This is a genomic window from Streptomyces sp. NPDC090106 (genome assembly GCF_044747265.1).
Lineage (GTDB): Bacteria > Actinomycetota > Actinomycetes > Streptomycetales > Streptomycetaceae > Streptomyces.
In genome coordinates, this window is record NZ_JBIVDS010000028.1 from 1 (window position 1) to 55,091 (window position 55,091).

The 55,091-nt window shown below is 69.6% G+C and carries 62 protein-coding genes; 44 read left to right on the forward strand and 18 right to left on the reverse strand.

Going from position 1 to position 55,091, the window contains the following annotated elements:
• On the reverse strand, nucleotides 1-1,966 hold a 1,966-nt coding region (locus ACIPSE_RS45245), incomplete at its 3' end, for a tetratricopeptide repeat protein (protein WP_401675654.1).
• Between the two features lie 614 nt (nucleotides 1,967-2,580).
• Here ACIPSE_RS45245 and ACIPSE_RS45250 point away from each other — a divergent pair.
• Together ACIPSE_RS45250 and ACIPSE_RS45255 are read left to right on the forward strand one after the other, a co-directional pair.
• Nucleotides 2,581-3,012: a hypothetical protein gene (locus ACIPSE_RS45250; RefSeq protein WP_401675656.1), complete on the forward strand. Its 432-nt coding sequence runs from the start codon at nucleotides 2,581-2,583 to the stop codon at nucleotides 3,010-3,012.
• Nucleotides 3,009-6,101 carry a tetratricopeptide repeat protein gene (locus ACIPSE_RS45255; protein WP_401675658.1) on the forward strand — a complete coding sequence of 1,031 codons (3,093 nt, stop codon included), beginning with the start codon at nucleotides 3,009-3,011 and terminating at the stop codon, nucleotides 6,099-6,101. The genes ACIPSE_RS45250 and ACIPSE_RS45255 overlap by 4 nt, the downstream gene beginning before the upstream one ends.
• A gap of 23 nt (nucleotides 6,102-6,124) precedes the next feature.
• Here ACIPSE_RS45255 and tpg read toward each other — a convergent pair whose 3' ends face one another.
• The 5 genes from tpg to ACIPSE_RS45280 form a co-directional block, all read right to left on the reverse strand.
• Nucleotides 6,125-6,682, reverse strand: coding sequence for a telomere-protecting terminal protein Tpg (gene tpg / locus ACIPSE_RS45260; RefSeq protein ID WP_401675660.1), 558 nt, complete (start codon nucleotides 6,680-6,682; stop codon nucleotides 6,125-6,127).
• A gap of 6 nt (nucleotides 6,683-6,688) precedes the next feature.
• Nucleotides 6,689-9,037 carry a hypothetical protein gene (locus ACIPSE_RS45265; protein ID WP_401675662.1) on the reverse strand — a complete coding sequence of 783 codons (2,349 nt, stop codon included), beginning with the start codon at nucleotides 9,035-9,037 and terminating at the stop codon, nucleotides 6,689-6,691.
• 1,142 nt (nucleotides 9,038-10,179) lie between these two features.
• Nucleotides 10,180-10,662: a PPC domain-containing DNA-binding protein gene (locus ACIPSE_RS45270; RefSeq protein WP_401675664.1), complete on the reverse strand. Its 483-nt coding sequence runs from the start codon at nucleotides 10,660-10,662 to the stop codon at nucleotides 10,180-10,182.
• A gap of 15 nt (nucleotides 10,663-10,677) precedes the next feature.
• A complete protein-coding gene (locus ACIPSE_RS45275; protein ID WP_401675666.1) occupies nucleotides 10,678-11,661 on the reverse strand; it encodes an asparaginase in 984 nt (327 codons plus the stop codon).
• Nucleotides 11,662-11,701: 40 nt separating this feature from the next.
• Nucleotides 11,702-13,345 carry a helix-turn-helix domain-containing protein gene (locus ACIPSE_RS45280; RefSeq protein WP_401675668.1) on the reverse strand — a complete coding sequence of 548 codons (1,644 nt, stop codon included), beginning with the start codon at nucleotides 13,343-13,345 and terminating at the stop codon, nucleotides 11,702-11,704.
• Between the two features lie 361 nt (nucleotides 13,346-13,706).
• Here ACIPSE_RS45280 and ACIPSE_RS45285 point away from each other — a divergent pair, with 361 nt between their 5' ends.
• Nucleotides 13,707-13,859 (forward strand): hypothetical protein, encoded by a 153-nt coding sequence (locus ACIPSE_RS45285; RefSeq protein ID WP_401675670.1) that lies wholly within the window; start codon nucleotides 13,707-13,709, stop codon nucleotides 13,857-13,859.
• Nucleotides 13,860-13,927: 68 nt separating this feature from the next.
• On the opposite strand, the gene ACIPSE_RS45290 is transcribed toward ACIPSE_RS45285, so the two are convergent.
• Together ACIPSE_RS45290 and ACIPSE_RS45295 are read right to left on the reverse strand one after the other, a co-directional pair.
• Nucleotides 13,928-14,710 carry a GntR family transcriptional regulator gene (locus ACIPSE_RS45290; protein WP_401675672.1) on the reverse strand — a complete coding sequence of 261 codons (783 nt, stop codon included), beginning with the start codon at nucleotides 14,708-14,710 and terminating at the stop codon, nucleotides 13,928-13,930.
• Between the two features lie 3 nt (nucleotides 14,711-14,713).
• On the reverse strand, nucleotides 14,714-15,253 hold the full coding sequence (locus ACIPSE_RS45295) for a GntR family transcriptional regulator (RefSeq protein WP_401675674.1): 540 nt from the start codon (nucleotides 15,251-15,253) through the stop codon (nucleotides 14,714-14,716).
• Between the two features lie 230 nt (nucleotides 15,254-15,483).
• On the opposite strand from ACIPSE_RS45295, the gene ACIPSE_RS45300 reads away from it, so the two are divergent.
• From ACIPSE_RS45300 to ACIPSE_RS45340, 9 genes are all read left to right on the forward strand, one after another.
• Nucleotides 15,484-15,870, forward strand: a complete 387-nt coding sequence (locus tag ACIPSE_RS45300) for a hypothetical protein (protein ID WP_401675676.1) — start codon at nucleotides 15,484-15,486, stop codon at nucleotides 15,868-15,870.
• 306 nt (nucleotides 15,871-16,176) lie between these two features.
• Complete coding sequence (locus ACIPSE_RS45305; protein ID WP_401675678.1) at nucleotides 16,177-16,986, forward strand: hypothetical protein; 810 nt, start codon at nucleotides 16,177-16,179, stop codon at nucleotides 16,984-16,986.
• A gap of 175 nt (nucleotides 16,987-17,161) precedes the next feature.
• Nucleotides 17,162-17,326 carry a hypothetical protein gene (locus tag ACIPSE_RS45310; RefSeq protein WP_401675680.1) on the forward strand — a complete coding sequence of 55 codons (165 nt, stop codon included), beginning with the start codon at nucleotides 17,162-17,164 and terminating at the stop codon, nucleotides 17,324-17,326.
• Between the two features lie 82 nt (nucleotides 17,327-17,408).
• Nucleotides 17,409-17,594, forward strand: coding sequence for a hypothetical protein (locus ACIPSE_RS45315; protein ID WP_401675681.1), 186 nt, complete (start codon nucleotides 17,409-17,411; stop codon nucleotides 17,592-17,594).
• 159 nt (nucleotides 17,595-17,753) lie between these two features.
• Nucleotides 17,754-18,065, forward strand: a complete 312-nt coding sequence (locus tag ACIPSE_RS45320) for a WhiB family transcriptional regulator (RefSeq protein WP_401675683.1) — start codon at nucleotides 17,754-17,756, stop codon at nucleotides 18,063-18,065.
• A gap of 109 nt (nucleotides 18,066-18,174) precedes the next feature.
• A complete protein-coding gene (locus ACIPSE_RS45325; RefSeq protein ID WP_401675685.1) occupies nucleotides 18,175-18,534 on the forward strand; it encodes a hypothetical protein in 360 nt (119 codons plus the stop codon).
• 261 nt (nucleotides 18,535-18,795) lie between these two features.
• A complete protein-coding gene (locus tag ACIPSE_RS45330) occupies nucleotides 18,796-20,511 on the forward strand; it encodes a DUF2637 domain-containing protein (RefSeq protein ID WP_401675687.1) in 1,716 nt (571 codons plus the stop codon).
• Between the two features lie 114 nt (nucleotides 20,512-20,625).
• Nucleotides 20,626-21,105 (forward strand): hypothetical protein, encoded by a 480-nt coding sequence (locus ACIPSE_RS45335; RefSeq protein WP_401675689.1) that lies wholly within the window; start codon nucleotides 20,626-20,628, stop codon nucleotides 21,103-21,105.
• Nucleotides 21,102-21,410, forward strand: coding sequence for a hypothetical protein (locus ACIPSE_RS45340; protein WP_401675691.1), 309 nt, complete (start codon nucleotides 21,102-21,104; stop codon nucleotides 21,408-21,410). Before ACIPSE_RS45335 ends, ACIPSE_RS45340 begins: the two co-directional genes overlap by 4 nt.
• Nucleotides 21,411-21,672: 262 nt before the next feature.
• On the opposite strand, the gene ACIPSE_RS45345 is transcribed toward ACIPSE_RS45340, so the two are convergent.
• Nucleotides 21,673-21,987 (reverse strand): hypothetical protein, encoded by a 315-nt coding sequence (locus ACIPSE_RS45345; RefSeq protein WP_401675693.1) that lies wholly within the window; start codon nucleotides 21,985-21,987, stop codon nucleotides 21,673-21,675.
• A gap of 579 nt (nucleotides 21,988-22,566) precedes the next feature.
• Between ACIPSE_RS45345 and ACIPSE_RS45350 the strand changes: the two genes are divergently transcribed.
• The 4 genes from ACIPSE_RS45350 to ACIPSE_RS45365 all read left to right on the forward strand — a co-directional run bounded on the left by ACIPSE_RS45350 (nucleotide 22,567) and on the right by ACIPSE_RS45365 (nucleotide 26,562).
• Nucleotides 22,567-23,649, forward strand: coding sequence for an ATP/GTP-binding protein (locus tag ACIPSE_RS45350; RefSeq protein ID WP_401675694.1), 1,083 nt, complete (start codon nucleotides 22,567-22,569; stop codon nucleotides 23,647-23,649).
• A 22-nt stretch (nucleotides 23,650-23,671) separates the two neighbouring features.
• Nucleotides 23,672-24,088, forward strand: a complete 417-nt coding sequence (locus ACIPSE_RS45355) for a conjugal transfer protein TraB (protein ID WP_401675696.1) — start codon at nucleotides 23,672-23,674, stop codon at nucleotides 24,086-24,088.
• Nucleotides 24,089-24,171: 83 nt separating this feature from the next.
• Nucleotides 24,172-26,295 (forward strand): chromosome segregation protein ParM, encoded by a 2,124-nt coding sequence (locus ACIPSE_RS45360; RefSeq protein ID WP_401675698.1) that lies wholly within the window; start codon nucleotides 24,172-24,174, stop codon nucleotides 26,293-26,295.
• A 78-nt stretch (nucleotides 26,296-26,373) separates the two neighbouring features.
• Nucleotides 26,374-26,562, forward strand: a complete 189-nt coding sequence (locus ACIPSE_RS45365) for a hypothetical protein (protein WP_401675700.1) — start codon at nucleotides 26,374-26,376, stop codon at nucleotides 26,560-26,562.
• A 1-nt stretch (nucleotide 26,563) separates the two neighbouring features.
• Here the strand turns inward: ACIPSE_RS45365 and ACIPSE_RS45370 are convergent, their stop codons facing one another.
• Nucleotides 26,564-26,725, reverse strand: coding sequence for a hypothetical protein (locus ACIPSE_RS45370; RefSeq protein ID WP_401675702.1), 162 nt, complete (start codon nucleotides 26,723-26,725; stop codon nucleotides 26,564-26,566).
• A 171-nt stretch (nucleotides 26,726-26,896) separates the two neighbouring features.
• On the opposite strand from ACIPSE_RS45370, the gene ACIPSE_RS45375 reads away from it, so the two are divergent.
• The 4 genes from ACIPSE_RS45375 to ACIPSE_RS45390 all read left to right on the forward strand — a co-directional run bounded on the left by ACIPSE_RS45375 (nucleotide 26,897) and on the right by ACIPSE_RS45390 (nucleotide 29,140).
• Nucleotides 26,897-27,460, forward strand: a complete 564-nt coding sequence (locus tag ACIPSE_RS45375; protein ID WP_401675704.1) for a hypothetical protein — start codon at nucleotides 26,897-26,899, stop codon at nucleotides 27,458-27,460.
• 164 nt (nucleotides 27,461-27,624) lie between these two features.
• A complete protein-coding gene (locus tag ACIPSE_RS45380) occupies nucleotides 27,625-27,840 on the forward strand; it encodes a hypothetical protein (protein ID WP_401675706.1) in 216 nt (71 codons plus the stop codon).
• A gap of 26 nt (nucleotides 27,841-27,866) precedes the next feature.
• Nucleotides 27,867-28,508 (forward strand): DUF6919 domain-containing protein, encoded by a 642-nt coding sequence (locus tag ACIPSE_RS45385; protein ID WP_401675708.1) that lies wholly within the window; start codon nucleotides 27,867-27,869, stop codon nucleotides 28,506-28,508.
• A gap of 194 nt (nucleotides 28,509-28,702) precedes the next feature.
• Complete coding sequence (locus ACIPSE_RS45390; RefSeq protein ID WP_401675710.1) at nucleotides 28,703-29,140, forward strand: RRQRL motif-containing zinc-binding protein; 438 nt, start codon at nucleotides 28,703-28,705, stop codon at nucleotides 29,138-29,140.
• Between the two features lie 113 nt (nucleotides 29,141-29,253).
• Here the strand turns inward: ACIPSE_RS45390 and ACIPSE_RS45395 are convergent, their stop codons facing one another.
• Nucleotides 29,254-29,685 carry a DUF5958 family protein gene (locus ACIPSE_RS45395; protein ID WP_401675712.1) on the reverse strand — a complete coding sequence of 144 codons (432 nt, stop codon included), beginning with the start codon at nucleotides 29,683-29,685 and terminating at the stop codon, nucleotides 29,254-29,256.
• Nucleotides 29,686-29,892: 207 nt separating this feature from the next.
• Here ACIPSE_RS45395 and ACIPSE_RS45400 point away from each other — a divergent pair, with 207 nt between their 5' ends.
• A complete protein-coding gene (locus ACIPSE_RS45400) occupies nucleotides 29,893-30,126 on the forward strand; it encodes a hypothetical protein (RefSeq protein WP_401675714.1) in 234 nt (77 codons plus the stop codon).
• Here the strand turns inward: ACIPSE_RS45400 and ACIPSE_RS45405 are convergent.
• Entirely contained in the window at nucleotides 30,116-30,973 is an 858-nt protein-coding gene (locus tag ACIPSE_RS45405) for a hypothetical protein (protein WP_401675715.1), read from the reverse strand. The two genes, ACIPSE_RS45400 and ACIPSE_RS45405, sit on opposite strands and share 11 nt — an antisense overlap.
• Nucleotides 30,974-31,382: 409 nt before the next feature.
• The gene (locus ACIPSE_RS45410) at nucleotides 31,383-31,571 is read right to left on the reverse strand and encodes a hypothetical protein (protein WP_401675717.1); all 189 of its coding nucleotides are present in this window, start codon (nucleotides 31,569-31,571) and stop codon (nucleotides 31,383-31,385) included.
• Here ACIPSE_RS45410 and ACIPSE_RS45415 point away from each other — a divergent pair.
• The 13 genes from ACIPSE_RS45415 (at nucleotide 31,570) to ACIPSE_RS45475 (ending at nucleotide 37,729) form a co-directional block, all read left to right on the forward strand.
• Complete coding sequence (locus ACIPSE_RS45415; RefSeq protein WP_401675719.1) at nucleotides 31,570-32,058, forward strand: hypothetical protein; 489 nt, start codon at nucleotides 31,570-31,572, stop codon at nucleotides 32,056-32,058. The two genes, ACIPSE_RS45410 and ACIPSE_RS45415, sit on opposite strands and share 2 nt — an antisense overlap.
• 32 nt (nucleotides 32,059-32,090) lie before the next feature.
• Nucleotides 32,091-32,501 (forward strand): hypothetical protein, encoded by a 411-nt coding sequence (locus ACIPSE_RS45420; protein WP_401675721.1) that lies wholly within the window; start codon nucleotides 32,091-32,093, stop codon nucleotides 32,499-32,501.
• Nucleotides 32,502-32,658: 157 nt separating this feature from the next.
• Complete coding sequence (locus ACIPSE_RS45425) at nucleotides 32,659-33,132, forward strand: Pycsar system effector family protein (RefSeq protein ID WP_401675723.1); 474 nt, start codon at nucleotides 32,659-32,661, stop codon at nucleotides 33,130-33,132.
• Nucleotides 33,129-33,482 carry a hypothetical protein gene (locus ACIPSE_RS45430; protein ID WP_401675725.1) on the forward strand — a complete coding sequence of 118 codons (354 nt, stop codon included), beginning with the start codon at nucleotides 33,129-33,131 and terminating at the stop codon, nucleotides 33,480-33,482. Before ACIPSE_RS45425 ends, ACIPSE_RS45430 begins: the two co-directional genes overlap by 4 nt.
• The gene (locus ACIPSE_RS45435) at nucleotides 33,479-34,357 is read left to right on the forward strand and encodes an AAA family ATPase (RefSeq protein WP_401675727.1); all 879 of its coding nucleotides are present in this window, start codon (nucleotides 33,479-33,481) and stop codon (nucleotides 34,355-34,357) included. Before ACIPSE_RS45430 ends, ACIPSE_RS45435 begins: the two co-directional genes overlap by 4 nt.
• A gap of 140 nt (nucleotides 34,358-34,497) precedes the next feature.
• Complete coding sequence (locus ACIPSE_RS45440) at nucleotides 34,498-34,794, forward strand: hypothetical protein (RefSeq protein ID WP_401675729.1); 297 nt, start codon at nucleotides 34,498-34,500, stop codon at nucleotides 34,792-34,794.
• Nucleotides 34,795-34,886: 92 nt separating this feature from the next.
• Nucleotides 34,887-35,417 (forward strand): hypothetical protein, encoded by a 531-nt coding sequence (locus ACIPSE_RS45445; protein WP_401675731.1) that lies wholly within the window; start codon nucleotides 34,887-34,889, stop codon nucleotides 35,415-35,417.
• Nucleotides 35,414-35,698, forward strand: a complete 285-nt coding sequence (locus tag ACIPSE_RS45450; protein ID WP_401675733.1) for a hypothetical protein — start codon at nucleotides 35,414-35,416, stop codon at nucleotides 35,696-35,698. Before ACIPSE_RS45445 ends, ACIPSE_RS45450 begins: the two co-directional genes overlap by 4 nt.
• A 20-nt stretch (nucleotides 35,699-35,718) precedes the next feature.
• Nucleotides 35,719-35,889 (forward strand): hypothetical protein, encoded by a 171-nt coding sequence (locus ACIPSE_RS45455; protein WP_401675735.1) that lies wholly within the window; start codon nucleotides 35,719-35,721, stop codon nucleotides 35,887-35,889.
• On the forward strand, nucleotides 35,886-36,767 hold the full coding sequence (locus tag ACIPSE_RS45460; protein WP_401675737.1) for a histone-like nucleoid-structuring protein Lsr2: 882 nt from the start codon (nucleotides 35,886-35,888) through the stop codon (nucleotides 36,765-36,767). The genes ACIPSE_RS45455 and ACIPSE_RS45460 overlap by 4 nt, the downstream gene beginning before the upstream one ends.
• Entirely contained in the window at nucleotides 36,767-37,237 is a 471-nt protein-coding gene (locus tag ACIPSE_RS45465) for a hypothetical protein (protein ID WP_401675739.1), read from the forward strand. Before ACIPSE_RS45460 ends, ACIPSE_RS45465 begins: the two co-directional genes overlap by 1 nt.
• Complete coding sequence (locus tag ACIPSE_RS45470) at nucleotides 37,234-37,410, forward strand: hypothetical protein (RefSeq protein ID WP_401675741.1); 177 nt, start codon at nucleotides 37,234-37,236, stop codon at nucleotides 37,408-37,410. The genes ACIPSE_RS45465 and ACIPSE_RS45470 overlap by 4 nt, the downstream gene beginning before the upstream one ends.
• 82 nt (nucleotides 37,411-37,492) lie before the next feature.
• Nucleotides 37,493-37,729 carry a hypothetical protein gene (locus tag ACIPSE_RS45475; protein WP_401675743.1) on the forward strand — a complete coding sequence of 79 codons (237 nt, stop codon included), beginning with the start codon at nucleotides 37,493-37,495 and terminating at the stop codon, nucleotides 37,727-37,729.
• Between the two features lie 60 nt (nucleotides 37,730-37,789).
• On the opposite strand, the gene ACIPSE_RS45480 is transcribed toward ACIPSE_RS45475, so the two are convergent.
• Nucleotides 37,790-38,598 (reverse strand): IS5 family transposase gene (locus tag ACIPSE_RS45480; RefSeq protein WP_401675769.1). Its coding sequence is split into 2 segments (ribosomal slippage): nucleotides 37,790-38,317 and nucleotides 38,320-38,598, totalling 807 coding nucleotides; the frame shifts between segments, so codons are not numbered across the junction.
• An 833-nt stretch (nucleotides 38,599-39,431) separates the two neighbouring features.
• Nucleotides 39,432-40,247, reverse strand: a complete 816-nt coding sequence (locus ACIPSE_RS45485) for a tetratricopeptide repeat protein (RefSeq protein ID WP_401675745.1) — start codon at nucleotides 40,245-40,247, stop codon at nucleotides 39,432-39,434.
• Here ACIPSE_RS45485 and ACIPSE_RS45490 point away from each other — a divergent pair.
• The 10 genes from ACIPSE_RS45490 to mobF all read left to right on the forward strand — a co-directional run bounded on the left by ACIPSE_RS45490 (nucleotide 40,216) and on the right by mobF (nucleotide 50,647).
• Nucleotides 40,216-40,542 carry a hypothetical protein gene (locus tag ACIPSE_RS45490; RefSeq protein WP_401675771.1) on the forward strand — a complete coding sequence of 109 codons (327 nt, stop codon included), beginning with the start codon at nucleotides 40,216-40,218 and terminating at the stop codon, nucleotides 40,540-40,542. The two genes, ACIPSE_RS45485 and ACIPSE_RS45490, sit on opposite strands and share 32 nt — an antisense overlap.
• 189 nt (nucleotides 40,543-40,731) lie before the next feature.
• Nucleotides 40,732-41,961 (forward strand): N-6 DNA methylase, encoded by a 1,230-nt coding sequence (locus tag ACIPSE_RS45495; protein WP_401675746.1) that lies wholly within the window; start codon nucleotides 40,732-40,734, stop codon nucleotides 41,959-41,961.
• A 124-nt stretch (nucleotides 41,962-42,085) separates the two neighbouring features.
• Nucleotides 42,086-42,820, forward strand: coding sequence for a hypothetical protein (locus ACIPSE_RS45500; RefSeq protein ID WP_401675748.1), 735 nt, complete (start codon nucleotides 42,086-42,088; stop codon nucleotides 42,818-42,820).
• 70 nt (nucleotides 42,821-42,890) lie between these two features.
• Complete coding sequence (locus tag ACIPSE_RS45505; protein ID WP_401675750.1) at nucleotides 42,891-43,265, forward strand: hypothetical protein; 375 nt, start codon at nucleotides 42,891-42,893, stop codon at nucleotides 43,263-43,265.
• Complete coding sequence (locus tag ACIPSE_RS45510) at nucleotides 43,258-44,142, forward strand: DUF5131 family protein (protein WP_401675751.1); 885 nt, start codon at nucleotides 43,258-43,260, stop codon at nucleotides 44,140-44,142. The genes ACIPSE_RS45505 and ACIPSE_RS45510 overlap by 8 nt, the downstream gene beginning before the upstream one ends.
• A 157-nt stretch (nucleotides 44,143-44,299) precedes the next feature.
• Nucleotides 44,300-44,689: a hypothetical protein gene (locus ACIPSE_RS45515; RefSeq protein ID WP_401675753.1), complete on the forward strand. Its 390-nt coding sequence runs from the start codon at nucleotides 44,300-44,302 to the stop codon at nucleotides 44,687-44,689.
• 671 nt (nucleotides 44,690-45,360) lie between these two features.
• Nucleotides 45,361-46,644, forward strand: a complete 1,284-nt coding sequence (locus tag ACIPSE_RS45520) for a ParA family protein (RefSeq protein ID WP_401675755.1) — start codon at nucleotides 45,361-45,363, stop codon at nucleotides 46,642-46,644.
• Nucleotides 46,641-47,738, forward strand: a complete 1,098-nt coding sequence (locus ACIPSE_RS45525) for a ParB/RepB/Spo0J family partition protein (RefSeq protein ID WP_401675757.1) — start codon at nucleotides 46,641-46,643, stop codon at nucleotides 47,736-47,738. The genes ACIPSE_RS45520 and ACIPSE_RS45525 overlap by 4 nt, the downstream gene beginning before the upstream one ends.
• A gap of 158 nt (nucleotides 47,739-47,896) precedes the next feature.
• Nucleotides 47,897-48,382 carry a hypothetical protein gene (locus ACIPSE_RS45530; protein ID WP_401675759.1) on the forward strand — a complete coding sequence of 162 codons (486 nt, stop codon included), beginning with the start codon at nucleotides 47,897-47,899 and terminating at the stop codon, nucleotides 48,380-48,382.
• A 303-nt stretch (nucleotides 48,383-48,685) separates the two neighbouring features.
• Nucleotides 48,686-50,647: a MobF family relaxase gene (gene mobF, locus ACIPSE_RS45535; protein WP_401675761.1), complete on the forward strand. Its 1,962-nt coding sequence runs from the start codon at nucleotides 48,686-48,688 to the stop codon at nucleotides 50,645-50,647.
• Between the two features lie 251 nt (nucleotides 50,648-50,898).
• On the opposite strand, the gene ACIPSE_RS45540 is transcribed toward mobF, so the two are convergent.
• From ACIPSE_RS45540 to ACIPSE_RS45550, 3 genes are all read right to left on the reverse strand, one after another.
• Entirely contained in the window at nucleotides 50,899-51,576 is a 678-nt protein-coding gene (locus ACIPSE_RS45540; protein WP_401675763.1) for an HNH endonuclease family protein, read from the reverse strand.
• Between the two features lie 784 nt (nucleotides 51,577-52,360).
• Complete coding sequence (locus ACIPSE_RS45545) at nucleotides 52,361-52,735, reverse strand: hypothetical protein (protein WP_401675765.1); 375 nt, start codon at nucleotides 52,733-52,735, stop codon at nucleotides 52,361-52,363.
• On the reverse strand, nucleotides 52,735-55,091 hold a 2,357-nt coding region (locus tag ACIPSE_RS45550; RefSeq protein WP_401675767.1), incomplete at its 5' end, for a tetratricopeptide repeat protein. The genes ACIPSE_RS45545 and ACIPSE_RS45550, both read right to left, overlap by 1 nt.

Here is a 55,091-nt window from a genome sequence, read left to right on the forward strand (position 1 = left end):
GGTCAGCGACTACCTGCTCCAGCAACTCGATCGCCTCCCTCGTACGCCCCGCCTGCCGGTACGAGGCAGCCAGGTTGCCGCGGGCGAGCAACGTGGAAGGGTGCTCCTCACCCAGCAGCCGCTCCCGGTCGGCCAGCACCTGCTCATCGATCGCGATCGCCTCCCCCGTACGCCCCGCCTGCCAATACGAGGAGGCCAGGTTGGCGCGGGCGGTCAGCGTGTCCGGATGCTCCTCACCCAGCAGCCGCTCCCGGTCGGCCAGCACCTGTTCCTCGATCGCGATCGCCTCCCCCGTACGCCCCGCCTGCCAATACGAGGCGGCCAAGCTGGCGCGGGCGGTCAGCGTGTCCGGATGCTCCTCACCCAGCAGCCGCTCCCGGTCGGCCAGCACCTGTTCCTCGATCACGATCGCCTCCCCCGTACGCCCCGCCTGCCAATACGAGGCGGCCAAGCTGGCGCGGGCGGTCAGCGTGTCCGGATGCTCCCCACCCAGCAGCCGCTCGCTGATGGTGCTCAAGCTCTGCCAGTACACAGCCGCAGAGGCAGCCAAGCCAGCATTGAGGAGACTTCTCCCGGCCCGGAACAGCACCGGGTGCCCGTCGGGCTGCCACAACAGATCCAGCGCGTTCGCGGCGAGAGCATCCGTATTGGTACGCAGGGAGGCCGCAAGGTCCGGGTGCGGCTGGTCGATCTCCGGCCACGCCTCCAGCAAGGCGTCAGCAGCCGCAACGGCGACCGGCGGTAGCTGGTCCTCGGCGATGGTCTCGCGCACGGCGCGAGCGGTGAGCGCGTGGATACGGACAGCGCGTGGTTCGGTGCGCTGGTCGCAGCTGAGTAGGGCGTAGCGGTGCAGGAGGCGCAGCGCTGTGTGGGTTTGCTCAGGCGTGATCTCTGAGATGACTTGGAGCGCGTGTGGGGTGCGGTGGGTGGTGAGGAAGTTGAGGAGGGGTGGGGTGGCCCATAGGGCGTGCGGGTGTCCGGTCGGCTCGAGGAGTGAGGCGAGTCGCAGTGAGGGGGTGGCGAGGCCTGTGGGGTCGGCCATCTGGGCTGCGTTGAGGGAGATCAGGAGGGTGGTGGTGATCTGGCGGCCGTAGCCTTCGGTGTCGGCGGTTTCGGGCAGGGCATGGTCAAGCCGGGTCTGTTGGCGGGTGAAGAGGTTCAGGTAAGCGGTGCAGGTGAGTTCTTCGTTGATCATGTAGGCGGCGGCATGGCTCAGGGCGAGGGGGAGATGCCCAAGGGCCTGACCGAGAGCCGCGGCCTGATCGTCGAGGAGATGGGTCATGCTCTCGCTGCTGAGGCGAGCTTGTAGGTAGGCGTTGGCTTCGTCGGATGTGTAGATGTCGATGTCGATGCGGGTGCGGCCGCCGCCGGTCAGGCGGGCGTCTTTGAGGCGGGTGGTGGCCAGGACCCAGCCGGTGCCCGTGCGGCTGGCTGGCCACCAGCCGTTGAGGGCGTCAGGGTCGGTGATGTCGTCCAGGACCACCAGCCAGCGCTGGTCTGTGGTGGCCAGCCACTCCAGCAGGGCGCGGGCGTCGGACTCGGGATCCTGCCCAGTCACCCCTGGCAGTTGGATCCGGGCTGCGGCCTGCGCGTACTGCGTAATGACTTGCTGTGCCTCGCCGGCGGCTGCCCACACGACCAGGTCGACGGCGTTCTTGAGAGCGTCGGTGGCAAAGGCAGCGGCCAGCTGGGTCTTGCCGACACCGCCCCCGCCGGACAGAACTTGGGTCAGCATCACGGTGGTGCTGTTCATCTGGGCCGCGTCCACTTTCTCGCGGAAGGTGCTGCGCGGCTGGAAGGCTGATGCCAAGGCTGGCACCGGCCCCACCTCCACCGGCCAGGTCACCTTCGTAGATGTGCTGGCTGCCTCGTGGATGTGCTGTTCACGGATGTTGGTGACGCTGCTGCCCTCGCCCAGTGCGCTGCCCTCGACGTTCCCCCCGACACCGAGACCGTCGCGGCCCACCACCAGCTTCTGGGATCGGCCGGGCTGCTCGGCGTTCTTGTCTGGGGCAGGGTGCTCCTGTGCTGTACCGGACGGGGCTGCACCAGCGTCGTCCGGGCTGGAGCTGGTGGAGCGTTCAGGCCGGTTCCATGGCCAGCGTGGTGCAGTCATCGACGGCCACCAGACACGACGGCCCCTGCCTCACCCGCCGGATCGTCCCAAGGAAACGGCTCGTCGTGATCGTTGCCGATCTCGCACGTCATCCGGACGCGCCTCACGGCGGCTGCAACCGCTGTATGCCTCGTACAGGCGCCGCCCGCGGGCTGCTTTTTGTCTGTTGTCACCGCGTGCTCCCCCGTTGTACGGCACATGCCCGCGCGGGCCGACGTACCGTCAGCCGACAGCAGGTGCTACAGACCGTAGCGCTCCCAGCCCGGGCGCCACACCCTGATCGCGGCATCCCGACAGACCGGGCACCAGGGCAAACTGGCGCGGCTTTCAGCTCAGTTCGGGTGAATACGGCCCGGGCGGGCCGCTACGGTCACACCAGACCTGACGGAGCGTCGGCCCCTTCCAGTTCCAGCCGACCTCCCACTCCCGAGCCCGGAACGGGCTCAGACGAAGGACGGTGGACGGTGGCACTGACGGGGGCGGCACGCGTGTGGGTGTGGGCGACAGCAGTGGTCACCGGGCTGGCATCGACTGGTCTGATCCTGCTGGCCGTTCTGGGCGACCTTGACACCGCAGGGCAGGCCGCGAGCGTGGCGGGCGCGGTCGTGGGCTTCGCCGCGCTGCTGGTCGCGGTCATCGCCCTGTTCCGCACCAGCGGGGGCGGCGGCGGTGGATCGGAAGGCCGTCGTGTGCGGGCCGGTCGCCGCGCCATCGCGGTCGGCGGGAACATCACCGGCTCCGCGCTCGGGAAGAACTCGAAGGTGACCGGCCCGCCCACCACACCAGGCCCCAGTGTGCCGCCCCGCGGCGGAGATGACGTGCGGGCCCGGGCGGACGGCATCGCGGCCGGCGGTGCCGTCACCGACAGCGCACTGGGCGAGGGCAGCGAACGGTGACCTGGCTGCCCTGGCCCCGCCGCAAGAACAAGCCCCACCCGCACCAGAACAGCCCCACCCCTCACCAGCCCGCAGCCAGGCACACGGTGTCGGCCGGGACGGGCGGCGTCGCCGCCGGCGAGAGCATCAAGGCCTCCGCGCTGGGCGACAACAGCACCGTCAACTACGCCGAGAACCTGTATCTCACACAGGCCGGCACACCGGTGCAGTGGCCTGTGGTGGTGGGCACTGTGCCTGTGCTGGCCTCGGCATTCCAGCCACGGACCGGGCTGCGCCAGGCTGTGGATGAAGCCCGCGGCCACAGCAGCACCGTCGTCCTGGCCAGCGACTCCACCGACATACCCGCAACAGATTCCGGCGCGCGGACGCTGGTGCAGGTCATGACCGGTGGCGGTGGCGTGGGCAAGTCACAGCTGGCCGCCGCCTACGCCCGCGAAGCCGTCCAGGACGGCATCGAGCTGGTGCTGTGGACACCAGCCACCGAGGTCCAGCAGGTCATCACCACATACGCCCAGGCCGCCCACCTGGTCCAGGCCCCTGGCCGCACCGGAGAAGACCTGCAGACCGACGCACACGCATTCCTCCACTGGCTCACGGCCACCGACCGGCAGTGGCTCATCGTCCTGGACGACGTCACCGACCTGAACGCGATCGAGCCCTGGTGGCCGGACAGCCAGCGCAACAGCGGCTGGGTCCTGGCCACCACCCGCCTCAAAGACCCGCGCCTGACCGGCGGCGGCCGCACCCGCATCGACGTCGACGTCTACACCCCAGCTGAAGCCACCAGCTACCTCACCAACCGCCTCACCCACGACCGCAAAACCAACCTCCTCGACGACCAGACCCCCGCCCTTGCCAAGGCACTCGGCTACCTGCCGCTCGCCCTGGGACACGCCGCCGCCTACATGCTCCGCGAGAACACCCCCTGCACCGCCTACCTCACCCAGTTCACCGACCGCGCCGCACGCCTGAACGAACTCCTCCCCCGCTGGGCGGACACCGAACGCTACGGCCGACAGATCACCACCACCCTCCTCCTCGCCCTCGAAGCCATCACCCAGGACCGCCACGGCGCCCTGGCCCACACCACACTCCGCGCCATAGCGTTCCTCGACCCCGCCGGACATCCCGACAGCCTCTGGAACACCGTCTCTCTTATCACCTACCTCGCCAATCGCCAGCACAGTGGCCCCTCCCGCCGCACCCTTCTACGCCGCCGCACACCCCGGTCAGCCCCCGTCTCCGGCACTGAAGCCCAAGCCGCGCTCCGGCTCCTGGACCGCTATGGACTGATCACCTACGACACCGCAATCGACCCCCACCGCGCTGTCCGTATCCATGCCCTCACCGCTCGTGCCGTGCGCGAGACCATCGCCGAGGACCAGCTACCGCCGCTTGCCGTTGCGGCTGCTGACGCCTTGCTGGAGGTGTGGCCGAAGATCGACCAGCCGCACCCGGACCTTGCGGCTTCCCTGCGCGCCAATACGGATGCTCTCGCCGCGAACGCGCTGGATCTGTTGTGGCAGCCCGACGGGCATCCGGTGCTGTTCCGGGCCGGGAGAAGTCTCTTCGATGCCGGTCTGGCTGCTTCTGCGGCTGTGTACTGGCAGAGCTTGAGCACCATCAGCGAGCGGGTGTTGGGTGGGGAGCATCCGGACACGCTGACCGTCCGCGGCAACCTGGCTGCCTCGTACTGGCAGGCGGGGCGTACGGGGGAGGCGATCGAAATACTGGAGCGGGTGCTGGCCGACCGGGAGCGGCTGGTGGGTGGGGAGCATCCGGACACGTTGACCGCCCGTGCCAACCTGGCTGCCTCGTACTGGCAGGCGGGGCGTACGGGGGAGGCGATCGAGTTGCTGGAGCAGGTAGTCGCCGACCGGGAGCGGCTGGGTGAGGAGAATCCGGACACGCTGCTCGCCCGTGCCAACCTGGCTGCCTCGTACCGGCAGGCGGGGCGTACGGGGGAGGCGATCGAAATACTGGAGCGGGTGCTGGCCGACCGGGAGCGGCTGGTGGGTGAGGAGCATCCGGACACGTTGACCGCCCGTGCCAACCTGGCCTCCTCGTACCGGCAGGCGGGGCGTACGGGGGAAGCGATCGTGATCGAGGAGCGGGTGCTGGCCGACCGGGAGCGGCTGCTGGGTGGGGAGCATCCGGACACGTTGACCGCCTGCGGCAACCTGGCTGCCTCGTACCGGCAGGCGGGGCGTACGGGGGAGGCGATCGAGTTGCTGGAGCAGGTAGTCGCCGACCGGGAGCGGCTGGGTGAGGAGCACCCTTCCACGTTGACCGCCCGCGGCAACCTGGCCTCCTCGTACCGGCAGGCGGGGCGTACGGGGGAAGCGATCGTGATCGAGGAGCAGGTGCTGGCCGACAGCGAGCGGCTGCTGGGTGAGGAGCATCCGGACACGCTGACCGCCCGTGCCAACCTGGCCGCCTCGTACTGGCAGGCGGGGCGTACGGGGGAAGCGATCGTGATCGAGGAGCAGGTGCTGGCCGACAGCGAGCGGCTGTTGGGTGGGGAGCATCCGGACACGTTGACCGCCCGTGCCAGCTTGGCCGCCTCGTATTGGCAGGCGGGGCGTACGGGGGAGGCGATCGAGTTGCTGGAGCAGGTAGTCGCCGACCGGGAGCGACTGCTGGGTGAGGAGCACCCCCACACGCTGACCGCCCGCGGCAACCTGGCCTCCTCGTATTGGCAGGCGGGGCGTACGGGGGAAGCGATTGCGATCGAGGAGCAGGTAGTCGCCGACCGGGAGCGGCTGCTGGGTGGGGAGCACCCCCACACGCTGACCGCCCGTGCCAACCTGGCCGCCTCGTACCGGCAGGCGGGGCGTACGGGGGAAGCGATTGCGATCGAGGAGCAGGTGCTGGCCGACAGCGAGCGGCTGCTGGGTGAGGAGCATCCGGACACGCTGACCGCCCGTGCCAACCTGGCCGCCTCGTACTGGCAGGCGGGGCGTACGGGGGAAGCGATCGAGTTGCTGGAGCAGGTGGTGGCCGACCAGGAGCGGGTATCGGGTGGGGAGCACCCGGACACGCTCGCCGCCCGCGCAGCACTCTCAGAGTGGCAGGCACTGGGTGATTGACACTTCCTGGCTGCACCACTTGTCTACAGCTCGATCTGGATGTGCTCCACGTCGGTGAACTCCACGCCCAGGCCGGCCGCGCGGGAGTTGTTGGCGCGGAAGTACATTTCCGCGAGGCCGTCGGCCGCGATCTGCTGGAGCTGTTGCTCGGTGGCGCCGGCGTCGCGGGCGGCGAAGAGACGGTTCGCCCACTGAGGTGGGAGGGCCTGGGTGATGTCGCGGATCCGGGCGTCGTCGGTGGTGCCGGGCGCGGCGGTGAACCCGAACCGTGCCCGGGTGGAGACGACCAGGCCGTCAGTGCTCGCGGCCTTCTTCTTCGCTTTCGCCCGGACCTGAGGCTGCCACCGCTTCGTGACCTGGCGCTCCAGCCGGCCGCGCAGGTCCTGGCGGGGCCGCTTGAGCCGGCCGGCGATGTAGCGTTCCACGGTGCGCTGGGAGATGCCGAGGGCCTGCGCTGCGGCTTTGGTGCCCTTGAGCTGCTTGACCAGGTACTTCATCTGCGCCTGCGCGCTCTGCGGGATGCGGCGGGTGAACGCCCTCTCCAGCGCGGCGTCCAGCCCTTCTCCGATCGAGTCGGCCATGACCTGTTACTTCCCCTCTCCGGCGCTGTGGCCGATCTTGGCGGTGCGGACGGCGAGCGCCCTGAGCTGTTCGAGCCGGGCCGTGAGCAGGTGCTCGGCTACGCGCTCGCGGGCTTTCTCGGCGGCGCTGGTCGCGGCCGAGATGGAGTCGGTGCCGTGCGGGATGTGATTGAACCAGGGGCGGCCCTGCTCGGTCCTGAACGCCCGCTGGGCTTCCGCTTCGGCCTCCCGGGTCTTGCCCAGCATCGTCAGGGCAGTGTCCTGGTGCTCCTGAACGGCCTGCTGGGCGGTCTGGAACGCGGTGAAGCTGTACAGGTCCTGCATGGTCTCCGGGTTGGCCTCCAGGGCGGCGGCATCGGTGATCTGCAGGAACTCCTGCCATGCGGTGGTGACGTTGTCGCTGATGGCCGCCCGGGTCTGGGCGGCGACGGCCGCGACGCTGTCCGGGTCGGTCAGGTCGGCGGACCAGGCCGCTGCGAGCAAGCCGGCCTCGCCGATCAGGGCCTGGGTCTGGCGTCGGTGGTCGCAGCATTCGCACAGCCCGGCTGCCTGGGAACGCCCGCAGTCCTCACATGGCAGGGCCTGGCGTGCGGCGGCGGTGGCTTCCGCCGCCCTACGGTCGGTTTCTGCCCGTTCTTGTGCAGCTGCGCGCGCGGCATCCCGTCGGGCCTGCTGGACGCGTGCCTGTTCCCGCCGCCACACGAAGTCCTCCGCGTCGATGGCGGCCTGGATGCGCAGGCGTTCCTCGAGGATGCGCCGCCGCTCGCCGTCGGCCAGGCCGGGCAGTTCCCGGTCGATGTCCGCGCTGATGCGGGCCCGGCGGGCGCGGCGGGTGTGGATCACGTTCTGGCAGTTCTCGCAGCCGGTGCCGGTGTCCAGGCGGATCCCGTCGTCGCAGCGCCGGTCCGAGCAGGAGGGCCGCTGGACCAGGCCCCGCCGGATCAGCCAGCCGTAGGGGCCGGTGACCATGGCCTCGCCGCCGTTCTCCTCCAGGCGGTCGGTGAGCCGGTCGGCCAGCAGCCGCGGGGCACCGCCCTGGAAGGCCAGCAGCCCTTCCAGGTGCGCCAGTTCCGTCTTTGCGGCCGCTGCGACCTGGTCCTGCTGCCACCCGGACAGCCGCTCCCACAGCCACGAGACCGGCCCCAGTGCCACCCGCAGACGAAGATCATCCGGGAGGTCCACCCTCCGCTGCTGCGCTTTTGCCGTGCCCACGGCCTTCCGGCGACCACCAGCATCAGCCGCGGCAGCACGCTGACCGACCCGCTTGTCGACCGAGGAATCCTTCGGCTTCTCCCCGCGGAGCGGGCCATCCTCAGCCAGCGGAGCCCCGGCAACAGGGTTCTCGCCGTCGGCGGCCTGGTCCGCGCCCGCGCACATGCGTTCCGGCCGACTTCCTCCAGCCCCACGGTCTTCGCCGGAAAAACCACTAGAGCGCTGCGGAGGAACAACGCGAGTGACCAGGTGAGGGTGGTCAGTGTGAAGGGCTGCCGCAACGTCGGGCTCTGCAACTCCCGTCCCATCCGCCCCCGGCACCCCGCCCACCTGGGCTTCCGCCGTCTTCTCCGGCGCCTGACCAGGCATTGCCGCAACGTCGGGATCTGAAAAATCGGGCTCCAGAGCCTCCGCACGGTCCTCCTGGACGTCGTCGGCGACGGTCCGGCCGTGCGCGGCGGCGACCGCCGGCACCATCAGCCGCGACCGGTTCCTCAGACGGGAACCCGTCTTGAGCCGGACCCGCAGCACCAGCCCTTGGCCCTCCAGACGCTCCAGCACCCGCTCCCCCGCCGAGGCCGTGCACCCCAGCAGCCGTGCCACCGTCGCCGCCGCCCGGCCGCGCTTGGTGTCCACCGCCCCGCCGCACTGCCGCACCCGACCGCTCTCCCGGGCCTCCAGCACCAGAAGCAGCAGCGCCAGACGGTCCGTCGCCGCGCCCCGACCGGTACGCGTACCGATCAGCCCGGCCGGAGTGACCCGCCCGTCCCGGTGCGTCCAGCCCGGCGCCATCACAGCCTCCAGCAGCCGCAGCAGCGTCGCGTACTCCTTCTTCGCCAGGTTCAGCGGGTGCCCGACGACGTCCTGCGCCGCCCACAGAGGCAGCACCTTGCACTTCAGGCCGTCGTCCTGGCCGTAGTCGCCCTCCGCCGTCTCCACCGAGACCACGCCCGAGCGACGCAGCGCCGGCACCACGCTGGAGGCCGTGTACGACGCCGACAGCCCCAGCCACCGCCCCAGCTCCGACGTACGGATCTCCACCACACCGGTCTCCGACGGCGTCCGCGACGCCAGCACCAGCACAGCCAGACGCACCGCATCCAGCCCGTCCTCCAGGCCCGGAGCCTCCAACAACGTGGACACCGCGCCGCCTAGCCGGGCCCGAGCATCAGACCCCAGCGCGAGCGGATGCGCTGGACCGCGCGCCGGCACTGGTCCCGCCTGTACGGGCACAGACCGCAGGCGCCGCCGCACAGCACCGTCGGCGGGAGCGGCTGATGCCGCCACCGCACTCATCGCCCGCTCCGAAAGAACCTCAGGATGTGATTCATGAGGCGACCGCGGACCAGGTCGCCTGCGAACAGAGTCTGGCCCCGGGTACGGGAAGGGAAAAGGTCCACACCTGCTACAGGTGTCGAGAACACGTTCGGTGTGACACCGGACGCCCGCCGGATCGCAAAAGCGGCTCCACCAGCAGGGCAAAACGGGTGAATCGGGCTGTGAAATGCCGCAATGCGCGACATCACACAACCGCGAACCCGGATGAAACGGGCGTATCCGGGCTGGCCAAAGCCCGGCGCGTCGTGCAGAATGACGACGTCCTCCTTCCATGGAGGTGGGTACGACAAAGCGCCCCAGTGGTGCTTGGTTTCGTGGTGAAACCTGAGTACGGACCGTCCAACCGGCTCCCAACCGGACGGACAACCCCATCGGGGAGGGCCTCCCAAGACCTCTCTCCGGTAGCAGATGGGCGCTCAGCCGAGGTGACTCCCAATCACCTGAAGCCGAGCGGCCCGGGGCGGCACGAAGACCTGCGAGGCAGGCGCCGCCCCCGACACCTACGTCATCCCGACCCCCTCAACCGAGGGGCGATTCGGGGTGCACGCGGACAGCACGAACGCCCCGTCGACGGACCAGCAACCGGCATGGCTGCTGACCCCACGGCGGGGTGCGGTGTGTCGGGTGACGGGTACGGGTACCCTGATCACGTCGGCACTTCCTTTCTCGCGAAAAGGGTGCTCGGCAGGCTCTCGGACCCCCACTACAAGGTCCGTCGGCCATGTGGCCCCTCCCGGCTTGCTCAAGGCCGGTAGACGGGGCCACTTTTTCTTTTTGATCAACGCTGGGGCCACTGTACCGTTCCCACCCGAATCGGCACTGCCCCGGGGCGAACGTGTCGTTGGACCGTGCAGTCACTGACAGCTCATCACGGCCCCGTGTTTCCCTGCCGAGTTCCGGGGTGGCGCCACGCGCATGCCTCGTCTGGGATGCGCGTGGCTGCAGGTCTAGGGCTTGTGAGCGGTGTGCCGTGTGCCAAAGGTCAGGAGCGGTACGTCGTAGAGGTTCGGGTCTTTGGGGCGGGTCATCACCGGGGCTGTGACCTCGACTACGAGCATTTCGACGAGGAACTGCACCTGGGCGCTGAGGAGATGACTCGTGTGGGCAGTGGCTGACCGAGCCTTCTCTCCCAGTGAGGTGTGCATGTGCGGCAGGACCGTGTCGGTCTCAGCGTCGTACGCGAGGGTTCCGCACCCCATTGCCTCTACGCCGGTCAGATGGACCTTGCTCCAGACCGGGGCTTCGGGGTTCTCGAGCTTCTCGCAGGCGCCGACGATCTCTGCCTCGGCGAAGCCGGCGATGAACATGGGGATGTACCCGTGCCGCACGCCGTTCTGGCGGCAGAAGTCGGCGAGGGTGGGAAAGAAGTCGTCGCCGTGATCGAAGGTGACACCGAAAGTCCGGCCGGTGGTGAGTTCTTGGCTGCGCAAGGTGGCATCCCGGGGCTAGGAGAGGGCGGTGAAGGCCTGGGTGGTCTGGTCCTTGTCAGCACCGGACATCAAGAGCAGCTGCAGCAGGATGCGCGCCTTGACCGGGTCCAGCGTGCTGCCGGGTACCAGACCGCGGGCGCGTAGATCCGACTCGGATCCGGGGAACCCGTAGGTGTGGTGGAGGACAGGGCCGGACCCGGTACGGCTGGTCAGGATGACCGGCATGCGCTTGGCGAGGTCGGCGAGAGCGTTGACGCAGGCCATCGGGACGTGGCCAGCACCGAATGCGGCGACGACAAGGCCGTCGACGTGGTCGCCGAGAGCCTGGAGGAGTGTCCCGTCGTCTCCGATTCCCACTGTGTAGATGGTGGTGCGAACGGTCGGAACAGTAGCTGTGCCAGCAGCGATTGTCGGGGCCGAGCTGGGGCGGGCCAGGATCCGCACGCGGTCTTCTGCGACGTAGCCGATCGGCCCGGGGTACGAGGTGAAGGCGGTGGGACTGACCGAGTGGGTCTTGCGGACCCAACGGGCAGCGTGGATCTCCTCACCGAACACCACCACACAGCCGACGCCCTGCACTTCGGTGCTTGCCGCGGTGCGGATCGCGGCAAGCACGTTCGCGGGGCCATCCGCGCCCGCCATGCTCGCGTTTCGCATGGCGCCGGTGACCACGATGGGCATGTCGCCCGTGGTGATCAGATCCAGCAGGTAGGCAGTTTCCTCGATGGTGTCTGTCCCCTGGGTGACGACCACGCCGTCGACCGCGAGCGCCTCGATCATCGCGCCGAGTTCGAACAGGTCCGAGAAGGACAGCGAAGCGCCGGGCAGACGACGGAAGTCACGCACGTCCACCTTGATGCCGGTTTCGGCAAGACCGGGTACCGCTGCGACCAGGTCGTCGGCCGACAGGGTTGGCGTAGCGCCAGCGTCGGTCTGCGCGGTCATCGCGATGGTTCCGCCAAGCGAGATCACCGCGACACGTCGAACCTTGTTGACCATGGCCTCTCTTCCTCTAGCGAAGAACGGTTGGTGGGCTGGATCAGTGGTTGGCCGGAAGCGAGGCCACGTACGCGCACGCAGCATCGATGCCAGCTGCGGAGACCAGACGGCTGCGGGACTGCACCAGACCGGACGATCCGTACCGGGAGAGCTGGCCGCACCGCTGGATTAACCACGACCACGGCAGATCGAGGTACTGCGCCAGCGCGCGCAGCCGTCCAGCAGGCGTCGGTGCCGCGGTGAGCGAGTCAGCGTCGACGTCGCGTGCCGCGATCGTGAACTCGCGCACCACCGAGGCCCGCGCAGTCACGTCGACATGCCACATGCCGTCGCCCCTCACCCAGTTGGCGATCACCGCTTCCTTGTCAGGCGCGACCACGAAGCCCTCAACGGTCTCGTACGCGGCATCGGACGTGAACTGCGCGTGGATCCCGAGCGACTCCATCAGCGCCACAGCCAGGAACAGCAGGATCCGCTCGTACCTCGGAGAAGAGCGGACGACCTCCTCAGGGATGCAGAACGCGCGCGTGCTGGTGCTGCCGAGAGCCTTCGTGGTCTCCCGCAGATACGGGTACTTGTGATCGAAGATCAGCCACGCGCTGGCCTCCTCACCGCGCTGCTCCCGCGTCCAGAACGCAGGCACCTCCGCCAGCTCCGGCAGCGCTTTGAGGATGTGGCGGGCACAGAAGTCCGAGCCCAGCCACATGTGGGCCACCCCGTTCAGACCGGGAGCCGCCTCCCGGCTGACCGCGGAAGAGGACAGCCGCTCATAGGCCTTCAGATCGCTGCGCGTCTCAGAAAGAGCCTGGTCATCGGCCTGGAGTGCATCGTCATAGTTGCTGACAGCCCACAGAATGCCGTAGGTGAGATCGTCCAGCTCATACGCGGCGGGCGCAGTGACCTCGTACACGCCGCCGTTCCGCGAGAGCTTGCCGCGGGCCGCGCGCCCGTCGATGGCGTAGAACCGCGATACGCCCTCAGCGCTGACTGCTCCGATCACAAGACTGCGGTGCGGCCGTGCCAGAAACTCCTCCGCGCGCCGCTGATCGGGGATGGACACGACCACCCGGCTTCCCTCGATACGTGCGGGGTGGACCTGCATCGTGAGCTGAGAGCCGAGCATGGACCGGCCTCCCGGCAGGAGAGCCTGCCAGTCGACCCCGAAATCGGGCACCGGCCGGGACAGCCGAAGTCCCGGCCACCTCTCCGAAGCAGTTCTCGCGAACCCGAAGGGATCCTCTGTCGGACTGACCAGTGCGGCTGCCGGCGCTGGGAGGCCAGCCATCGCTGCTGCGCTGATCCCCACACCGGCGCGCAACAGCGCGCGTCGATCGAGTGCCACGAGCACCACCGTTCCATCGTCGAGACGTCGAGGGACGAAGATCCCCTCACTGTCCGACGCTGCCGCCTGGGACAGGGCTGTGGCCAGGCTTGATGATGTATCGGATACATGCGACGCCTGATCAGATACATGCCCGGAGCCGATGACACCCTCACTGATCTCCGGCCACATCTCGATCAGCAACCCGCCGGCGGCGAGCGCCCGGTCGATGAGTTCGACCTCATCCCGATTCGGCGGTCGGCTGCCGTTCTCCCATCGCTGCACCTTGGAGTGGGAGACGTACGTCTTGGCGGCGAGGTCCCGCATGGATAAACCACGGGCCTCGCGCAGCTCCCGGATCATGTACCCGAGACGGTGCCGGGGAGACTGATCCGGCGTCAGTACATTCGGTCGTTGCCCCATTCAGGGCCCCCTCCACGTATCCAAGTTCCTGTATCCGCCGGACGGATACAGGCCACCCGTAGAAGCCGTCAGGGATCACGCCTAAACCTGGAGTCACGGCTCCACCAGCAGCCGGAAACCCCAACTGCCTTTCCAGGAGGGCGAGATGACTCCGCTCCGCCATGCCCACAGCACGACCAGCAGTGTGGCCGACGCACACGGGCGGCACATCGACTTCACACTCGCCGGGGCCCATTCGACACACGGATGCCCCTGCGCAAGGCCGCCAGGCCTCCAGCCGCGCGGCAGACCCGGCGCCGCCGTGATTCGCATCGTCGCAATCCTGACCGCCGGCGTTGTCGCAGTCGTCCTGCTCATCGTGATCCGCGAAATCATCACCACTGTGGCCAGCACTGGCGCCGCTGGCCTGATCCTGCGAGCTCTGCTGACGCCATCTGGTCGGCGGGATCGGTGAGGGCAATGCCCGGCAGACGGCATCAGCCGCGTTCGCAACGGGGTTACCCGCCTGCCGGGCTAACGGACTCATGCGTCGAACTCGTGCTCGGTGACAGTCAGTGCATACCGCATGCGGTACCTGTGTGCCGCCTTCGTCAGCAGGGATACCTCGATCGTCCTCTCGCTGTCCGAGCGCACGACCCTGAAGGTGAGCATCACCGGCATGTCCTTGGGCAGCTCAAGGGCAACCACTTCCTCCTCCGTGGGGATCTCCGAGGAGACCTCATCCACGAAGGATCTCGGTGGATATCCCAGTCCCTTCAGAAGAGTTGGCGTTCCCCCGCGGATCTTTCGGCGCTCCATCATCGCCGTGCCTTCCGCGATCTCGAGCGGGTAGTAGGACCGCGTGAGCTCGGTGGGCTCATCGTCCAGAAACAGGACCTGCTTGCGAAGGAGGGCTCGTCCCCCGTCCTCGAGCCCGAGGGCCAAGGCGACCTCGTGGGGCGGCTGGACTACCGCTACGTCCAAGAGCTGTACCGAGCCGCGTTGAGCGCGCTTCTCGGCCTCAGAGATCCAGCGGTACGGCTCCCCAGACGCTGCTGGCGGCATGTACACCGCAGGCGAGATGGACTGTTGAGTGCCGCCTTTGACGAAAACTCCCTTGCCCGCATGGCCGATCAGCAGATCTTCGTCTTTCAGCATGAGAAGAGCCTTCTGCACCGTGGTCCCCGCCACGCCGTACTGCTCCATCAGCACTGGTGTCGACGGCAGCTGAGTCCCGGGGGCGAGGTCCCCCCTGGTGATCTGTCGGCGCAGAGTGGCAGCGATCTTCTGGTGGGCCGACCGCTTGTCCTCGAACGATCTAGCCATTGCTCAGACAGCCTTCTGTCGGTACTGGAGATGGCGAGTCATGGTCATGACGCTCACCTCCATCGGTTCTCCTGCAGTGGAGACGGTGAATCGAGTCAGGACCAACACAGGCGCTCCCAGAGGCAGTCCCAGCGCTTCGCACTCGTCTGGGGTGGCTGCCGCTGCGGCGACGTCTTCGAGCGGACTGTCGCCGGAGGTGTAGCCGAGCGAAGCCAGCAGCGTGACAGCGCCGCCTGGGATCTTCCTACGCTCTGCAAGGGGGGTGCCCTTCGCGATGTGGGCTGGATAGTAGGAATCGGCCAGTTCAACAGGTTCGTCATCGAGCAGGACCAGCCGCCGGCGGACTATAGCCCTCTCGGAAGGATCAAGCTCCAGGAAAGCTCGGACTGGGGCTGGAGGGTCCACCTCTTCAACCGTGAGCAGGCGCTGGCTCCCGCGTCGGCCGTGTGCTGCGGCTTCAGCGCTCCAAGCGTCGCGTTCCCCCGCTTTGCGGGGCGTGAGATACGGCTGGGCTTCACCCATCCACGCGTCGTTGCTGCTCATCTCTTGTCCCCTCGGTCTGTCGTGACCTGCCGCAACCCTAATGCCTTGCCGCTGAAGCCAGCATGGTGCGCCTTAAGCCTTGTCACCTTAAGGCGCATGGCCTTAAGGTTGCAGGTGTACCGCCCCGGAAGGGACGAGACGCCGGAAGGCGCCTATTTGGCCTGCCCGAATGCACCTGCTCGACGCGTCCCGCCTCCGAGGCGGACCCCAATGAAGGGAGCACCACCCACATGAACGTCACTCGCCCTCTCGCAACCGAAAGCTTCGATGCGGAGACGCTCGCGCTGCTGGACGCTATTGAGGTCGACCTGTCGGCATTCGGCTCGGTCGACCTGGACATCGCGTTCGGAACGCCGCTGGAGTTGCACGAGTTCGTGACCTCGGGCGAGCTGGCCCGCTGGGACGCCGCCTCCAGCCTCAAGAAGGGCCGGAAGGCCGCGCTGGCCGAGGTTGCTCACGACTTCGCGGCGCGCAGGGCGGCAGCGGAGGACATCCTCGCGACGGACCCCTCGATCACCAGGCTGGTCCGCGACCGCCTGGTCGACGCGCTCATCCCCCACGTCGCGCAGCTGCGGATTGCTCCGCCGACTGCCGCCTCCCTCCCGATCGCGGCCTGACTTCCTCGCACTTCCCGCCGGGTCTTCGGACCCGGCTCCCTCATCCGGAACCGCCCCTGCGGGCGGCGCCGGATGAGGGAGCCGGAACATCGGCCCTCTACTAGCAAAACAGCAGGTGTCGCCTCTTCGGGGGCGGCGGCAGTGGGTGAGCCGAGCTCCCCGGCAGGCCTGTACTGAATAGCTCCACCTGATCCATCTCGAACGGCGCTGCTGCGCTGTCTGTCCGCCAGGACCCACCTGCCGAAAGCCCGGCCTGGCGCGGCAGAGAAGGCAGCACCCGCACCCGATCTACGTCAGGAGGATTCGATGCCCCGCAAGCGTCCCGGCCGCGTCCGGACCAGGAACACGAACCGCCGTGAGGCGCTCAAGCTCAGCAGCATGGCCCCGGAGGACTACAACGTCAGGCCGGGTGAGGCGAAGTCGATCGCCTGCCCCGACTGCCGTACCTGGCGCCGGATCATGGGTGACAAGGTCCTCAAGATCCGTGAGCACTGCATCTCCGACAAGGTCGCGGAGGGCGAGAAGCACGTTGCCTGCCCCGGCAGCGACCAGCTCGTGGTCATCGACATCGACGTTCAGCGCTGGCAGGCCCGGCAGAACCGGCTGCTGTGCGACGCGATGCCGCAGGAGAACCGCCGCGCCGCCCAGCAGTTCTACAAGCCGCTCCCGGCCCCGGCCGCCCCGGTCTCCCGGATCAAGGCGGAGGTCACGCTGGAAACGGCGCGACAGTCGTACCTCGCCCACCGCAAGGGCTGCACGCTGTGCGTCGGCGGTCGGCACTGCACGGACGGCGGCATCCTGGCCCGCCGCTTCGTCCTCGCGCTCAACCAGGAGCCCGCCCGCCGCGAGGCCCGCGCGGAGCAGGACCGCCAGGAACGGCGCACCGAGCGGAAGCAGTTGGCGCCGGCGGTCCGTAAGGCGCAGTGGGCCCGGCACGGCGGCACGGCGGTCGAAGCAGCGAACAACCGCTGTGCTCAGCGCGTGCCGGGGACGGTCTCCGAGGTTCGCGGCACGCAGGTCCCGCTGGCATCGCAGGACGTAGAGACTCACGACCGGCGCCAGGCCGAACTGGGCAAGCAGTATGCCGCCCGGAGGTCCACGACCAGGGTCGTCTGACCGGCACACCGCGACGAACGACCACGGCCCCGGCCATCCCGAGCGATCGGGGCGGCCGGGGCCGTGGCTGCTCGTACAAGCAGTCAGCTCCCCAAGGGGAGTGATCGCGACAGCCCTTGGGATTGCGGCCCAGGAGCTGTCCAGGACCTGACTGGAGGACCTGATGCAGCACAGCATGACACGCACCACGGCGCAGCCGCGGGCCGGGATCATCGACGACATCGAGCGCGAGGACGACTCCAAGGGCTACGAGCCCGAGGACGACGCCCGCGTCGACGTCGCCCTGCTCCCCGTTCTCAACTCCGTCTCGCCGCTGGCTGGTTGGGCGGTGGCGGCATGACCGACGCCGAACGCGCGGCACTGTCGCAGAAGAACCGTGAGCAGAACCGGCGCTCGGAGAACGAGCGCGCCGGGGACACCCGGTGAGCGCCCGTCCGGCCGACGACCTGTTCGTCCGCTACATGAAGGCGTTCGAGGACTCCACCGAGCACACCGGCAACTGCCTGGCCTGCCAGGGCGAGACGCCGTGCGCGGAAGGAGCGCCGATCCACGAGCGGTTCGTCCGGCTCCAGGACGCCTACCACGCACGTCAGAAGCAGCAGCGCTGACCCCGGCCCTGCCCGTCGTCCCCGCGCCGTTGTGGCCGGGGCCGGCGGAGAGCGCCGGGAGCTCCCGCCCGCTCCGACCGTCCGGCCGCCGCACACACAACAGCCCCGGGGTGGCCGCCCCGGGGCTGTCTCCTGCACTGGACCTTCTGGGAGGCCCTGATGAAGAACGAGTCCATCGTACGCGCCAGCTACGCCCCCTCCGCCGACCTGCCGGTCAACACCAACTGGCGTGACCGCGCCGCGTGCAAGGAGGAAGACCCCGACCTGTTCTTCCCCATCGGCAACAGCGGCCCGGCGCTCCTGCAGATCCAGGAGGCCAAGGCTGTGTGCCGCAGGTGCCCGGTCCTGGAGCGGTGCGCCTCCTGGGCACTGGAGAGCGGCGAGGTCCACGGCGTGTGGGGCGGGATGAGCGAGAACGAGCGGCGGCGCACCCGGCGCCGTGCCGCCCGCGAGCGCGCCAAGGCTGCCTGATCCGTTCTGGCGGCTGCCTGATCCGCCCGCACCGACCGCTGCACCACGGTGGCCGGGACGGGCGGTGACGGGGAGCCGGACAGCCCGGACCCCAGTCGAGGGAGGCCCCATGGCCACGACGATGACCCCGCTCCGCCCCGGCACGGAAGCCGAAGCCCAGGCCGCCGCTTTCGCGATCTTCGGCAGCGACATCCCGCCGATCGGTCCGGAGGACTACAGCGGCAGCTGGCGCACCACCCTCCACGTCATCGCGGAGGAATGGGTGGGCGAGGGCCGCTTCGAGCAGCACGCCGCCCGCACCGCGACCGCGCTCAACGAGCTCTTCGCCACGCAGCGGCGGTACGGCGCCGGCTCGCCCCAGGCGCTCGCCGACGGCAGCGCGCTCCAGCCGCTGATCGACCGGTGCCGGCACTTCGGCATCACCACCGCCGACCTGATCCGGCACGGCGCACGGTTCCCCGAGGGCTGATTTCGTTCCCGCCCGGCGGGAGGCGCACCCAGTTTCGGGCCCGCCCCGCACTGCTTCCCCTCACCGGCCGCCCGCCCCTCGGGAGGCCGGCCTTTTCGTGCGCCCGGAGCGGGTAGTGCCGGTCCCAGCTTCGCGACCAACCGGCCGCATCAGCCCTCGTTTCGGGGACATCCGCAGCCGTTTCGGGAACGCCCGCCCGCGTTTCGGGAGCGGCGTTCCCCGTTTCGACCACCCCCTGAACCGGTTCTCCTGGAGGCCCTCATGACGATCACCGAGACGCCGTCGATGACGGTGTCCAACCCTCTTGTTTCGCGCCCGCCGAAGCCCGCTTCGGGCCCGGCCGACGCCATTTCGGACGGACCGGACTTCGCTTCGGACGCGCACAAGCGGAAGCCGATCAAGCCCACCCGCGACCGGCTGATGACCGCCCTGTCGGTCGCCGCGGCGCTCGGGGGCACCCTGGTCGGTGTCATCGGCTTCGCGATGTCCTACAGCACCCTCGCCGACGTGGCGCTGAGCTGGGGATTCAGCGAGAAACTCGCACCGTGGTTCCCCGTCGGGGTGGACGCGTCGATCATCGCGTTCCTCGCCCTGGACCTGTACCTGATCCGCAAGGACATCGCGTGGCCGCTGCTCCGGTTCGCCGCGCACGCGATGACCGCCGCGACGATCTGGTTCAACGCCTCCTCTCAGGGCGAGATCGGCGCCGACCCGGTCAAGTCCGCCAGCCACGGCGTCATGCCGCTGCTGTTCGTGATCGGCGTCGAGGCCGCCCGCAAGCTGTTCATCAAGAAGGCCCAGCTCGACGCCGGTACGCACACCGACCGCATCCCGCTGCACCGCTGGATCCTCTCCCCCGTCGCCACGCCCCGGTTCTACCGCCGGATGCGCCTGTACGGGGTGGCGTCCTACCCGGAGATGATCCGCCGTCAGCAGGACCTGATGGCCTACGAGCAGTGGCTGCGCCGCAAGCACCGCGGCGACCTGAGCCAGGCCTCGGAGGACGAGCGGCTGCCGATGAAGATGGCGGCCTACGGCTACACCGTCGCGGAGGCCCTGGCCCTGCCGGAGCGGCAGGAACGCGAGGCGGAGCAGCGGGCGGAGGACGCCGAGCGCCGGCGCCTGGACGCGGACACCCGCCGCCAGGTCGCGCTGAAACGGGCGGAGGCCGACCGGCTGGTCGCCGACGGTGAGCTGGAGGCCGTCCGCGCGCAGGTGGAAGGCCAGAAGGCCGAAGCCGCGGCCCACGCCAGGGCCCGCGCCGGAGCCGCTGAACGGGCCGCTGAGCTGGAGGAAGCGGCCCTGGAGACCGCGCTGGTCGCCGAAGCCCGCGCCCGCGAGGCACAGGCGAGGCGCGAGGAGGCGGACCAGCGCGAGGCGCAGGCCGCCGCCGATGCCCGCGCGGCGGAACTGGAACGCCAGGCAGCACAGAAGCGGAAGGAAGCTGCGGAGGCCGACCAGGCCGCCGTCGCGGAGGCTCAGGCCATCGAGACGGCCGCGATCGCTGAGGCCCGGCAGCGCGCTGCCGAAGCCGACCGGGCCGCTGCCGAAACGGAGATGGCCGCTGCCGAAACCCGCCGCCGCACCGCCGAAGCCGACCGGCTCGCGGCGCAGGAGAACGAGCGCCAGGCGACCGCCGACGCGAACACGCAGGCGGCCCGCAGGCGTGAAGCCGAAACCGAGTACGCCGCCGCCGAAACCCGGCTCGCCGCCGCCGAAATCGAGCGGCGCGCAGCCGAAACCGAGGACGCCGCGAAGCTGACGCCGCGCGAGCGGGCGGCCCGCAAGGTCGCACGCATGGCGATCGCGGCTGGCGCGGTGTTCGTCGGCCTGGAGGCCGACGGGATCCACCGGGAGCTGTGCCGGGTCGTCTCGATCGCCGACGTCCAGCGAGAGCTGGCCGTCTCGTCCACGGACACCGCCTCGAAGTACCGCCAGGAGGCCGTCGCGCTCCTGGAGGGCGGCTACCGCCCCTGATCCACCGTCCGGCACACATCAGTGAGAGCCAGCCCGCTGGAATCGGGCTGGCTCTCGCTGTGACTGCCGGAAGCAGTCGCAGCCACGCCAGTACACCAGGAGGGAATCCCCGCCGTGAACAGCAGCAACGACCCGAGCCACTCCCCGCTGCGCGACGTCGCGCAGAACCCGGAGGCAACCGCCCGGTACCTGGCCGACGTTCAGCGGGTCCTGCTGGACATCGGCAAGAACCTGGAGACCCTCGCGCTGGAGACCCGCGTGCACCTGCGCGGCACCAACGTGGAAGGCGACCGCTGGTACCACGCCAGGCTGCGCGCGCGGCCGGTGGAGAGCGCCCTCGCACAGGTTCTGAAGAACCTGAACAACCTCACCGACGGCCTGGAAAAGAGCGCCTATAAGCGCCACGCACACGACCAGGCCGTGGTGAATACGCTCAAGGATAGGAAGCAGAAGGAGCTGGAAAAGCAGCGGAAGAAGAACCCTCAGACCCTCCAGGCCGCCGCCAATCCCCCACAGGAGGGTGGACACGGCGCCAATTCCGGGTATGGTGGTCCTACGTCGATTTACGACCTCGGTAGGAGGGAATCGGCGTGACCCGCCCCCTCAGCAGCGCTGAACGATCCGTTCAACGGCGGCAAAAATGGCTGACGGAAGAGGCGGCGAAAGCCCGCGAATCTCGCGGCGAGGCAGGGCAGATGGAATTCTGGCTCCGCCTGGCAAGATCTCGAATTGCCAAAGACGTGAAAGCCGGTCGCGGCGACGTCTACTCCGGATTCGCGCTGATCTGCCGCCTGTTCATCACGGCGATGGACCAGCGCGCGGAGGGTGACCAGAGGATCTGGAACGACCTGCTGCGCTACGCGCAGCAGGTCGTGGAGAAGCACCCCCCGCGTCACTGAACGTCACCAGCGAGGCCCCGCCGGACTCCGGCGGGGCCTCGCGCGCGTAAAGCGTGCACACGTGCACGTGCACACGCGTGCACACAAGACCCCACGCTCTGTCAAGCCCCCAGGAGGGAGGCGCACCGTGTCCGATGAGGACGCCACCGGGACCCTGGTCCAGGGCCCCTGGAGCGGTGATTCCCCGTACGTGCCACCGCCGATCCCGGATTACGGAGACACCATTCCGCCCCCGGAGGACATTCCCCCGGCCCCGCCGGAGTCACCGGAAGAGACGACGATGGAATTGCCGGTTGTTCCGGGGGCCCCTGACCCGTCCATGTCGCTGCGCTCCGACGGAATCACCCCGCCGGAAATCGGCGAGAATGAAAGCGAATATGAGGAAGGGGAATATGAACAGCCCCGTTCTCTCGCCGATCGCCTTGGTGACTGGCTCGAATTCGGGCTGGAAAGGGCGCGCGCCAATCATGAAAGTGAAGCGCCTTTCCGTGAGGCTGAAATAGCGCGTAAGGCGGCGCTGCTGGAGGGCCGGACAGCGCAGGAAGTCGCGATGATGGAGCAGAACGGAAAGCTCCACGCCGCGATGATGAAAGCGAAGGGCGACAAGGCGGCGGCACGCGGAAAGGCCGACGCCGACCGCACGAGGTCGTCGTCCGGGATGGGTTCGGACAAGGGCCGCTCGAAGGCCGGCGGCGGGGGCGGGTCCTCGCGCGGCGGGGGCGGCGGGGGCGGCAACACTCCGTCCCGCAGCAACTCCGGCCCGGGGCCGAACCGGTCCGGCACCTCGCGCGGTTCCAACTCCGGCGGCTCCAGCGGACGTTCGGGGCCCGGATCGGGCGGCGGAAGCGGAGGCGGCAGGGGCGGCACGAGAGGCTCCCAGCCGGGTTCTGGCGGCCGTGGACCCGGGGCCGGGCGTCATGGTCAGTCCGGGGGCCCGCGAGGCTCCCAGTCGGGCTCTGGCGGCTCCGGCCGGAACGGGAGCTCCGGCAACGGTGCTGCTCAGCCGTCCGGTGCCCGTGCCGAGCGCGCCCGGGGCCGCCAGGACCGCGCCGCGGCCCGCCAGGCCGGACGGCAGGAGCGCCGTGCAGCGGCTCACGCTGCCGGTGTCGCCGACCGGAGCCGCGACCGCGACCAGGCCCGTGCCCAGCGCCAGCAGGTGTGGGAGGACCGCCGTGCGAAGCGGCAGGAGCGGGGCGAGGCACGGAAGGCGAAGCGGGAAGCCGCTGCGTCGGCCGCGCCGGACCGCACCACGCTGGGCGCGGCCATGGGCCAGGAGGTGCAGCGCCGCTTCGATGAGCGCCGCGCCGCCGCGCAGGCCGCCGCCGACGCGAAGAAGACCGCAGCAGGCGCCGGCGCCTCCGAGAAGGTCGGCCTCACGAAGAAGCCCAAGGCGGACAAGGACAGCGAGGCGGAGACCGGCCGGGAGGCAGACCCTCCGGGGGCCGGTTCCACGACCGGTGAGGCCACGAAGCGGCGGAGGTTCAGGCGCCGCCGCGGCGACGGCACGGGCCGTACCCGCCGTACCGGACGCACCGGTCGGGCCGGGCGCACCGGGCGTGCTGGACGTGCCGGACGACCTGGTGGCCGTCCGGCGGACAGCCCGTTTGGTGCGGAGGACTCCACCCCCTGGGCGGAGTGGCCCGGCCGTCCCTCACGCCCGCCGCACAATGCCCAGAGTGAGGACGACATCGAGGACGCGGTCATCGTCCCCGACGAGCCGGGGGCCGTGACGACCGGCGTCAAGGGCCTGCCGCCTGCCCGGGAGAAGACGACGGCCCGGCCCGGCACCAGCCGGCCCGCCGCAGAAGGGAACAACGTGAACTCGGACGTCAACGTCAGGCCGTCGGGCGGCATGGACCGCCAGCACCACACGGACATCACCTTCGACGAGTACCTGATGGAGATGACGAACATCGCCATCCAGGCCGCCACCGACCAGGACCGCGCCGAAACCCTGGCGCAGGCCCTGACCCAGGTCGCCGACGCCCTGCGGGACATGGCCAGTGACCTGATCGGCGACCACAACGTCTCCACCGCGGTCACCGATCTGATCGCCGACCTGGCCGACGCCGCGGCCCGCATGAAACAGCAGGCCGAACGCGCCGCCGAGCAGTGCAGCCTCGCCAAGGAAGCCGCCACGCTCGCCGCCGTCATGGTCGCCCGCGTCTACGGCCAGGACATGGCAGCCAAGGAAGACGCGGGCCTCAAGCACACCTCGGCCGCCGCCCACCACGACTGAGCACCCCGGAGGAAAGACGCTGATGAGCAGCGATCTCGAACCCCGCCCGGCAGCGGCGGCGCCCGCACCGTCAGACGACGACAACCGCTACAAGGCCGTCCAGGCCAAGCTCCTGCGCCTGGGCAAGACGATGGACGACGCCACCCTCGAACTGGAGGGGCTGTACCGCAGCATGAAGGCCAACTCCACACGCACCGAGGACGTCGCCCGCGACATCGCCAACGCCGACCTGGACGTGAAGTTCGTCGAACTCACCAACAACGTGGCCGTCGCCCTGGGCGGCGCCGCCGTCCAGGTCCGCCGGCTCGCCGACACCGCGCAGGAGACCGTCGACCTCACCGGTCAGGCCCGCCAGACCCATTCCCGGCTCTACGGCGCGCTGGACGACATCCGATCCAACCGGCGCGAGAAGACCCCCCGCCCGGGGTTCTTCGACTGACCCACTCCCCCACTCCCCTCGCCACGGGCGGCCCCGCACCTCGCGGGGCCGCCCGTGCCTATTCCCCCTGAAGGAGACAGCCGGTGACCACGCCGCCCAGCGTCGCGCTCGAACGCCTCGCCTACAGCCTCGCCGCGCCCATGCTGGCCGTGGCGCCGAACCTCTACCCCGACAGCCCCGTCAACCAGGTCGTGCAGCTCGCCGGAGCGGCCGGGCTCGGCGGCTGGTTCCTCGCCTACAAGAGCGATGAGCCCGGCGCCGGGCGCAAGATCTTGCGTTGGTCCCCGCTGGTCCTGGCCGCCGCCGTCGACGTCGCCGCCAAGCACACCACCGGCTTCGGCCCCTACTGGCTCGACGGACTCCTCGCCGCCGGATGGGCGGCGGCCGGATACCTGGTGATGCCGTTCTCCCGGCACACCCGCCGCCGCCACCGGCCCGCCACCGGCATCCCGGTCCCGCAGCCGGCGCCCGCCGCTCCCGAGCCGTCCCCGGCGCAGCCCGACGACGGAGCCGACCTCCTCACCCGCGACGCGCGGGTGCTGTGGGAGCAGGCCGGGATGCCCGGCCGCACCCACATCGTCACCGTCACCCGGCACACCGGCATGCAGCACGACATGACGGTCCTGCTGCGCGCCTCGGAAGCCGGGCGGCCCATCACCGGCCTGTCGGAGGCCGCCGTCGCCGCCGCGTTCGGCGTGCACTCCACCGACGTGTTCCTCTCGGAGGTCGCCGTTCAGCCCGGACGCCAGGGCGGACCGGGCTGGCTGGAGGCCCGCATCGTCCCCGACACCAACGCCCGGCGCCGCCAGGCCCCCACCGATCGGGAACGCTGGGCGGACAAGGTCGGCTCGGCCAAGGGCGGCGCGCCCGGCTCCGACCTGGTCCACAAGTCCCGCGACGACGTCCGCGGCGTCACCTTCTACCGGGCCAAGATGTCCGACTCCACCGACACCCCGCGCGTCGACCTCGCCAAGGTCTGCCGCGGACTGAGCCTGCCGGAGGACGACTCCCGCGCGTTCGTCCTCATCGACGGCACGGAGTTCCTCATCAGCGTGTTCGACGAGCCGCCGCTGTCGCAGATCTTCCCCGCGACCCGCGAGCTGCTCACCCCCGACGCCAAGGGCATGTTCGTGTGCGGCTACACCATCACCGGCCAGCCGGTGCGGAACATGGTGTACCAGCACGACAAGAACGCCGCGTCCCACGGCCTGACGCTCGGGGTGTCCCGCTCCGGCAAGACGCAGTACTTCGCGATCAACATGGCCGCCCAGTCCCTCGACGGCCAGGTGGTGTGGCTGTCCACCGTCCGCAAGGACGAGAAGACCACCATGCTCGGCAAGTACATCGACCGGCAGGGATCGAACGCGCTGTGGATGGCCCGCTCCCTGCGGGCCGCGAAAGCACTGTGCGAGATCCGCGCGGAGATGCCCTGGTCGCACGACGGCCAGCCGCACGACTACAAGCCGGGCGACACCCGCTGCCCCTACCGGCAGCTCAACCTGTACGCCGACGAGTTCATGACCGCCGCGGCGGACCCGGACTTCGGCGAGTTCATCCAGGCCGACGGCGACGACCTCACCGTCACCAGCCTGAAGTACGGCATCGGCTTCAACCCGGCCGGACAGTCGCCGTTCGCGCACGAGGGCTTCAGCACCAAGATGAAGGACAACCTGCGCCAGAACAGCCGCGCAGTCATCTTCAACATGGGTTCGCCCGGCGCCACCCGCAAGGCGGCGGAGGGAACCATGGAGAACGCCTACGACGTGCCGACCATCCCGGCCCGCTACTCCCGCAACGAGGGCTCCGCGATCGAACGGGCCATCAAGGGGGAGGCCGACCCCGAGACCGGCGTCAGCACGGGCGGTGTCGCCGTCATCGTCCTCGACAACGGCCGCGCCGTCCTGATGCGGTCGCTGCTCGCGGACTTCGACACCGACCTCGCGGACCTCTTCCCCGATCAGGTCAACCGGCTCACCGACTACGAGATCGCGGAGCTGACCAAGCGCGGGCTGTGGTTCGACTGGAACGAGCCGGTGAGGCCCGGCGAGTTCTGGCCCGAACCCGACGACGACGGCGACGGCGACGGCCGCTCCCGCCGACGCGGAAGCGGCAAGGGCGGCGGCTCCAAGGGCAGCAGCCGCCGCCCCCAGCAGGTCACCTCGCCCCGTGAGGCGCTGGAGGCCATCAAGGGCCTCGCCGACGCCTGATCACACCCACTCCCCCGGGGCCGGACCGCCCACACGCGGCCGGCCCCGACCCACCCGTTGTGAAGGAGCACCACCGCCGTGGTTCTGTCCGTCTCCGCCGCCGTCCTGCTCGGCATCATCGTCGTCGTCCTGGTCAGGGGCGGCTACGTCCGCATCGGCTCCGCGCTCGTGTGCGCCCTGTTCGGCTTCACCCTCGCCGCGACAGGCCTGGCCCCCACCATCAGCAGCGGCCTCGCCGCGCTCGCCGGACTGATCTCCAGCATCTGACCTACGACTCGGTCCACGGCGGGTCAGGCGTGTAGTTGAGCCCCTCGCAGAAACGGCAGTCCCACTCCGAGGGGATCTCCCACTTGTCGACCCAGACGCCGACCTGCTTGCCGACGAAGTAGTTGTCCCCGCCGCACCATCCGCAATCGAAGACGAACTCCACTGATCCCCCTCCTTCGCGCCCGCGCCTGAAATCGAGGATGCCCGGCGCGCAGGTGCGGTGACTACCCACCTCCCGGCCCCAACTCACCTGCTGTGCGGGCGCCGCCGATGACTCATGTCGGCGGCGCCCGCCGCTGTCCTGCCCCGTTCCCGCAGCCATCGGAGAGCGCCCGTGCCCACCACATCCGCCGCGGCCCCGCACGCGTCTGCGCCCGCCGACCAGCCGTCGGCGGACACGGGCGCGGCGCTGAGCCTGGACGCCCGGCTCGCCGCGACCGAGGCCGCCATGACGGTCCGGCTCGAAGAGGCCGCCGTCGCCCACGAGGTCCGCACCGCGCACCTCAGCAGCGATCCCGTTGACCTCGCCGACGTCATCACCGTCCCCGCAGCCCTGCCCCGCCTGCCCGCCCTCGCCCCTCACCCCTACGCCACCCCGGCCGCCGACGTCCTGGCCCGCGCACAACACCGCATGGAATCCCGCGGCTGGTGCGCGGGCGCCCTCACCGACGACAGCGGAGCCGCCTGCATGATGGGCGCCATCCGCGCGGAGGCCGGCGGCGACCGCGGCCTGGAGGCCGACGCGCTCGCCCTGCTCCGCGACGTCCTCGGCCGGCGCTTCGCCGTCGACCCCGACGACGTCAGCGTCCCCGACGTCAACGACCGCCAGCGCGACGGACGCCTCCCGGCACGGATGCTCGGAGAAGCCGCCGGCCTCGCCGACGCACGCGGCCTGTAAGCCCCGCCTGCCGCACCTGCCGGGCGGGCGCCGGTTTCCCCCGCCTCCAGGACCACCTGCCCCGGCCGCTCCGCCGGGCTCTCGCCCCCCCCGCACCCGCCGGGCGGGCGAGAGCCCGGCAGTACGACCGGCACACACGCCACCCTTCGAAGACAAGGACTCCCATGGCCAGCACCCCGACCCCGATGCGCGGAACGTTCATCCCCGACCCGCCGCCGCCCAGGAGGCTGTCGACCCCGGCCCGCATAGCCGTGCTCGCCGGGCTCCTGCTCGCCGTCATCCTCGGCTCCCGGGGCCACACCGACGGCCAGCCCACGCCCGCCCCCAGCCCGCAGAACACGACCGCCCCCGCCGCGGCCGACACCGCCAACCGGCCGTGAGGGGCGACCCGATGCTGTGGCCGCGGATGAGCAGGAGCGAACGGCAGCGCTGGCGATCCGCCCGCACGGTCGCCGACCTCGGCGAGCTGATGGCGCTCTGGCTGGAGGGCGAACTGGGATCCTGGCCCGGCTACATGCCCGGCTGCGGGCCCGACGATGAGACCACGCACCTGGTGCCCACACTCGCCGCCCTGTGCCGGGCCGGATACGTCACCACCCAGTCGCAGCCCGGATGCATCGGCACCAGCACGGACGGCCTGTGGTGGGAACAGCGGGCCGCCCTCGAGCTGGTGGTCACCGACCCGAAACTGTTCCACCGCCTGATCGACACCGCGGACGCCGCCGGCCTGTCCGTCCGGATCAACGACTACCGCCCCGGTGGCGGAGTCCAGGACCAGCCCGTCGTCGTCACCACGTGCGACAGCGAGCCAGTCACCTCGTTCGGCGGCCGAATCAGCCGCGCCCACATGGCCATTCAGTGGCCCGGACTGCACCCCGACCTCTACCGCGAGGTCAGCACCGGCATGTACGTCTCGATCATCGCCCCCGAGTACGGGAAGCCGGGCGAGCAGATGTGGGTCGTACTCGACTTCCTCACCGGCCACCGCCGCCACGACCCGGCCGACCCGTGGGCGAGCAGCACCCCGTCCGGCCCCGCCTACAGCTGACGTCCACCGGCCCCTCACCCCGCGCCCGCCGACGAACCGCCGGCGGGCGCGGTGCTTGCTGTCCACCGACAACTGGAGGAACCGCCCGTGCTCATCCCCAGACCGCGCCGCCGCATCGGCCGGCCCCGCCCGCACCGGCCCGGCCTGCGCTACCCGCACCGCCCCCGCCGACTGCCCGGCGCCTGGAGGCCGTGATGGACCGCCCCGACGAAGCCGACACGGGCCTGGTCGACGTCGACCCCTACGACCCCGGCGACGGCTCCTTACCGGTCCTACGATGGCGGCAGGCCGGATACGACAACCTCGCCACCCGCCGCCAGCTGCGCCAGATGGGCCTGCGTCCCGGCGGCCAGCAGCCCGTCTTGCGGATCGAATGCCGCAGGGGCCGCCGCTTCGCGTGGCTGTACCGGATCGACCTGGCGAAGCCGAAGCGCCCGATGACCCTCGCGAAGGAAGCCGCGCTCGACAAGGCGATGGCCGCACGCCAGACATGCCCCGGCCCGTGCGGCCGACGCTACGCCCACTGCCTCCCGCTGAAGACCTTGGGGTCCTGCCTGGAGTGCTTCGACGACACGCCCGCCGACCCCACCACCTACATCGCTCCCCCGGCCAAGCACCTGCTGGCCGCCTGACAAATGCTCTGCGCCAGTACCGCTGAAGACCTTGGGGTCCTGCCTTCTCCGAACTACCAGGGGTGTCCCGTACTTGGGCGGTAAACCGCCCAGCCGAGCTAGAACGGCCGATGCTACGACCGCTCGGTCGCCTCCGGCAGGTTGTGCCATGCATGTCCGCAGGCGCCTTTGCAGTACCTCTCGCGGCGGCGAGTGTCCGCAACGGCGAACACGGAAACGAGGACGCGGAACGCCTTGACGTGTTCGGCGGAGGGCAGGCTCGCGAACCCGTAGCGGGGCGGGTCCATGCAGATCATGACCGACGGGTTAGCCGTGGACTTCACACCAGACCGCGCCACCCCGCACGGCCCGTCCGCAGCCGTAACGTGCGCCTGCATCGCATAGCCGGCGACTTCCCGCAGAACCATCTGCTGGCCTGCAGGGGCGAGGTCAGAGAACCACCTCACACCAGCATCCAACGTGCGGAGCCCTTGGGCGATCTCGTTGACGACCCGCTCGGTCTCGCGCCGCAAGGTCCGGCCGTCGTCGCTGCTCGGTTCAGCCATCGCTGGATGATTTCACGACGCTGATTCATGGCGAGCGCCGCCTGTTGGTGAATACCCGAACGTGCCCGGTCAGACCACAGCATTCGTCCGCGCCCCCGACGCCGTACAGGACCCGCTGCACATCACCGTCGGCTGCGCGGGCGGTCTCTAGCCACAAGCAGCTGTTGCTGAGATTCCAGTGACTGTGAGTGGCTGCATGTTCACTCGTTGATGATCGATGAACTTGAGGTGGACGCCGGGCCGTTGGCGCGGTGGCAGGTGCATTGGTGCGACCCGCGGCGGGAGGTGTCGTGGTACGCGGCCGATCCGGTGCTGGCGGGCCTGCCGACGCTGGCGGAGTGGGCGCACATGCACGGTACACAGCCGGGGCAGCCGGTGCTGCTGCGGGCCGATGGATGGTCAGTGCCGGAGGTCAACAGGTTTTCGGGGCTCAGCTGCTGAGGTCAACCACGCCCCACGCGGTGAACGGCTCGGCCTGGACGTAGATCCTGCTTCCTCGGCTGACGGCGCGGCGGCGGCCGGGCAGGTGGCCGTCGGACAGGGTGAGTAGGCCGACATCAGTCGGCTCGACGGATGCTTCGGTGAGCTCTCCGCGGGTGAGCCGGTCCACCTCTTCGCCGTAGCCGCCGTAGAAGGCGACCTGCTCGCCGTGGATGGCCACTGCCTTGGCGCCCCGTACCTGGTTCGGCCACACCCTCACGGGCCGGTCGGGGCGTATCTCGACGAGCGGGAAGTCGGTGTACGTGCACGCCCAGGCGGTGGTGCCCGACACGTTCAGGGCGTAGCAGTCGAAGAGGCCAGGGATGCTTGCGCCGTCGGACGCCCAGTAGATGTGGCCTGTGGGGCTCCAGCGGCGGATTCCGGCCGGGTTTTCGTCGAAGTGCCCGACCCAGATGTGGCCGGCCTCGTCCACGAGCATGTGCTCGATGGCGTCCCCGACGGAGAAGGAGGAGGCCTCGCGGCCGAGCGCGTCGAAGACCTGGACCTGGTCCGCGTCCTCGTACCGGCGGGCGCGGGATGCTGCGACGACGAACCCGCCGTCAGGCAGGCGATCCAGGCGCGGCCAGCGGGCCCGCACGGCGCTCAGCTCGGTGAGTTCGACGTCGCCGCCCGGATGGACGGAGACGACCAGCGCGTCGAAGGGCAGGGCATCGCCGCCGGGCTGCGGAGCGCGGTCGGCAAGCAGCCAGTGGGCGGTGCCGAAGACGTCGACGGTGCTGGTCAGGACGTGGTGGGCGTGGTGCGCTCGGGGCAGGTGGGCGTAGGGAACGAGGGCAGTCTTCTGCACGGGCGGGCTCTCCTGGGTGGGCAGTCACGGCGTTCGGGCGCTGCAGTGAGCGGCGGCGGTGCGCGAGCGGTGGAGAGCGAAGAGGGCCGCCTAGAAGGCATGGCCCTTTCTGGTGGTCATGAGGTGATCATCGTCGATGTGTGGCCCCCGTGCCAAACCCTTTCGGTCCAGCGCTCACGCCGTCTGTGACCCCACCCGCTCAGCCTCGACGAGGGCCAACCCGCCCGCCAACTCGAATACCCAGCGCGACAAGTCCAGCGCTCATTGAACAGATGCAGTGCACGGTCGCACATCCCTAAACCGGCTTGGCGTGGGGAGCTACAGACGACCCGTGAACGATTGATCTTCGGCAACAACTCGGAATAGGCGAGAGAACGGGAGGCCGCCATCGTGCCGGTGTCACGGCCTTTTACTGGCCCGGCGCCTGCGCCGCCGCGGCCACCAGGTCGCCCTCCACCACCGCGACCTGCACCTCCCCATCGTCGAACGTGCCGAAGCCTGACGGCTCCCCGTGCCGCCCCAGCCCGCACACGCGGGCGGGGGCGGTGCGGAGGACCGGACAGCCCGGTCGCTCCGGAAGCCTCAAGGAGCTGCACATGACCGACACCGTCATCCCGCCCGCCGTCGGCGCGGACTCGCCGCTCGCCCACCTCTTCGACATGGTCCGGGAGATGAGCGTGCAGGGCGAGGAAGAACAGCGAGAGGACGCCGAAACGGCGGCCCTCGATCACATCTGGTGCGTCTATCCCGACACCCTCGGCCGGTTCGTGCACGAAGAGGACTGGACCGGCAAGGCCACCGTGGCCGGAGCCGGCCTGGAGCCGTGCGCCGTCGCCTACCTGGACGGCGGCCTGTGGTTGCACCACTGCGGCAGCGGCGGCCACGAGTACCGGGTCCTCACCCTCATCGCGCCCTGCACCTGCGGCAACGGCTACATCGACACCGTCGTGGGCGGCGAGACAGACCTGCTGCAGCTCCTCGCCGAACTCCAGCCCACGGGCGGCCGGTTCCCCCACAGCGACCGCGCCGACTGCGGCAGCCAGAAGCGCCTGCGCGCCTGGCACGAGACCCCGCCCCAGTACTGACACCACCCACCCGACCCAAGGAGCACCCCACGATGCTGCCCGCCTTACGGACCCTGCTGGAGAAGGCCGGCGCCCGCTTCGGCTGGTACCACGGCTGCGACCAGGACGGCGACGTCTGGCGCCGCGTGTACCGGGGCGACGAGATCGACACCGTCCTCGCCGAACAGGACACCGACGCCGACCAGCAGGCCCCCGACCACGCCGCGCTCGCGGTCCTCACCAACCTCACCCCGGGGCATGTGCAGCCCGGCGTCCTGGACGTGCGCGACCGCGTCCTGGACGACGTCCTCTACCTCGCGGGCGTGCTCGCCGCGGCCCGCACCCGCCGCCTGCCGGGCGACCTGATCACCAGCCTGGAGGCTGCGGTTGCCCACGGCCGCAAGCTGTCCGGGCTGCTCGCCGACACCGCCCGCGCCACCACGACCGCGTCCTCGCCGTCGTGATCCCCGCTCCGGCCGCACACCGGCCGGACCGCATGAAACAGGCCCTGCCCCGGCCGTCCAGGGCCGGGGCAAGGCCCGCACAACCGGGCGGCGGCGCATCGGCAAAAAGGGGCTGCCGCCCGCTCCCTCACCAGTCAAAGATCAGGAGACCTCCAGCATGCCGCATCGCCCTGCGCTCTTCACCGACCTCACCGACGCGAATCTGGACGCGGCCTGTACAACGGTCGCGGCCGAGATCGCCCGCACCGACGGCAAAGCGTCCCTCCTACTCGCGTTCGACGGGGCGCTGCTCGCCGGGCTCGCGACCGCCGCCGACCAGCCGCTGCCCACCGCGTCCAAGATCTTGGGAGGGGCGGCCGTGCTCGCCCTGGCCGTCGCCGCCGTCCTGCTGCTCCTGGTCGTCCGGCCCCGCCTCGGCGGCAGCGGCAGCGACCGGGCGTCGTTCCCGTACTGGGCACGGCTCGACGACGACACGATCCGGGCCAGCATGACCGGCGACACCCGGCCCGCCCGCATCCGCGTCCTGTCCCGCATCGCCATGAAGAAGTTCAGCCGGTTGCGCGCGGCCGTCGACACGATCCTGGCCGCACTCGCCCTGCTCACGCTCGCCGCCGCGGGCCTCGCGCTGTGACGACTGCGATCCACCGCACCCGGCTCGACCGGGTTCGCGCCCTGGTCGGGATCGCCCAGCTCGCCCTCCAGCAGATCGAGGACGACCTGACCGCCGACGACATCGACGGCCCTGGCCTCGCCGCGATCCTGCGCGAGCTCCAGGAGGACACCGACACCCTCCGCGGCCTCTTCCCCACACTCGCACACCTGGTCACCGCTGCCGCCCGCCGAGCGGAGCAGATCGAGCCCGACCGCGATGGCGACGCCTCCTGCCCCTTGCACGAGGCCGCGTCCCTGCTCACCGACACCGCCGGACAGCGCCTGATCTGGGCTGCCAACTCCCTCCACCCGCAAGGAGATACCGAATGATCGACATGACCGCCGACCTGCCCGAGAACGCGTTGATCGTGCTGATCGGCGCCTCTGGTGCCGGCAAGAGCACCCTCGCCTCCAGCTGGCCCGCTTCCCAGGTCCTCTCGCTCGACACCCTGCGCGGCGTGGTCAGTGACGACCCCGGCGACCAGGAAGCGACGAGCGACGCCGTCGACATCTTCAAGCGCATCCTGGTCCGCCGGATGGCGCGCGGCCTGACCACGGTCATCGACGCCACCAATCTGGAGATGAGTATCCGTGTCGAGCTCGTGGTCGCCGCGCGCCGGCACGGCATGCCCGCCGTCGCGGTGATCGTCTCGGCACCGCTGAGTGTGTGCCTCGCCCGGCAGAACCCGCGCCCGGGCAGCCGCCGTGTGCCCGATGCCACCGTCCGCGCCCAGCACCAGGCCGTCCCCTACGCCGGCGAGGACCTGACCGCGGAGGGATTCACGCACGTTGTCCTCGCCTCGGAGCTGCCCCGGCTGGGCGCCCGCCTCCACCAGCTCACCGAGGCCCGCGCGGACATCGACCACGACCTGGTACTGCCGCACCACTACTTCGGCCCCGAGATCCTGCCCCTGTGGCGCTGGCTGGACCGCTCCGACATCGCGGGCATCGACCGCGTCGCGGAGATCCGCCTCGGATCACAGCACCTCACCCTCGCACTTGCCGAGGACGTCGGCCTCGAGGGCTACAGCGCCTTCGACGTCCTGGTCGGCTGCCCTGTCGACGCGGAATGCACCGCCCGGGCATGGGCGCCCGCCCACTCCGCGGCCGACCTGTACCAGGCGCTGCTCGGCATCCCCGACCGGTACGCGACCTGCACCGTGCACGGCAGCACCGACACCCCGGTCGCCTTCGCGGTGAGCTGAGCCGGACCTCCTGGACGGAAAGCGGCACACAGCCGCCCGTGTGCTGAGCGCATTCTGTGCCGTCCCGGCCCCCGCAGTTGCGGGGGCCGGGGCGGTCGCAGTGGCACCTCAACCACGAGCAGCGAAAGGAGTTGGACGTCATGCCCCTGCCCTTCTTCGAGGTCGACGTCCCCATCACGAGCACAGACGGCCTGCGCGGCGTGCACGTCTTCACCGGGCACGCCGACAGCCACACGTCAGCCGTCCGGATCGCGCACGAGGTCTATGACGCGGCACGCGCCGCGCAGGAAGCCGGACTGGAGATCCCCCGCGTGCGGCCGGACGGCTGGGGAGCCCGCGGCTACCGGCCCGGCTGGGAGCCCGACTGGCTCTCCGCCACCGCCGGGCGCTGGAACAGCCCGCACAGCTGGCTCCGCGCCAGCGACTTCGACCTGTAGCTCCGCCCCGGGACAGCCGCACGTGCTTGGCGGCTTTGTCGGCTGTCCCGGGCCCAACCCAACCCGTACGAGACGAGAGGGAGATCCTCAGTATGGACTCCGTCCTGCGCGGACAGCCCCCGAACGGGCAGAGCGCACCCCAACTCGCCACCAGGCTCGCGCCGTTACCTGGCACGCGTCCGGCCGCCGGTGCTCTGCCCGAGGGTGACTGGATCCGCGGCATCACGATCCGCCAGCCCTGGGCGGCCTGCATCCTCGCCGGGAAATGCCCGGAGAACCGGCCCGTCCACTGGCTGTGGCGCGGCTGGGTTCTGCTCCACGCCGGAAAGGCGAAACCGGAGCCCGCCGTGCTGCGCGACCCGCTGGTCGCCACCGCGATCCGCGGCCGCGAACTGCACCGGGGCGCGGTCATCGGTGTCGCCCGTCTCACCGGCTGCCACCTGGACCGGGGCCCCGTGCAGTGCACCAGCCCCTGGGCCGAGCGCGGCGCGCACCACCTGGTCCTCGCCGACGTCCAGGAGCTCGCCCTGCCCGTGCCCGCCACGGGCGCGCTTCCGGCCTGGAAGCCGGCGCCGGACCTGCTGGCGCAGGTGTTCCAGCAGCTGCCCGCCTTCCAGCCGTGAGCACTCACCGCAAGAAGCAGCCGCCGTTCGAACCGGGCCTGATCCCGGCTCCCGGCGAACTCCTTGTCTGGCGCGACAGCCAGCACTTCGACCGGTGGCAGGACCTCCCCTGCGCGCTGTGCGACCGGCCCACACCCATGCGCTCCCACTCCGGCGAGCCCGTGCACAAGGTGTGCGCCGAGGACTGGATCACCGCCAACCCCGTCGAGGCCCGCCGCGGGCGGTTCGCCTCCGACCTCCTGCCGAAGCCCAAGGCCACGGGCGACGGCGACCACTTCTGACCTCCACCTGGAGGACTTCCATGAGCAGTACCCCGCACCACGACGTCGACCAGGCCCTCGCCTACCCCGAGCCGCCCGCGCACCCGAACTGGCGGCACGGCAGGGCGAGGCCCCGGCCACTCACTCCCGCTCAGCGGCGGCGCAACCGTGAGCTCCTGGCCCTCGCGCTGCGGAAGCCGAGGGCCGCATGACCGCCGACCTCGACTGGCAGCAGGCCCTCGCCGCTGAGACCCGACCGCTGCACCTCACCCCGCTGGAAGAGCTCGCCTCCGCGGCCCGCGTCGCTGCACGCTGTGCCGGCGACAAGCACGACCTGGCGGAGCTCCTGGACGCGATCGGCGCACCCGCCGACCCCACCACCCTCACCGCGCTACTCCCCCTCCTTCCCCACACCGCCACTTCCGGAGATTCCATGACCACCCAGGCCCCCAGCGCCAACGCCTACGCGGCGGCCGCCGTCGACATGCTCACCGGCGGCGACAGCCCCGAGCAGGTCCGCGACACCCTTGGACTGTCCGACGCCGAACTCGCCGAAGCCGTCCAGGCCGCCGCACCGCCCGCCCCCGACGCGGACACGGAGACCAGCGCCGACGCCCCGGAGACGGCTGCCGTCCCCGCCAACGGCGCGGACTCCCCGACGATCGAGGTGCCCGTCACCATGAAGGCCACGCCGGAGGCGGGAATCGGGACGCTCCTGGTCTGGGGCGAGCAGCACACCGCGAAGAGCGTGCAGGCCCTCGCCGCCAAGGCCCGCGCAGCCCTGGCCGAACTCGCCGTACGCCGCGACACCGAACAGGCCGTCACCGAAGCCGAAGGCCGCGTCAGTCGGCTAGAGCGCGAACTCGCCCGCGCCCGGCAGGAGTTGCGGCAGGTCAAGGCCAGTAAGCCCGTACCGGCTGTCCTCGCCGTCCCGGCCCCGAGCGGCAAGCTCAGCAAGGAGCAGCTGGCCGCGATCCGGACCTGGGCGCGGGCCAACGGCCACCAGGTCGCCGACGCCGGAGTGATCCGCAAGCAGGTGGTCGACGCCTACTACGCCACCCACCCCACCACCTTGGTGGGGGCGAGCTGATGGACATCAAGGCGCTGGACATCGACGGTTTCCTCTTCACCATCCCCTCCCCCGGCAACGACCCGGGCACGGCCCGGTTCGAGCTGGTCGTCTCCCTCACCGATGACCTTGAGGACGACGTGACCTGGTCCTGCACCACCAGCGACCCGAGGATCGCGCACGCCCTGCTCACCGACATCAACCCCGGTGACCTGCTGCACGTCTCGGGGTTCCTCACCGAGTTCGACGACCCGGATCGGCCCGACCGGCTCCTCGTCGAGGCCCTGGAGGTGCTGGCGCCCGCACCGGCGCGGGACCTGCCAGAGATGGTCCTGGACTGGCACGGCGACTACATCGTCGTGTTCGACGCTGGCATCGAGACCGTCCCCGTCTTCACCGCGGCCGGGCAGTGGGTCGGCACGGCGGAAAGCCCCGACACGATCGGCACGCTGATCGAGATCCACGAGCGCGTGAACGGCACGGGCGAATGACGGACACCACCACCGCACAGCGCACCGTCCTGGAACGGTTCCCCGCCGGAGCTCCCCGCGGCTCGTGGCCGGCGGAAGAGTTCGCCGCCAGCCAGCGCGACCAAGGCGTTGCCGCCCGCGTCGTGATGGACCTCAACAGCGACCAGTTCCTCGTGGTCACCAACGCCCTCTGACCCTCCCCACCCCCTACGAGCGCCGCGCCCACCTCACAGCCGGGCGCGGCGCTCTCCCGTCCGCACTAAGGAGACCCCGCCCATGCGCATCACCATCCGCGTCGAACCCCGTCACGCCGACAACAGCACCTGCGAGCACGCGGTCAAGCCGTCAGGGAAACCTCGCGACCCCGCCTCCGGATGCCCCGGCCGCACCCAGTTCGCCGTCGTCTGCTCCGAACACGGCGACATCGCCCAGCCCCACCACGTCAAGCAGCTCGCCGAACCCGCGGTCACCAAGCACCGCCAAGAGCACCGGGCCGCCCTCACAGCGCGCTGACCCCCGAGACCCGGGAAACCCCGCGCGGTCGGCTTCGATGACAGCAGCTAGGGTCCGTTTTCAAACGGATCTTGCCCAGAGCAGGAATGATGCGAGAGAGAACGCTGCTTCGTAGGAGGTGGCGGTCTTGTCGTATCTGGTGGTGATGCCCCGGAAGCCTTTGAGGCGGTTGAAGCAGCGCTCAACTACGTTGCGTCGGCGGTAGATCTGCCGGTCGAATGCCGGTGGACGTCCGCCGCGGCGACCGCGGTTGTGGCGGTGTTGCTGCTGGTCGGCCTTTTCCGGGATGGTGCAGGAGATGCCTCGTTTGCGCCGGTAGGCGCGGGAGCCTCGGGAGCTGTAGGCCTTGTCGGCGATGACCTGGTCGGGTCGGCAGCGGGGGCGGCCCGGGCCGGTGCGGGGGACGCGGATCCGTTCCAGGAGAGGGCGTGCGCAGATGCTGTCATGGCGTTGGCCGGGTGTCAGCAGGATGGCGAGCGGGCGCCCTTTGCCGCCGCAGGCAAGATGGATTTTGGTGGTCAGTTCGCCGCGGGATCGGCCGAGGGCGTGATCGTATGGTTCGTCCGGTCGGTGGGTCCCCCTTTTCGCCCGGTGGCAGCGGCGTGCTGGAGAGCGCGGACGATGGTGGAGTCGATCTGGACGAGCCAGTCGATGTCGCCGGCCGCGTCCACGTGGGCCTGGATCTGCTGGAGTGCCCGGGTGAACACGCCGTCCAGGGCGTAGCGGCGGAAGCGGGTGTGGGCCGTCTGCCATGAGCTGTAACGTTCCGGCAGGTCACGCCAGGAGATCCCGGTCCGGATCTTGTAGACCATCCCGTTGACGACCTGCCGGTCCTCTACCCGCGGCTGGCCTGTCGCGGCCCGCGGTATGAGAGGCGCGAGTAACTCCCACTACTGATCGGTGAGTTCATGGCGACGCATCACCCCACCATGATCCACCAACCTGATGATCTTTGAAGACGGACCCTAGTGTGAAAAGACGGCCCGTCGACCGAATCGACGGGCCGAAAGCTGCAATTTCACTACCCAGCTGAATTTGAAACTTAGGTTATGCGTTGCCGTAATTCGACTTCAAGCATGAATAGTTAACGTCATTCTTCCTCAGGCAAAGCTTAATATAAACAACCCTCCCTTCCTGTACATTTGCAGAATTGGTATTGCAATTCCCTGAACCTCCCGCAAAGACGGATTTAATGAATGCGTCAGTGGAGTGGTCATACAAGCCGGCCCACGCACCGTATCCATCAGCGTCAGTGTCGCACGCGTTTAGTAGATCTCCGTACGATTCAAAGGTTGCAGTCGCAGCCAGATACCCAAGGTTCCATGTCATATCTATGTCCCCCTCTGCTGCGCTTGCCGATTGAGGGGAAAGGATCATAGCCGCGCACACGAAAGGCGCTACCGTCGCAAACTTCACCGAACGCAAAGTGATCCTCCTGGTATGGGGTATATAAAATTACCGCAGCTTCTGATTTGACCCAGATGCCGCCAGATCCTGCCGATCCTTACCTGTGCAGCAAATATCACCGAGAAAGAGTGACTGAATCACGTACGATAGTCACACTCTCAGATGGGGCAGCTATTTGAGATCCTATCCTGAGCATGACAATTGCCAACCTTCCTGCATCAACGGTGATGCACATCACTCTCGATGAGATAGCTGGCAGTGCGATTGAAGCTAGTGATGTTGAGCTTGATGCCCTTCATACTCTTGAGCGTTGTCGGGTACTCGCCCCGGGCAGTCTGAACAGGTTGGACATCGGTTTCCAGTTGCGAGCCGTTTCCAAGCGGGTGCCGCTGGCGTCGACCGCCTCGTCGAAGCGGCCCAGGTGGTGGAGGGCGTAGCCGATGCTGTCCCAGATCTCCGCCCGGTTGTTGTGGTTCTCCAGCCCTTCGCAGAGGGTCAGAGCCTCCTCGCAGTGCGCCAGGCCCTCCTCGTGACGGCCGAGTTGCGCGAGTTGCCAGCCGACCGAGTTGAGCGCGGAGGCCGTCGCGGCACGGTCACGCGGGGCGCTGCCGTTGCGGGCGGTCGCCACCCGCAGCAGTTCGAGGGCCTGCCTGGCGGCATCCAGCGCGGCGTCGAGGTCGCCGCAGTACGCCGCTGTCTCGCCGAGCCTGCGGTAGCCCTCGGCGCGTACGGCCTCGTTGCTGAGCGCGTTGAACAGGCCGACGGCCAGCTCCGCGTGTTCCCGGGCGGGCCCGAGATCACCCAGGCCGGTCAGGGCGGTGCTGAGGCCTCGGTGAGCGTAGGCGCGCGCGACCGGGTCGTCCAGCCGGAGCGCCGCGGTCATGGCGGACCGGTGGACGGCTTCCTTCTCCCGCCACAGCCCGCGGCTGTGTAGGTGGTTGGCCATGCTCCAGGCAAGTTGCCAGGCATAGGTGTCCAGGTGGTGACGGGCGGCTTCCTCGACGGCGCGTCTGCCCAAATACGGCAGCCTGTTCCCCACCGAGGTCCAGAGCGTCGCCACCACCAGCACCGACGCCCTGATCGACGCCATCAAGCACATCCAGCCGCTCATGGGCGAAGGCGACCCGATGCTCCTCGATGTCACCGACGGGCAGATCACCGTGCGCGCCGGAACCGACGACAAGGGTCGCAGCCGCGACCAGGTCCACGCCGACCTCGAAGGCGACCCGCTGACCCCCGCCTTCAACCCGGGGCTCCTGCTCAGGACTCTCCAGCAGATCGACGCGCCCTTCACCCAGTTCGGCTTCACCACCGCCACCAAGCCCGTTGTGCTGCACGCCCCCGAGCAGGCCGACATCTTCCGCGGCCTGGTCATGCCGATCCGCGTCACCCAGCCCAGCAACTGACCCACCCCCGCCCGCACCCTCGGGCGCCCCCATTCCTGCGGGTGCGGCTCCAGTGGCCCGGCGCACTCTCGCCGACAGGCTCGGACGCCCGCCGCACCGCGGCCGGCGCCCGGGCCTTCTTATTCCAGGAGGACTCGTGACGAACACCGAGCTCACCATTGGCAAGTCCAAGCCCGCGGACGCCACCCGATGACCGCCTCTGCGGCCACCGCCGACATTGTCGCCGAAGCCCTCGGTGCGGATCACCGCCAGGTGATGAGGCACGTAGTCAACGCGGTCGCCGATGCCCGCGGACTGAACAAGCCGTGGCCGGTGAACCTGACCGCAGATGCCGCGTCCAAGCTCACGAAACGGCTCGCCGACATACCCGACCTCGCCGCGTGGAGCGCCAGCGAACTCGGCACCCTGCGCGAGGAGTTACTCGCTTCCGGCGCGCGCAGCGCCTCCGGAAGCTGGTACACCCCGCCCCAGATCGCCCATCCCCTGACCCGGGCGGCCCTGAGCACCATCACCGACCTGCACCTGGACGACGACCCTGCCGACGTCCTCAACGTGTCGGTGCTGGATCCGGCATGCGGCAGCGGCGTGTTCCTCATCGCCGCCGCACGCATCCTCGCTACTGCCTACACGGCCCTGCTGTACGGCACCAACAACCCCGCCCCGCTCACCATTCAGGCAGTCATGGCCGACGTCATGCGCGCGTGCGTGTACGGCATCGACACCGACCCCGTCGCCGTCGACCTCGCCAAGTCGGCGTGCTGGCTGGAGACCGGTGGCTTCATGCCGATCGACTGGCTCGACAACAACATCATCGTCGGTGACGCGCTCACGGGAGACGTCCCCCCGGCCCTGGCCGGACGCCTCAACTCCCCCCGCCCGCTGGCGATCGTGGGCAACCCGCCCTACGAGGACAAGGCCAAAGGCGCCGCCCCCTGGATCGAGGCCCGCAGACCCAGCGCCAGGAAAACCCGGGCAGCAGACGAACTCTGGCGCCCCAGCCTGGACGAATTCCGGTACCCCGGGAACGGCCGCTTCGAATACGCGCTGTCCAACCTCTACGTCTACTTCTGGCGGTGGGCACTGTGGCGCTGCTTCGAAACCCGCCTGCACACCGGCGCCGTCGCCTTCCTCTCCCCTGCCGCCTGGCTTGCCGGAGACGCCTTCCTCGGCATGCGAGCCGAGATGCGCCGGGCCGCAGACCAAGGGCTGATCATCGACCTGACACCGGAGGGAATGCGCCCACCCGTACACACCCGCCTGTTCCCCGGGGTCGCGCAACCTCTGTGCGCGGCGCTGTTCTCACGGACCGACGGGCCCACCCCCAACCAGCCGGCCCAGGTGATGTGCGCGACCGTCTCCGGCAGCCGCGAGGACAAGCACCTGCAGTTCGATGCCCTCCTTCTCCCGAAAAAGCCCTGACCATCCCGCCCCGCTTACACCCAGAGGGCTCCACCGTCCTGCGGGGCGGCCGTCGACACCGCTCCGGCCGCCCCGCAGCACCACCAGCTCCCGCCATCCCAACACCGCGACGGAGAACCTCTTCATGACGGTCGACACCACCCAACTCACGCGCCTACGCACCCGGATGCTGGCCACCGCGTTCAGCAACGCCGACTTCTGGACCCAGCGCACGGCATTCCTCACCGACCAGGCGCTGGCCGCGCTGGCCCGCCGCGACCCCAGCGCAGCCGAAGACCTCGCCGCCCGGCTGACGGGCACGAAACCCCTGCACGACAGCCAGGTCCTGGCCGCGGCCGCCGACGCCGGGATCGACACCAGCAACTGGCCGGTACGCCGCGAGAAGGCCCGCGCCTACGCCAGCGAGGCCTACAGCCTGGGCTCGCCCACCGACCCGGCCGTCGACGCCCACCGCGTCTGGGCATCCCTCTACCACCACCACCCACAGCTGGCGCAAGCCCTGGCAACCTACCTCCGCGACCTGCCGCCCACCTGGCAGGAGGACCTCTTCACCCTCAGCCACGAAACCCGCAGCGCCCGCCTCGTCCCCGCCCCGCAGACCCTCCCGGAGGCCGCACCGTACGACCCGATGGACTGGGAAGACTGCCCGGCCTGCGTCGAAGCGGAGGATCAGTGCCGCTACCACCGCGGAGTGATCGCAGGCATGGACTACCAGCGCGACCTGATCACCACCGCCCTCACCGATGACACAGCCATCGACCAACTCCAGCAGCGCCAGAGCGAACTCGAGGCAAAGGCCGCCCACGCGAAGGCGGCGCAGCCGACAGCTGACGACGCCGGCGTCCCCGCCAACCGCTGAAGCCCCGGAGCGGCCGCACCCCAAGGCTGGCCGCCCCACCCCACCGCCACTCCCCTACGAAAGGACCGCTGTGCCCCGACAGACCGCCACCGCCACCGAAACCGATCGCCCCACGATCGTCGTGCTGTGCGGATCGACCCGCTTCTGGGACGAACTCACCGACGCCGCCCTGTACCAGACCGCGGCCGGCCGCATCGTCCTCTCCCCCGGCTGCAACCTCAAGCAGCCCCACCCCCTGTGGAACTCCCCCGACCAGGCCGACCGCCTCAAGCAGATGCTGGACACCCTGCACCTGCGGAAGATCGACCTCGCCGACGAGGTCCTGGTCGTCAACCCCGGCGGCTACATCGGCGACAGCACCGCCCGCGAGATCGACTACGCCCGCAGCCTCGGCAAGCCCATCCGCTACACCCACCCCGCAGACGACGGCGACAGCCATGGCTGACAGCACATCGATCGAGTGGACCGAGGCCACCTGGAACCCCACAACGGGCTGCGACCGGATCTCACCGGGATGCACCCACTGCTACGCGCTGAACCTGGCGAAGCGGCTGAAAGCCATGGGGCAGCCCAAGTACCAGCGCGACGGTGATCCCCGGACCAGCGGCCCCGGGTTCGCACTCACCATGCACGAGGACGCCCTGCTCGAGCCGCTGCGGTGGCGCCGGCCGCGCAAGGTGTTCGTGAACTCCATGAGCGACATCGGGCACGCCCGGGTCCCCGAAGCGTTCACGGCCAGGATCTTCGCGACGATGGCACTGGCGCAGCAGCACCAGTTCCAGGTGCTCACCAAGAGGCCACGACACCTGCGCCGCCTGCTGGAGTCGCAGAAGTTCGTGGACATGGTCTGGGCGGAGATGGAGCGGTTGTCCTCCGACGACACCGTTCCGCTGCCCCGGCTCGTGCGCTCAGGCGTGCGCCAGCGAGCCGCGCACTGGAACGCCCTGAGCCCGTGGCCACTGCCCAACGTCTGGATCGGCACGTCCATCGAATCCGACGAGTACTGCCGACGCGCTGTTGAGCTGCGGCGCACCCCGGCCGCCATCCGGTTCCTGTCCCTGGAGCCGATGCTAGGGCCGGTGCCATCCCTGGACCTGACAGCGATCGACTGGGTGATCGTCGGCGGCGAAAGCGGCCCGCAGCACCGGCCGTTGGACCTGGCGTGGGTGCGTGACATCCGGGACCTGTGTACCGATCGCCGGGTGGCCCTGTTCTTCAAACAGGTGGGCGGCCCCACCCCGAAAGCCGGCGGGCGCCTCCTGGACGGCCGCACCTGGAGCCAGTACCCGACCACAGCCGCAACCGAGGCGGCTGGAGCCTGACCTGCCGCCTCCACAGCCGAGCTTCCGTGGCCCGGCCAGCCGAGCCGGGCCACGCAGCACGACAGCCCCTATGTACCGGCACCTCCAGCGCCGAAGAGCGCTCCGGGACCTGGTCCGCAGCACTCCGACCGACAGCCCTCACCTCAGGAACTCACCCATGACCATCACCGACTCAAGCCCTTCAACCGCGGCCAACGCCCTGCTCGCCGCGCACCCCGACCTCTCCGCCGAGTCGATCGACGTCACCGATGTCCCCGGCCTCGGACTCACCGCCCTGATCCAAGTCGCCGGCCTGCCCGCCCTACAAGCCTGGGCACTCGCCCTGCACACCACTGCCCGCAGCACAGGCGCCAGCGCCTACGGCAACGACAACCCCCGCCAGGAGGACGGCCTACCCGACTGGATGTGGTGGCGGCTGACGTTCATCGACATCACAGTCGACCAGACACCCATCCGAATCTGGACCCTCGAAGCCACCGACCAGCCACGCACCTTGGCAGTCCTCCTGGCCTCCACCGCGCACACCCCCGCCGGCGCCACCACCTAACAGCCACCACCCCGGAGCGCCGCGACCGCCAGCAAGCGGGCGTGGCTCTCTCTCCTTACCCATGGCCAGTTCTTACGGCATCCGCACCTGGACGGCTGCGGATGCGAGTGGGGTGACACCTGGCGCATGCTGGGCATCACCCACTGCCCCCGGCGCTCTCCCCGGCACCGTCATGCGACACCCCGCTGCGGCACCCACCGCCGTCAGCATCCCCGACCCCGACACGGACGCGCCCGTGACCTGGGCGGCCTGACAGCCCCAAGGCCCGGCTCCCCCGCAATCAACTGCGAGGGAGCCGGGCCTTTTTGCGTTCCGGGGCCAACGAGGACCAGCGCCTGGCGAATTATCACGTCGTGATAGTTCGTGTGCCGTAGATGCCTCCAGGGGAGATCGCGGCCCCAGGCCGAATCATCACGGGAACAGTCGTGAGCCGCCCTGAACCGAGTGCGGAAGAGGATCCTGCCGACTGAGGCTGCGATAGGCGAAGTGCCGGATGAGAGACCAGCACACGACCTCGACGAGACACCGGACTGTCAGCCGACAGGTCCGATGCTCGTCACCTACGCCAACTATCACGGCGTGATAGTTGGCAGGAGCCCAGCCGGGTGAAACGGCATCAGACATAGTGAACCGGATGCCACAGACACATCATGAGTCAGTAAGGTGACGTCATGGCCTCTCCATACCCTGACGGAGACCGGGAAAAGGTGGCGTCCAAGCTTCCCCCGGCGCTCCAGCGAGAACTGAAGATCCGGTGTGCCGAACTCGTCCTGGACATCCAGGACGCTGTCGAAGCAGCCATCATCGCCTGGCGCTCCAGCACCGGCCCATTCCCTGACATCGACACAGCGGGCGCCAAGTCCTTCTCTCCGTGGCTTCCTCCCGGCCTGTACGACGACTTCAGGGAGACGTGCGGCAGCCGCGGCGTCTCCTACACCCAAGGTCTGGCGCAGAGCATCAGCGAGTGGCTCCGGGAACACCCGTCGCCCAAGGACGCTGCCCGCCCCACCGACCCCCAGCGGATCGTCGTCGCGAATCAGAAGGGCGGTGTCGGCAAGACTTCTGTGTCCCTCGGGCTCGGAGAGGCCTATGCCGAAGACCCTGAAGCCGGACACCAAGCGCTCTCCCAGTTCGTCGAGTCGCTCGCATACAGCGACCTGAAGCGGATGGGCAAGTCCAAGACCCAACTGCTGGACATGCTGGCGGAACTCACCGTCGGCGGCCGCCGTGTCCTGGTCGTCGACTACGACCCGCAAAGCCACCTCAGCGACCAGCTCGGCATCCCCCAGATCCGCCCGGGCGGCGAGAGCCTCGCCCGCCACATGGTCGGCGAATCAGACGGAGACCTGCGGGACCTCATCGTGACCATCGACGATCCCCGCTTCGAGCGCCGCCTGCACGTGCTGCCCGGCGCGTTCGACGGATTCGTCCTCGACTCCAAACTCGCTCTCACCGCCGCCCAGTCACGCGGATTCCAAAAGGAAATCGCCCTGGAGCGGGCCCTGCGCCCCATCGAGAGCGACTACGACGTCGTCATCATCGACTGCCCGCCCAGCCTGGGGCTGTCCATGGACGCCGGCCTCTACTACGCACGCCGACGCCGCAACGAGAGGCCTGGCCGCTCCGGCGTCCTGATTCCCGTGCAAGCCGAGGACTCGTCAGCGACCGCCTACAACATGCTCGTCGAGCAGATCGAGGACCTCCGCAAGGACCTCGTGCTGGACATCGACTACCTCGGTCTGGTCGTCAACCAGTACGACTCCCGGCGCGGCTACGTCGCCACCTCTTCCCTGGAACAGTGGGGCAGCCTCGCCGACCAGCAAGTCCTGGCGGTCCTGGACGACCTGAAGGAACAGCGTGAAGCGGTCCGCATGAAGCAGCCGCTCCTGTCGTACGCACCGGCCAGCAAGCAGGCCAACACCATGAGGCTGATCGCGATGGGGGCAGCGAAGTGAGCAAGGCCGACCGTCTCGGCAGCGGCAGCGCATTCGGTGCGGCATCAACTGCCCGCAGCTCTCGCCGCACAGTCATCGATGACACCATCGGCGGCGGCGACGCGTCCACAGCGGCAATCACCGACCTGCCCGTCACCCGGATCAGCGACAACCCCGACAACCCGCGCAACCACCTCCGCAGCCTGGACGAGACCACTGCCTCCGTGCGCGAAGTCGGCGTCATCCTCCCTATCGTCGTATCCACTATCGAGGCCTACCTGCGCGACCGGCCCCATCGGGCCGACGACCTGGACGACGGCACCCACTACGTCCTCATCGACGGCCACCGCCGCCTCGAAGCGGCCCGACGCGCCGGCCTCGCCACAATCCCGGTGAGAGTCGACGACGCCCGCGTCAGCACAGACGAGACTCTCCTCGAGGCCGCCTTCATTGCGAACTACCACCGCGATGACATGACACCGCTGGAGGAAGCCCATGCCCTTCAGCAGCTGGTCGACTACTACGGCTCCCAGACGAAGGCCGCCAAACGACTCGGAATCCCTCAGGCCACCATCTCCAGCAAACTGTCACTTCTGAAGCTCTCACCCGAACTTCAGAAGGACCTGATGACCGGCGCCCGAGCGGAGGAACACGTCCGCAACCTCGGCAAGCTGTCAGCCGATGAACAGAAGGAGAAGGCAGACGAGCGGGCAGAGACGGCCCGCCGCAAGGCCAAGCAGAAGCCACCGGCAGACCAACTATCACGCCGTGATAATCACGAAGCGGCACCGTCCACGGCCGAGCCGACGGACCAACTATCACGCCGTGATAATCACGAGGCAGCCGAGACCGAGCAGTCAGTCCCCGAACCACGCTCACACGACGACGCACCGACCGGAGCCGACCAAACCGCGGACGCTCCAGGACAACCGTCAAAGCTGCCGTACGACCAGCCGACCTTCATCGCCATGCACCTCGCACGCAAGATGGAAGAACCCCACTTCTTCGAGATGCTGCAGCTCCTGAACGGGATGGCGCACGAACGAAATCCTGAGGAGTTCAGGAAGATCTTGCAGTCGTTCAGCACAGATGCGTCAGCCACTCAAGCTGACTGACTTCCCGACAACACGCATACGGCCCTGCGCCCAGAGGAGCTGGAGCAGGGCCGCTGTCATGCTTCCAGCCGACCTCGAGACCCGCAGAGCTTTCGTTCAACCGGGCCCGGCTGAACGGAACTTGCCTCAGGCAACGCGTGCGAGCCGCTAGAAGACGTATGGCAACAACGAAGTCGGCAGACGACGAGACGGCCTTGGCAGAGGGAATGTGGCGCGCCACAGACCTGCTGCAGGCCTACCTCTCAGAGGACCCCGTCCGAGTCCTGGCCGGTCTGGAGGGCCTGAACGTTGAGCAGCTGACGCACACGCTCGGCTGGCAGATCGTGGACCACGACATCCTCTTCGAGGACCTGGGGGAGCCGTCGATGTCTGCCTCGCTCCTGGACCAGGTCGCGGCGCTGGCTCCGCTGGAGTGCGAGTTCATGATGACCACCGCGGTGCGCAGGGCCGTAGCCGCGGGCACCGGGCTGATCGCGGGAGGACTGGACGAGTTTCCCCTGGACGCCCAGATCCACGCGCTCACTGTGCTCGTGGCCGTCATGCTCCTGCGGGCTCACGGTCGCGACGAAGCCTTGAGATTTGTTGCCGCGTCCGCAGCCGACTTTGTTCGCCGCGGGCATCCGCGTCCCTATCCGGCGCCCTGAACCCGGACCCTGTGCACCGGGTAAGGACTTTGGGAGCGGTGGTGGTCCACCGTGACGTGAGCGCGCGTAGGGCCGGACGGGTATGGGCCTCACAGCAGTTGCCTGGTGGCCTCGCTAGTGCTGGCTGGTGTCGTCCGGGTCGTGATGTGAGGGCTGCCGGAGAGCGATGACATTTGCTTCCGGCTCGGGGTCGCCTCCCGTCTGACGGGCGCCCGAGAAGAAGGTTCGGCCGCTGCTCCCGTCTGGTGGGACGCCCCGCCGATCGGCCCTTCTTGCAGGTCAGAGTCGTGTGGCGTGGTCTGCATGACAGTGGATATCAGGGTGATCCGGGCCGGTCGGATGTACGGCTATTACCTGCGCGAGACCGTTGTCGGTGACGGCCGCCGCCCGGCCCGCACGCCGTTGCGCGCTGCCCAGAAGCGAGCCGGTGTCCCGGTGGGGCGATGGGTGGGCCGCGGTCTGGCCGTGCTCGGACTGGCACCCGGCGAGGAGGTCACCGAGGCGCAGTTGCGGAACCTGTTCGGCGAGCGGGGTCGGCACCCGGACGCGGACCAGATCGAGGCCGACCGGCTCGCCCAGGGCGATTCCCCGACGAAGGCGTTCAAGGCCGGTGCGCTCGGGCGCCGGGTGATGGTCACGGGGGTCGACTTCGTGTTCCGGCCGCAGCCGTCGATCTACCTTCTGTGGGCGTTGGGGGAGGAGGAGACCGGGCGGGTGATCGAGGCCGCGCACGAGCGGGCGATTGAGCGGGTGCTGGAGTGGATCGAGGACGAGGTGGCGGTGATCCGGTACGGCAAGGACGGCATCTACCGGGTGCGGCCGCCCGGCGGTCTGGTCGCCGCGCGCTTCCGCCACTACGAGGCACGGTCGGGGATGCCGCTGCTCCATGACCATGTGCTTCTGTCGGTGAAGGGGCAGCGCCTGGACGGGCAGTGGGGCTCGATCCACACCCTGGCCCTGCACGAGAACACCGTGGCGGCCTCCGCGCTCTACAACGAGGTCGTGGCCGCGGAGGTCTGCGGGGCGCTGGGGCTGGCGACCGAGCCGCGCACCGTCACCCCGGGGCGCCGGCCGGTGATGGAGATCGCCGGGGTGCCGCACGAGCTGATCCGCTGGACGTCCCGGCGCAGCGACCAGATTGCCGCCTGCCTGGCCGTGTTGGAGCACGAGTACGTCACCGCCGTCGATGACGACGGCGGGCCGCGGTTCCTGCCCGTGGTCTCCGAGCGGGCCCGCGCCAAGCTGAACGCCATGGCCGCCCGCAGGACCCGCCCGCCCAAGCAGTCGGCCCGGCCGCTCGCGCAGCTGCGCGCGTGGTGGAAGGCGAGCGCGATCCTCACCTCCGGGGTCGCCGCCGACATCATCACCTCCCTCCTCGAGCACGCCCGTGCCGCGGCCGCGGCGATCCGGGCCCGGGTTACTGCAGTGGTCGATGTCGCCCTGGCGGCCGTCGACGTCACCGCGACGGTGTTCGTGATGAACGGCGGCGGCTGCTTCCACCGCCGGCACCTGCTCGCCGAAGCCCGCCGCCACCTCGCCCTCGTCCTGCGCGGCCGGCGCCGCGACCCCGGACTGGACGACCGCATCGTGGCCGCCGCCATCTCCACCCACTGCCTGGACATCAGCGAGCCGAAGACCGTACGCGGCCTGGAGTCCGGCTACCGCCTCTACACCGTCCGGTGGGACCTGTCCTGCCTCCCCGCCCGGCGCTGCCCGCCCGCTTCCGCGTCGGGCCCGGACCGCCAACCTCCGGCCGATCCGGGCGAGCTGGCCGTGTCCCGGCCTCTCGGCCAGGACGCGGGGGAGTGGGGGATACCCCGCATCCCGCTGCAGTATGAGCGGGCCGTCCTGGCCGGTGCGGTGCTGCGGGAGAAGCTGCGCACCACCACCGTGCGGGGCCGGGCGTACGACGTCGTCGCCCACCAGCAGGCGGCGATGCCCGAGCAGTTGCTCGCCCGCCCGGCCGCCGATGCCGAGCACGACGACCAGGAACCGGGAGCCGGACACCAGGATGCGATCGCCATGACGGCGCTGCGGGCCCTGCGGGAGTCCCGCACGGACGTGGAAGCCCTCGACCTCACAGCCGACCGGCTGCGCCGCCTCCAGGACGCGTTCATCAAGGCGGCCGACGACTCCCGCGTCCGCACCAGCCGCCACACCGGCCAGCACGACGCCGACGCCGTGCGCCCGGAGCGCCAGGACGGCCAACAGGCGCACCGCCCGCAGGAGCCCGGACCGCACCGCGGCCGGGAGACCGGCCACTGAGCGGACCCGATGGAGCGCACCGACGATGTCCGGCTCCGCTTGAAGCCGAGTCCTTCGCCAGGCAGCGGTCCGGAGGTTGCGGTGGCGCTCCTGGTTCTCGCCACCGGGTTCCTGATCGCAGTCTTCCTCCACGCCCTGACCGTCTAGAGCTGTCTCGTCTGCTGGCCGATGTGTGGCGCGTCGGCAATCCTCCGCAGCAGGACGGAACCCCCGCGCCGCCCCACCGAAGCCGGTGGGGCGGCGCCCTGCTTTCAGTGGGCGAGGGTGACGTCGACCGGGGTGTTGGGGCAGTGGGCGAGCACGCTGGTGAGGGTGGTCTGTTCGGCTGGGTCGATGGCGAGGTTCCAGCGGGTTTTGATGGTGATCCAGTCGGTGGCGTAGGTGCACGTGTAGCCGGCGGACGGGGGCATCCAGGTGGCGGGGTCCTGGTCGGCTTTGCTGCGGTTGGATGCCGCAGAGACGGCGATCAGGGCGCGTGCGTCGTCCAGGTCGTTGGCGTACGCCTGCCGCTCAAGGGAGGTCCAGGCCGAGGCACCGGAGTCCCACGCTTCGGCGAGGGGGACCAGGTGGTCGATGTCGAGCCCACCCGCGGCGTCGAAGTAGCGGTCGTCGTAGGGGGAGTACCACCGGCCCCCGGTGAGCGCGCACCGGGCGCCTTGCTCCGGAGCGAGCAGCGCCTCGGCCTTGAGGACTTCGGCCCGGGTGGAGCAACCGTCCTTGTCGGCGTCGATCCAGTGCCGGAACCTGGCGCGCTCGTACCCGGTGCGGTCCTCCCGCGCGAGGGGCAGCGCGGCGAGCGCGTCTCGGACGGGCAGGACGACGTGGTCGCCGGGCCCGGCGGCGGCGTGCGCGGAGGCGGTGGGGGCGAGCAGGGCTGCGAGTGTGCAGGCGACGCCGGCCGCGGAGCGCCAGACGGTGGGGGAGGGCACGAGAGGGTGCTCGCTTTCGGAAGGTCGGCGAAGAAGGCTTCGTGATCTTCGTAGCGAGCTGGGCGTCCGCGGCGGGGGTGATCGGCTGTCATGTCACCTGCACGGGCGGTTAGTCAGATCGGCGAGGAGCCCTCACCGTCTGTGCCCACGCTCCTGGAGGTGAATTGGCCCTTTCTCGGATCTTGTGTGGCTGTCAGCCACGTTCGACCGGGCAGTGCGAGGGGTACGCGACAGAAGGCCCTTCCCGCACCGGAGTTGGAGTGAAGGCGGCGAGCGGGTGGGCGCCGGCGGCGCCCTTGTTCTTGGGGTGACGCAGGTGCACGGCATGCGCAGCTCGCTCTCGCCCGTCGTGCGGAGCCTGCGGCTGGCCGCTTCGATGCCGTGCCTCCAGTAGGGGGCCTCGAGGTCGATGACGCGCAGGCGGACGATCTGAGGGAGCGCGGCGGGTCTCGGTGCGGGGCGAAGCGCAGGACGCCGGCCGCGGCGGCGTCGACCGGGACGACGGCCTGCTCCTGGCCGTCGACATCCCCGTCGCCGTCCCGGCCGTCCCGGTCGGCAGCCGGGCGGGAAGCGCGCTGCGGAGCGGCCAGGGCCTCGATCGTCTCCGTGTCGTGGGCCCGCAGCGCATCCAGGGTCTTCGCGAGGGTGCCGTAGGCGGAGGTGAGGAGTGGGTCCGCGTCCTGGGAGAGGGAGACGACGGGGCGGGTGCGCAGGAGGCGGCCGCTCCGTCCGCACGGTGTCGATCATGCTGCCGGGCGGCCTGTGAACACCATCCAGGGCGGGGTCAGGTGGTGGGGTCCTGGTTGGCGATGAGGTCGAGGAGTTGGTCGGGGGTGAGGGTGGCGAGGTCGATGGTGCGGTCTTCGTGTACGAGGCGGACCGTGGTCTGCTGCGCGTTGAGTTGTCGGGCGTGTTCGATGAGTTCGCCGGCGCGGCGTCGTTTGAGGATCCGGTCGGTGATGTCCGCAACGGCGAGCATGGCTGAGGGGACGGACACGATCAGGGAGGCGACCGCGACGGGATCGACGCCCTTGTCGTCCCGGCCGCCGGCCGGCTCCGCCGGCGGTAGGGGCTCGGGAGGGTAGCCCCAGCTCCCGGTCAGCGTGGTGAGGCTCTTCTCGGCGGCTTCGATGCCCGCTCCGGCAAACTCGATGATCATCAATCCTCAGTCTCCTCGTCAGTGGCTTTCAACAGCTCATCGAGCTGTTCAACAAAGCTCGCGAGACTGATCTTGAGGGCAGCGGCTCGGCTCGCCTCAAAGACCTGTCGCGCCTGTCTGCGGTCGCCTGCAACCAAGAGAAGTTGCCCCAAGGCAGCCCCGACGACCGCGATGCCATCGGGCCGTTGTAGCTTCAGAAAGAGCTGAAACGAGGTGACCAGCCTCGGCGTCGCCGCGTCGAAGTCCTCGCGCCTCAAATCGAAGTGTGCAAGTTCCCAGTTGGTTGCCGCTATACCGTCCACGTCCCCGAGCCGCTCATTGACTTCCAAGCGCTTGAGCTGCAGTTCGAGTGCTTCGTCGGTGTCGCCGCGCTGCTGGAGGATGTCGGCGATTCTTCCCCAGGTGATGGCGGTGGAGCGGGTGTCGCCGATGCGTTGGTATGTGGGCAGGGCGACGTCGCGGTGGATGCGGAGTGCTTCGTCGGTGTCGCCGCGTTGGTGGTGGATGTCGGCGATTTTTCCCCAGGTGATGGCGGTGGAGCGGGTGTCGCCGATGCGTTGGTATGTGGGCAGGGCGACGTCGCGGTGGATGCGGAGTGCTTCGTCGGTGTCGCCGCGTTGGTGGTGGATGTCGGCGATTTTTCCCCAGGTGACTGCGATCGAGCGGGTGTCGCCGATGCGTTGGTATGTGGGCAGTTCGACTTCGCGGCGGATGCGGAGTGCTTCGTCGACGTCGCCGTGCTGCTGGAGGATGTCGGCGATTTGGCCCCAGGTGATGGCGGTGGAGCGGGTGTCGCCGATGCGTTGGTATGTGGGCAGTTCGACTTCGCGGCGGATGCGGAGTGCTTCGTCGGTGTCGCCGCGCTGCTGGAGGATGTCGGCGACTTTTCCCCAGGTGACTGCGATCGAGCGGATGTCGCCGATGCGTTGGTATGTGGGCAGTTCGACTTCGCGGTGGATGCGGAGTGCTTCGTCGGTGTCGCCGCGCCGCTGGAGGATGTCGGCGATTTTTCCCCAGGTGATGGCGGTGGAGCGGGTGTCGCCGATGCGTTGGTATGTGGGCAGGGTTACTTCGCGGTGGATGCGGAGTGCTTCGTCGGTGTCGCCGCGTTGGTGGTGGATGTCGGCGATTTTTCCCCAGGTGATGGCCGTCTCGCGTGTGTCGCCGATGCGTTGGTATGTGGGCAGGGCGACGTCGCGGCGGATGCGGAGTGCTTCGTCGGTGTCGCCGTGCTGCTGGAGGATGTCGGCGATTTGGCTCCAGGTGATGGCGGTGGAGCGGGTGTCGCCGATGCGTTGGTATGTGGGCAGTTCGACTTCGCGGCGGATGCGGAGTGCTTCGTCGGTGTCGCCGCGTTGGTGGTGGATGTCGGCGATTTTTCCCCAGGTGATGGCGGTGGAGCGGGTGTCGCCGATGCGTTGGTATGTGGGCAGGGCGACGTCGCGGTGGATGCGGAGTGCTTCGTCGGTGTCGCCGCGTTGGTGGTGGATGTCGGCGATTTGGCTCCAGGTGATGGCCGTCTCGCGGGTGTCGCCGATGCGTTGGTATGTGGGCAGTTCGACTTCGCGGTGGATGCGGAGTGCTTCGTCGAGGTTGCCCCGCTGCTGGTGGATGTCGGCGATTTTTCCCCAGGTGATGGCGGTGGAGCGGGTGTCGCCGGTGTTGGTGAACTGTTGGAGGGCTTGGTGGAGCAGGTTCTCGGCTTGGCCGAGATCGCCGCGGGTGATGAGGCGGTTGGCGTGGTCGTAGAGGAGTGCGGCGTGGTCGGCGGGGTCGGTGTGCTGGTCGCTGGTCCCGCTCTGCTGGATGGCGCGGTGGAGGAGGGTGTCGGCGTGGTTGCCGTCGCCGCTGGTGGCGGCCGCGGCGGCGACAACCCTCAGCAGGGTGAGGGGGACTGTGTGGTGGTGTTGGTCGAGGAGGGCGATCGCCTGCTGGCCGAGTGCAGCGGCGGTGGCGGCGGGTCCTTCCCGCAGGGCGTCCACGGCGGCGGTGGCGCAGTGGGCGGTGATGTCCGGGTGGTCGGCGGTCAGGGCGAGCCGGGTCAGCTGGAGGTCCATGTCCTGGCTGCGGTGGGGTTGGGGTGTGGGGCCGCCCCAGGCTGTATACAGCGCTTCGACGGCCAGGCCGGCGAGGGTGGTGTGTTCGCCGGGGGTGAGGGGGGTGAGGCGTCCGGCGGTGAGTGCGTTGACGGCCAGGGCCGGGGTGCGGGGGTGGTGTGGGTCGGGGAAGGTGTCGAGGAGGCCGAGGCCGCGCAGGCGGGCGGCTGATCCGCCGACGGCGTCGGCGAGGGTGTCGATGACGGGGTGGGGGACGGGGAGGGTGAACAGGGTGCAGGCCCGCAGCAGTGCCTGGTGGG

Coding starts and splice junctions, on each gene's coding strand:
- tpg (WP_401675660.1), bottom strand. CDS start 6,682: ATGGCCGACTCGATCGGAGAAGGGCTGGACGCCGCGCTGGAGAGGGCG.
- ACIPSE_RS45275 (WP_401675666.1), bottom strand. CDS start 11,661: ATGGTCAACAAGGTTCGACGTGTCGCGGTGATCTCGCTTGGCGGAACC.
- ACIPSE_RS45280 (WP_401675668.1), bottom strand. CDS start 13,345: ATGATCCGGGAGCTGCGCGAGGCCCGTGGTTTATCCATGCGGGACCTC.
- ACIPSE_RS45290 (WP_401675672.1), bottom strand. CDS start 14,710: ATGGCTAGATCGTTCGAGGACAAGCGGTCGGCCCACCAGAAGATCGCT.
- ACIPSE_RS45295 (WP_401675674.1), bottom strand. CDS start 15,253: ATGAGCAGCAACGACGCGTGGATGGGTGAAGCCCAGCCGTATCTCACG.
- ACIPSE_RS45300 (WP_401675676.1), top strand. CDS start 15,484: ATGAACGTCACTCGCCCTCTCGCAACCGAAAGCTTCGATGCGGAGACG.
- ACIPSE_RS45305 (WP_401675678.1), top strand. CDS start 16,177: ATGCCCCGCAAGCGTCCCGGCCGCGTCCGGACCAGGAACACGAACCGC.
- ACIPSE_RS45310 (WP_401675680.1), top strand. CDS start 17,162: ATGACACGCACCACGGCGCAGCCGCGGGCCGGGATCATCGACGACATC.
- ACIPSE_RS45320 (WP_401675683.1), top strand. CDS start 17,754: ATGAAGAACGAGTCCATCGTACGCGCCAGCTACGCCCCCTCCGCCGAC.
- ACIPSE_RS45325 (WP_401675685.1), top strand. CDS start 18,175: ATGGCCACGACGATGACCCCGCTCCGCCCCGGCACGGAAGCCGAAGCC.
- ACIPSE_RS45330 (WP_401675687.1), top strand. CDS start 18,796: ATGACGATCACCGAGACGCCGTCGATGACGGTGTCCAACCCTCTTGTT.
- ACIPSE_RS45355 (WP_401675696.1), top strand. CDS start 23,672: ATGAGCAGCGATCTCGAACCCCGCCCGGCAGCGGCGGCGCCCGCACCG.
- ACIPSE_RS45380 (WP_401675706.1), top strand. CDS start 27,625: ATGGCCAGCACCCCGACCCCGATGCGCGGAACGTTCATCCCCGACCCG.
- ACIPSE_RS45385 (WP_401675708.1), top strand. CDS start 27,867: ATGAGCAGGAGCGAACGGCAGCGCTGGCGATCCGCCCGCACGGTCGCC.
- ACIPSE_RS45390 (WP_401675710.1), top strand. CDS start 28,703: ATGGACCGCCCCGACGAAGCCGACACGGGCCTGGTCGACGTCGACCCC.
- ACIPSE_RS45395 (WP_401675712.1), bottom strand. CDS start 29,685: ATGGCTGAACCGAGCAGCGACGACGGCCGGACCTTGCGGCGCGAGACC.
- ACIPSE_RS45415 (WP_401675719.1), top strand. CDS start 31,570: ATGACCGACACCGTCATCCCGCCCGCCGTCGGCGCGGACTCGCCGCTC.
- ACIPSE_RS45410 (WP_401675717.1), bottom strand. CDS start 31,571: ATGTGCAGCTCCTTGAGGCTTCCGGAGCGACCGGGCTGTCCGGTCCTC.
- ACIPSE_RS45420 (WP_401675721.1), top strand. CDS start 32,091: ATGCTGCCCGCCTTACGGACCCTGCTGGAGAAGGCCGGCGCCCGCTTC.
- ACIPSE_RS45425 (WP_401675723.1), top strand. CDS start 32,659: ATGCCGCATCGCCCTGCGCTCTTCACCGACCTCACCGACGCGAATCTG.
- ACIPSE_RS45435 (WP_401675727.1), top strand. CDS start 33,479: ATGATCGACATGACCGCCGACCTGCCCGAGAACGCGTTGATCGTGCTG.
- ACIPSE_RS45440 (WP_401675729.1), top strand. CDS start 34,498: ATGCCCCTGCCCTTCTTCGAGGTCGACGTCCCCATCACGAGCACAGAC.
- ACIPSE_RS45445 (WP_401675731.1), top strand. CDS start 34,887: ATGGACTCCGTCCTGCGCGGACAGCCCCCGAACGGGCAGAGCGCACCC.
- ACIPSE_RS45455 (WP_401675735.1), top strand. CDS start 35,719: ATGAGCAGTACCCCGCACCACGACGTCGACCAGGCCCTCGCCTACCCC.
- ACIPSE_RS45460 (WP_401675737.1), top strand. CDS start 35,886: ATGACCGCCGACCTCGACTGGCAGCAGGCCCTCGCCGCTGAGACCCGA.
- ACIPSE_RS45465 (WP_401675739.1), top strand. CDS start 36,767: ATGGACATCAAGGCGCTGGACATCGACGGTTTCCTCTTCACCATCCCC.
- ACIPSE_RS45470 (WP_401675741.1), top strand. CDS start 37,234: ATGACGGACACCACCACCGCACAGCGCACCGTCCTGGAACGGTTCCCC.
- ACIPSE_RS45475 (WP_401675743.1), top strand. CDS start 37,493: ATGCGCATCACCATCCGCGTCGAACCCCGTCACGCCGACAACAGCACC.
- ACIPSE_RS45485 (WP_401675745.1), bottom strand. CDS start 40,247: ATGAGCGGCTGGATGTGCTTGATGGCGTCGATCAGGGCGTCGGTGCTG.
- ACIPSE_RS45495 (WP_401675746.1), top strand. CDS start 40,732: ATGACCGCCTCTGCGGCCACCGCCGACATTGTCGCCGAAGCCCTCGGT.
- ACIPSE_RS45500 (WP_401675748.1), top strand. CDS start 42,086: ATGACGGTCGACACCACCCAACTCACGCGCCTACGCACCCGGATGCTG.
- ACIPSE_RS45510 (WP_401675751.1), top strand. CDS start 43,258: ATGGCTGACAGCACATCGATCGAGTGGACCGAGGCCACCTGGAACCCC.
- ACIPSE_RS45515 (WP_401675753.1), top strand. CDS start 44,300: ATGACCATCACCGACTCAAGCCCTTCAACCGCGGCCAACGCCCTGCTC.
- ACIPSE_RS45520 (WP_401675755.1), top strand. CDS start 45,361: ATGGCCTCTCCATACCCTGACGGAGACCGGGAAAAGGTGGCGTCCAAG.
- ACIPSE_RS45530 (WP_401675759.1), top strand. CDS start 47,897: ATGGCAACAACGAAGTCGGCAGACGACGAGACGGCCTTGGCAGAGGGA.
- mobF (WP_401675761.1), top strand. CDS start 48,686: ATGACAGTGGATATCAGGGTGATCCGGGCCGGTCGGATGTACGGCTAT.
- ACIPSE_RS45545 (WP_401675765.1), bottom strand. CDS start 52,735: ATGATCATCGAGTTTGCCGGAGCGGGCATCGAAGCCGCCGAGAAGAGC.